This is a genomic window from Aquibium oceanicum (assembly GCF_001889605.1).
Lineage (GTDB): Bacteria > Pseudomonadota > Alphaproteobacteria > Rhizobiales > Rhizobiaceae > Aquibium > Aquibium oceanicum.
In genome coordinates this window covers 110,210-166,078 of the sequence record NZ_CP018172.1, presented here as the reverse complement: position 1 = coordinate 166,078, position 55,869 = coordinate 110,210, and the positions used below count along the sequence as shown (strand labels likewise).

The 55,869-nt window shown below is 59.6% G+C and carries 49 protein-coding genes and 11 pseudogenes (1 of these 60 running past the window's edge); 27 read left to right on the top strand and 33 right to left on the bottom strand.

The window, feature by feature from the left end; all coding sequences use genetic code 11:
- Nucleotides 1–322 precede the first annotated feature (322 nt).
- The 7 genes from BSQ44_RS26220 to BSQ44_RS26195 form a co-directional block, all read right to left on the bottom strand.
- Entirely contained in the window at nt 323–919 is a 597-nt protein-coding gene (locus BSQ44_RS26220) for a class I SAM-dependent methyltransferase (RefSeq protein WP_235633464.1), read from the bottom strand.
- Nucleotides 920–1,186: 267 nt separating this feature from the next.
- Nucleotides 1,187–1,900: a DsbA family protein gene (locus BSQ44_RS26215; protein WP_157894710.1), complete on the bottom strand. Its 714-nt coding sequence runs from the start codon at nt 1,898–1,900 to the stop codon at nt 1,187–1,189.
- Nucleotides 1,901–1,950: 50 nt separating this feature from the next.
- Nucleotides 1,951–2,310 (bottom strand): TFIIB-type zinc ribbon-containing protein, encoded by a 360-nt coding sequence (locus BSQ44_RS26210; protein WP_072608415.1) that lies wholly within the window; start codon nt 2,308–2,310, stop codon nt 1,951–1,953.
- Nucleotides 2,311–2,464: 154 nt separating this feature from the next.
- The gene (locus BSQ44_RS26205) at nt 2,465–3,025 is read right to left on the bottom strand and encodes a manganese efflux pump MntP (protein WP_072608414.1); all 561 of its coding nucleotides are present in this window, start codon (nt 3,023–3,025) and stop codon (nt 2,465–2,467) included.
- 328 nt (nt 3,026–3,353) lie between these two features.
- Entirely contained in the window at nt 3,354–3,884 is a 531-nt protein-coding gene (locus BSQ44_RS26200) for a methyltransferase family protein (protein WP_157894709.1), read from the bottom strand.
- A gap of 67 nt (nt 3,885–3,951) precedes the next feature.
- The gene (locus BSQ44_RS27990; protein ID WP_418202149.1) at nt 3,952–4,260 is read right to left on the bottom strand and encodes a cell wall hydrolase; all 309 of its coding nucleotides are present in this window, start codon (nt 4,258–4,260) and stop codon (nt 3,952–3,954) included.
- On the bottom strand, nt 4,221–5,102 hold the full coding sequence (locus BSQ44_RS26195) for a cell wall hydrolase (RefSeq protein WP_418202148.1): 882 nt from the start codon (nt 5,100–5,102) through the stop codon (nt 4,221–4,223). The genes BSQ44_RS27990 and BSQ44_RS26195 overlap by 40 nt, the downstream gene beginning before the upstream one ends.
- 199 nt (nt 5,103–5,301) lie before the next feature.
- Here BSQ44_RS26195 and BSQ44_RS26190 point away from each other — a divergent pair, with 199 nt between their 5' ends.
- Nucleotides 5,302–6,030: a cytochrome c biogenesis CcdA family protein gene (locus BSQ44_RS26190; protein WP_235633463.1), complete on the top strand. Its 729-nt coding sequence runs from the start codon at nt 5,302–5,304 to the stop codon at nt 6,028–6,030.
- 121 nt (nt 6,031–6,151) lie between these two features.
- The gene (lnt, locus tag BSQ44_RS26185) at nt 6,152–7,630 is read left to right on the top strand and encodes an apolipoprotein N-acyltransferase (protein ID WP_157894708.1); all 1,479 of its coding nucleotides are present in this window, start codon (nt 6,152–6,154) and stop codon (nt 7,628–7,630) included.
- Here lnt and BSQ44_RS26180 read toward each other — a convergent pair.
- Nucleotides 7,627–8,141, bottom strand: a pseudogene (locus tag BSQ44_RS26180) (transglutaminase-like cysteine peptidase). The gene lnt and the pseudogene BSQ44_RS26180 overlap by 4 nt on opposite strands.
- A 287-nt stretch (nt 8,142–8,428) precedes the next feature.
- Between BSQ44_RS26180 and lspA the strand changes: the two are divergent.
- Nucleotides 8,429–8,926 (top strand): signal peptidase II, encoded by a 498-nt coding sequence (gene lspA, locus BSQ44_RS26175; protein WP_083535061.1) that lies wholly within the window; start codon nt 8,429–8,431, stop codon nt 8,924–8,926.
- A 90-nt stretch (nt 8,927–9,016) separates the two neighbouring features.
- Here the strand turns inward: lspA and BSQ44_RS26170 are convergent, their stop codons facing one another.
- Both BSQ44_RS26170 and BSQ44_RS26165 read right to left on the bottom strand, forming a co-directional pair.
- Nucleotides 9,017–9,823 (bottom strand): universal stress protein, encoded by an 807-nt coding sequence (locus BSQ44_RS26170; RefSeq protein WP_072608410.1) that lies wholly within the window; start codon nt 9,821–9,823, stop codon nt 9,017–9,019.
- A 34-nt stretch (nt 9,824–9,857) separates the two neighbouring features.
- Nucleotides 9,858–11,161: pseudogene (locus tag BSQ44_RS26165) on the bottom strand (cytochrome b).
- 513 nt (nt 11,162–11,674) lie between these two features.
- Here BSQ44_RS26165 and BSQ44_RS26160 point away from each other — a divergent pair.
- The 7 genes from BSQ44_RS26160 (at nt 11,675) to BSQ44_RS26130 (ending at nt 19,689) form a co-directional block, all read left to right on the top strand.
- Nucleotides 11,675–13,819, top strand: a complete 2,145-nt coding sequence (locus tag BSQ44_RS26160; RefSeq protein ID WP_235633462.1) for a caspase family protein — start codon at nt 11,675–11,677, stop codon at nt 13,817–13,819.
- A gap of 272 nt (nt 13,820–14,091) precedes the next feature.
- Nucleotides 14,092–14,547 (top strand): Fur family transcriptional regulator, encoded by a 456-nt coding sequence (locus tag BSQ44_RS26155; protein WP_072608434.1) that lies wholly within the window; start codon nt 14,092–14,094, stop codon nt 14,545–14,547.
- A 428-nt stretch (nt 14,548–14,975) separates the two neighbouring features.
- Complete coding sequence (locus BSQ44_RS27710; protein ID WP_235633461.1) at nt 14,976–15,287, top strand: TlpA disulfide reductase family protein; 312 nt, start codon at nt 14,976–14,978, stop codon at nt 15,285–15,287.
- An 8-nt stretch (nt 15,288–15,295) separates the two neighbouring features.
- The gene (locus BSQ44_RS26145) at nt 15,296–16,024 is read left to right on the top strand and encodes a cytochrome c biogenesis CcdA family protein (protein WP_072608408.1); all 729 of its coding nucleotides are present in this window, start codon (nt 15,296–15,298) and stop codon (nt 16,022–16,024) included.
- Nucleotides 16,021–16,500, top strand: a complete 480-nt coding sequence (locus BSQ44_RS26140) for a disulfide bond formation protein B (RefSeq protein ID WP_072608407.1) — start codon at nt 16,021–16,023, stop codon at nt 16,498–16,500. Before BSQ44_RS26145 ends, BSQ44_RS26140 begins: the two co-directional genes overlap by 4 nt.
- Nucleotides 16,497–17,147, top strand: a complete 651-nt coding sequence (locus BSQ44_RS26135) for a DsbA family protein (RefSeq protein ID WP_072608406.1) — start codon at nt 16,497–16,499, stop codon at nt 17,145–17,147. Before BSQ44_RS26140 ends, BSQ44_RS26135 begins: the two co-directional genes overlap by 4 nt.
- A 28-nt stretch (nt 17,148–17,175) precedes the next feature.
- Nucleotides 17,176–19,689, top strand: coding sequence for a heavy metal translocating P-type ATPase (locus BSQ44_RS26130; protein WP_072608405.1), 2,514 nt, complete (start codon nt 17,176–17,178; stop codon nt 19,687–19,689).
- A 506-nt stretch (nt 19,690–20,195) separates the two neighbouring features.
- On the opposite strand, the gene tnpC is transcribed toward BSQ44_RS26130, so the two are convergent.
- The 4 genes and pseudogenes from tnpC to BSQ44_RS26105 form a co-directional block, all read right to left on the bottom strand.
- Entirely contained in the window at nt 20,196–21,674 is a 1,479-nt protein-coding gene (gene tnpC / locus BSQ44_RS26120; protein WP_378215984.1) for an IS66 family transposase, read from the bottom strand.
- A 108-nt stretch (nt 21,675–21,782) separates the two neighbouring features.
- A complete protein-coding gene (gene tnpB, locus BSQ44_RS26115; protein ID WP_072608433.1) occupies nt 21,783–22,109 on the bottom strand; it encodes an IS66 family insertion sequence element accessory protein TnpB in 327 nt (108 codons plus the stop codon).
- A 26-nt stretch (nt 22,110–22,135) separates the two neighbouring features.
- On the bottom strand, nt 22,136–22,600 hold the full coding sequence (gene tnpA, locus BSQ44_RS26110) for an IS66-like element accessory protein TnpA (protein ID WP_235633460.1): 465 nt from the start codon (nt 22,598–22,600) through the stop codon (nt 22,136–22,138).
- A gap of 45 nt (nt 22,601–22,645) precedes the next feature.
- Nucleotides 22,646–22,943 (bottom strand): annotated as a pseudogene (locus BSQ44_RS26105) (MerR family transcriptional regulator); the annotation flags it as partial.
- 272 nt (nt 22,944–23,215) lie between these two features.
- Here BSQ44_RS26105 and BSQ44_RS26100 point away from each other — a divergent pair.
- The 5 genes and pseudogenes from BSQ44_RS26100 to BSQ44_RS26080 all read left to right on the top strand — a co-directional run bounded on the left by BSQ44_RS26100 (nt 23,216) and on the right by BSQ44_RS26080 (nt 30,578).
- Nucleotides 23,216–25,209, top strand: a pseudogene (locus tag BSQ44_RS26100) (heme lyase CcmF/NrfE family subunit).
- A gap of 571 nt (nt 25,210–25,780) precedes the next feature.
- A complete protein-coding gene (locus tag BSQ44_RS27125) occupies nt 25,781–25,948 on the top strand; it encodes a hypothetical protein (protein ID WP_157894707.1) in 168 nt (55 codons plus the stop codon).
- A 270-nt stretch (nt 25,949–26,218) separates the two neighbouring features.
- Nucleotides 26,219–26,683, top strand: coding sequence for a Ros/MucR family transcriptional regulator (locus BSQ44_RS26090; protein ID WP_072608401.1), 465 nt, complete (start codon nt 26,219–26,221; stop codon nt 26,681–26,683).
- Nucleotides 26,684–27,364: 681 nt separating this feature from the next.
- On the top strand, nt 27,365–29,188 hold the full coding sequence (locus tag BSQ44_RS26085) for a M23 family metallopeptidase (protein WP_335623315.1): 1,824 nt from the start codon (nt 27,365–27,367) through the stop codon (nt 29,186–29,188).
- 174 nt (nt 29,189–29,362) lie between these two features.
- Nucleotides 29,363–30,578, top strand: a pseudogene (locus BSQ44_RS26080) (FAD-dependent oxidoreductase).
- 206 nt (nt 30,579–30,784) lie between these two features.
- Here the strand turns inward: BSQ44_RS26080 and BSQ44_RS26075 are convergent.
- The 6 genes from BSQ44_RS26075 to BSQ44_RS27120 form a co-directional block, all read right to left on the bottom strand.
- Entirely contained in the window at nt 30,785–31,708 is a 924-nt protein-coding gene (locus tag BSQ44_RS26075) for a LysR substrate-binding domain-containing protein (protein ID WP_072608399.1), read from the bottom strand.
- A 26-nt stretch (nt 31,709–31,734) separates the two neighbouring features.
- The gene (locus tag BSQ44_RS26070) at nt 31,735–32,559 is read right to left on the bottom strand and encodes a DUF4158 domain-containing protein (protein WP_235633459.1); all 825 of its coding nucleotides are present in this window, start codon (nt 32,557–32,559) and stop codon (nt 31,735–31,737) included.
- Nucleotides 32,560–33,246, bottom strand: coding sequence for a cation efflux transmembrane domain-containing protein (locus tag BSQ44_RS26065; protein ID WP_083535057.1), 687 nt, complete (start codon nt 33,244–33,246; stop codon nt 32,560–32,562).
- Nucleotides 33,247–34,556: 1,310 nt separating this feature from the next.
- A complete protein-coding gene (locus BSQ44_RS27870) occupies nt 34,557–34,802 on the bottom strand; it encodes an NAD-dependent epimerase/dehydratase family protein (protein ID WP_335623312.1) in 246 nt (81 codons plus the stop codon).
- Nucleotides 34,744–34,980 (bottom strand): NAD-dependent epimerase/dehydratase family protein, encoded by a 237-nt coding sequence (locus tag BSQ44_RS27865; RefSeq protein ID WP_335623310.1) that lies wholly within the window; start codon nt 34,978–34,980, stop codon nt 34,744–34,746. Before BSQ44_RS27865 ends, BSQ44_RS27870 begins: the two co-directional genes overlap by 59 nt.
- Nucleotides 34,981–35,532: 552 nt before the next feature.
- A complete protein-coding gene (locus BSQ44_RS27120) occupies nt 35,533–35,751 on the bottom strand; it encodes a hypothetical protein (RefSeq protein WP_157894706.1) in 219 nt (72 codons plus the stop codon).
- An 86-nt stretch (nt 35,752–35,837) separates the two neighbouring features.
- Here BSQ44_RS27120 and BSQ44_RS27985 point away from each other — a divergent pair, with 86 nt between their 5' ends.
- The gene (locus tag BSQ44_RS27985; protein WP_083535056.1) at nt 35,838–36,011 is read left to right on the top strand and encodes a DUF2934 domain-containing protein; all 174 of its coding nucleotides are present in this window, start codon (nt 35,838–35,840) and stop codon (nt 36,009–36,011) included.
- 582 nt (nt 36,012–36,593) lie between these two features.
- On the opposite strand, the pseudogene BSQ44_RS26450 reads toward BSQ44_RS27985, so the two are convergent.
- Nucleotides 36,594–36,775, bottom strand: a pseudogene (locus tag BSQ44_RS26450) (IS3 family transposase); the annotation flags it as partial.
- Between the two features lie 72 nt (nt 36,776–36,847).
- On the opposite strand from BSQ44_RS26450, the gene BSQ44_RS26045 reads away from it, so the two are divergent.
- Nucleotides 36,848–37,897: an IS110 family RNA-guided transposase gene (locus BSQ44_RS26045; RefSeq protein ID WP_072608397.1), complete on the top strand. Its 1,050-nt coding sequence runs from the start codon at nt 36,848–36,850 to the stop codon at nt 37,895–37,897.
- A gap of 242 nt (nt 37,898–38,139) precedes the next feature.
- On the opposite strand, the pseudogene BSQ44_RS26040 reads toward BSQ44_RS26045, so the two are convergent.
- Nucleotides 38,140–38,396, bottom strand: a pseudogene (locus tag BSQ44_RS26040) (transposase); the annotation flags it as partial.
- A 393-nt stretch (nt 38,397–38,789) separates the two neighbouring features.
- On the opposite strand from BSQ44_RS26040, the gene BSQ44_RS26035 reads away from it, so the two are divergent.
- The 10 genes and pseudogenes from BSQ44_RS26035 to BSQ44_RS26700 all read left to right on the top strand — a co-directional run.
- A complete protein-coding gene (locus BSQ44_RS26035; RefSeq protein ID WP_083535054.1) occupies nt 38,790–39,341 on the top strand; it encodes a cytochrome c oxidase assembly protein in 552 nt (183 codons plus the stop codon).
- A complete protein-coding gene (locus BSQ44_RS26030) occupies nt 39,334–40,452 on the top strand; it encodes a c-type cytochrome (protein WP_072608396.1) in 1,119 nt (372 codons plus the stop codon). Before BSQ44_RS26035 ends, BSQ44_RS26030 begins: the two co-directional genes overlap by 8 nt.
- Nucleotides 40,449–40,688 carry a hypothetical protein gene (locus BSQ44_RS27700; RefSeq protein ID WP_072608395.1) on the top strand — a complete coding sequence of 80 codons (240 nt, stop codon included), beginning with the start codon at nt 40,449–40,451 and terminating at the stop codon, nt 40,686–40,688. The genes BSQ44_RS26030 and BSQ44_RS27700 overlap by 4 nt, the downstream gene beginning before the upstream one ends.
- Entirely contained in the window at nt 40,646–41,401 is a 756-nt protein-coding gene (locus BSQ44_RS26020) for a c-type cytochrome (RefSeq protein ID WP_235633458.1), read from the top strand. Before BSQ44_RS27700 ends, BSQ44_RS26020 begins: the two co-directional genes overlap by 43 nt.
- Nucleotides 41,401–41,988, top strand: coding sequence for a hypothetical protein (locus tag BSQ44_RS27695; protein ID WP_235633457.1), 588 nt, complete (start codon nt 41,401–41,403; stop codon nt 41,986–41,988). The genes BSQ44_RS26020 and BSQ44_RS27695 overlap by 1 nt, the downstream gene beginning before the upstream one ends.
- Nucleotides 41,985–42,467, top strand: coding sequence for a hypothetical protein (locus tag BSQ44_RS27690; RefSeq protein WP_235633456.1), 483 nt, complete (start codon nt 41,985–41,987; stop codon nt 42,465–42,467). The genes BSQ44_RS27695 and BSQ44_RS27690 overlap by 4 nt, the downstream gene beginning before the upstream one ends.
- Nucleotides 42,464–44,998, top strand: coding sequence for a cytochrome c oxidase subunit I (ctaD, locus tag BSQ44_RS26010; protein ID WP_072608393.1), 2,535 nt, complete (start codon nt 42,464–42,466; stop codon nt 44,996–44,998). Before BSQ44_RS27690 ends, ctaD begins: the two co-directional genes overlap by 4 nt.
- Nucleotides 44,995–45,363: a hypothetical protein gene (locus BSQ44_RS26005; RefSeq protein ID WP_072608392.1), complete on the top strand. Its 369-nt coding sequence runs from the start codon at nt 44,995–44,997 to the stop codon at nt 45,361–45,363. Before ctaD ends, BSQ44_RS26005 begins: the two co-directional genes overlap by 4 nt.
- Nucleotides 45,364–45,717: 354 nt before the next feature.
- Nucleotides 45,718–48,684 (top strand): annotated as a pseudogene (locus tag BSQ44_RS25990) (Tn3 family transposase).
- Between the two features lie 59 nt (nt 48,685–48,743).
- Nucleotides 48,744–48,920 (top strand): annotated as a pseudogene (locus tag BSQ44_RS26700) (IS630 family transposase); the annotation flags it as partial.
- A 21-nt stretch (nt 48,921–48,941) separates the two neighbouring features.
- On the opposite strand, the gene BSQ44_RS25985 reads toward BSQ44_RS26700, so the two are convergent.
- The 11 genes and pseudogenes from BSQ44_RS25985 to BSQ44_RS25935 form a co-directional block, all read right to left on the bottom strand.
- Nucleotides 48,942–49,856, bottom strand: coding sequence for a cation diffusion facilitator family transporter (locus tag BSQ44_RS25985; protein ID WP_072608389.1), 915 nt, complete (start codon nt 49,854–49,856; stop codon nt 48,942–48,944).
- 6 nt (nt 49,857–49,862) lie between these two features.
- Nucleotides 49,863–50,552: a ZIP family metal transporter gene (locus tag BSQ44_RS25980; RefSeq protein ID WP_072608388.1), complete on the bottom strand. Its 690-nt coding sequence runs from the start codon at nt 50,550–50,552 to the stop codon at nt 49,863–49,865.
- Nucleotides 50,553–51,072: 520 nt separating this feature from the next.
- Nucleotides 51,073–51,813 (bottom strand): cytochrome c biogenesis CcdA family protein, encoded by a 741-nt coding sequence (locus BSQ44_RS25975; RefSeq protein WP_072608387.1) that lies wholly within the window; start codon nt 51,811–51,813, stop codon nt 51,073–51,075.
- The gene (locus BSQ44_RS25970; RefSeq protein ID WP_235633455.1) at nt 51,813–52,553 is read right to left on the bottom strand and encodes a DsbA family protein; all 741 of its coding nucleotides are present in this window, start codon (nt 52,551–52,553) and stop codon (nt 51,813–51,815) included. The genes BSQ44_RS25975 and BSQ44_RS25970 overlap by 1 nt, the downstream gene beginning before the upstream one ends.
- Nucleotides 52,554–52,685: 132 nt before the next feature.
- Nucleotides 52,686–53,375: an SCO family protein gene (locus tag BSQ44_RS25965; RefSeq protein WP_235633454.1), complete on the bottom strand. Its 690-nt coding sequence runs from the start codon at nt 53,373–53,375 to the stop codon at nt 52,686–52,688.
- 56 nt (nt 53,376–53,431) lie between these two features.
- Nucleotides 53,432–53,575, bottom strand: coding sequence for a hypothetical protein (locus BSQ44_RS27115; protein WP_157894705.1), 144 nt, complete (start codon nt 53,573–53,575; stop codon nt 53,432–53,434).
- A 112-nt stretch (nt 53,576–53,687) separates the two neighbouring features.
- Entirely contained in the window at nt 53,688–54,065 is a 378-nt protein-coding gene (locus BSQ44_RS25955) for a hypothetical protein (protein WP_335623297.1), read from the bottom strand.
- On the bottom strand, nt 54,052–54,576 hold the full coding sequence (locus BSQ44_RS25950) for a TlpA family protein disulfide reductase (protein WP_072608382.1): 525 nt from the start codon (nt 54,574–54,576) through the stop codon (nt 54,052–54,054). Before BSQ44_RS25950 ends, BSQ44_RS25955 begins: the two co-directional genes overlap by 14 nt.
- Nucleotides 54,573–55,111, bottom strand: a pseudogene (locus BSQ44_RS25945) (DsbE family thiol:disulfide interchange protein). The gene BSQ44_RS25950 and the pseudogene BSQ44_RS25945 overlap by 4 nt, the downstream one beginning before the upstream one ends.
- Before the next feature lie 237 nt (nt 55,112–55,348).
- Nucleotides 55,349–55,786 carry a DUF411 domain-containing protein gene (locus BSQ44_RS25940; RefSeq protein WP_072608381.1) on the bottom strand — a complete coding sequence of 146 codons (438 nt, stop codon included), beginning with the start codon at nt 55,784–55,786 and terminating at the stop codon, nt 55,349–55,351.
- A 31-nt stretch (nt 55,787–55,817) separates the two neighbouring features.
- Nucleotides 55,818–55,869, bottom strand: a pseudogene (locus tag BSQ44_RS25935) (multicopper oxidase family protein); it runs 1,408 nt beyond the window's last position.

Genomic DNA, 55,869 nt, shown 5'->3' with positions numbered 1-55,869 from the left:
CATAGACGCCTTCTTTCTCTATGGTGATGGTGATCTGTTCATTCAGCTTGCCTTTGAAAGGGAGCGCGTTTTCAGGCAGCATCCCTTTTATGCTCTCTGCGTTGTGGGACTTGTCGGTTGGAATGAAGGTTATGGTATCGCCGGGGAAGCAGCCACAAAGTCCGGCTCGTACACCATTGCGCCCTTCTTCCCTTTGTTCAGCATCTGGACCTTATGGTTGACCCCGGTCTGTGCTCGCGCGGGCAGTGCCGCCAGGGCTGCAAAAGCCGTTGTGCCGGCCAGCATCTCGCGTCTCGTGAACATATCGAGCTCCTTGCTCTTTCTATTGACTGGAAACCCGTTCCCCTTCCCAGCACATCGCGGCCGGGTATTGCCTATGGATGAGAGCTGTATGGGCGTGGGCGTCTGCCACCACATGCGGTTCGGAGGCTGATGCCAACTTCGGATCAACCCGCGTATGTGAAATCCGATAGACCGACGCCGGCGGCAGGTTCCACATGACGGTCCCAAGCAAACTCGCTTCCAGGCCCAGCCTCTCAAGTATGGCGTGCGCAACGGGGCACCGAGCGCCATAGGTGAATTGATAGAGATTGCCGCTGGGTCCGAGCCTGCGCGCCACGCCCTCGACGATGCGAAATACCGTGCGGGAGGGCATCGAAAGGAGTGGCACCCCGCTGATAACCGCACCGTATGCGACATCTCTCCCGACGCCCGCCGCGGACAAGCGAGCCGCACTGCCCTGGACGATGCGAGCGCCAGGAAACCGGCGTGAGAGCAAGTTGGCAAATCTCTCGTCCAGTTCGACCAGCGTCAGTTGTTCCGGCACCAAGCCACGTTTGAGGAGAGCCTCGGTGAAGACGCCGGTGCCGGGTCCAAGTTCGAGAATTGACCCCGTGTTGCGGTCGATTGCCTTTGTCATCAAGTGGGCCAGAGACGTCCCTGAGGGGAGCACCGCCCCTACCCTCAGAGGGTTGGCGAGCCACTGGCGTAGGAATGTCAAACGCTGCGGCATCTGAGACATCGAGCGCCAACCTTTCTTGCCAAGCGATGTGGCATGGCGTGCCGGTTGCCGCTGATCGTCGGGTGCGACAGCGAGGCTGGGTTGGCGAGATGCTTCAATCCACGGTACCGAAATCGGATACTAGGTTTGCCGTCCAAAGAGGGAGAGGATTGGTCTTCAGAGGGCTCATTTCTGGCGGACCGCTTCGATTGCATCGGCAAGCGGTTCCTTTCCAACGGCGCCCTCGATGATTTGATCTCCAACGACGAACGAGGGCGTTCCTGTCAGGCCGAGCCGCTGCGCCAGCGCGAGGTTTGCCGCGATGATGGCCTCGACCGCGGGAGTAGCCATTTCATCCGACAGCTTTTTGCGGTCGAGTCCCATCTCTTCGGCCAGGTCCAGGGCCCGGCTAGCATTTATCTGTCCTTGCATTTCCATCAATCTGACATGGAAATCACGCGCGGCGGAGTCGCCAGCAACGCGCTTCACGGACAGGGCCACTTTCGCGGCCTCGACCGAGCCAGGCCCGAGAATGGGAAACTCCTTCAAGACGATCCGCAGCTTGGGATCCTCGGCGACAAGTGCCTTGACGTCAGGTGCCGCCCGCTTGCAATAGCCGCAGTTGAAGTCGAAGAATTCGACGAGCGTAGCATCCCCGTCTGGATTTCCCAGGATCACATCGTCGCTCGATCGGAGTAGCGCATCAGTCTCGGCCACTATCGCTTGTGACCTGGCCTCTGCCTGAGCTGCTTGAGTCCGCTTCTCAAGCTCCGTAAGTGCTTCCTCGATGATCTCCGGGTTTTGGATGATGTATTCGCGGACGATCTTCTCGACCTCCGCGCGATCGATCGATTGGCATAGACCGGCGAGGCCGTTGTCAACACGGCAATGGCGTACCACCCTAGCTGACCAATGCGCGCAGCCTTCATGAATCCGTTCCTGGTGGGGTGTCAGTCGAATAGTCGGCCGAGGAACGAACCGTGCCTCCGACCATGGTGTCCGCCATGACGATCGTGGTCGCTATAGTCGCGGCGGTGATCTTCGCGGCAGTCATTCGATGTATTGCGTGAGGACGCCTGCGCACGGCCGCGACCCGCATGCCCCTGGGCGTACTGGGCCTCTTCCGCCGCGCTCCGTTCGATTATCTTGTCGAGTTCGCCTCGGTCCAACCACACGCCGCGGCATTTCGGGCAGTAGTCGATTTCGATACCCTGACGCTCGCTCATAACGAGGTCGATCCTGCAATGTGGACAAAGAGCCCCGGCGGCTTTGTCGGCTGGCCCATGCGAGTTCAGTAGCGTTCCTGACATCCTAATATCCAACCTATTTGAGTGCACCACTGCACCCCGCTAGTGGAAAGGTAGGACCTCGAGCAGGTTGAGGTTCAAGTGTTCAAATGTCGCAGCTGGTTGTTGGAAGGCGACGGCGCTAAACTGTTGCACGGCCACGATTTCACGTGTCTTTTCACATCGGCGACAGGTGTTCGAGCAAGATCATCGTCCCCAAACCGCAAAGTGCAAGACCTGCAATCAGTTCGGCTAGCCTGCCGAGGCGATTGCCAATCAGCCTCCCGACAAGCATGCCTCCCGAGGACATCACGAAGGTGGCAAGCCCAATTGCTATCGCGACGATGACGATGTTGACCTGAAGAAACGCGAGAGAGATTCCCACCGCCATGGCGTCGATGCTGGTTCCGACCGCCGTCGCCATCAGGGCGGCGAGCGATCTTCCCTTGGGTGGGTGGTCCGTTGAACCCCATATTGCCGCGTAGAGCATATGAATGCCGACGCCCGCGAGGAGGGCGAAGGCGATCCAATGATCGACAGCCTGCACGAAACGGCTGGCTGCAACGCCGGCGATCCAACCGAGAATGGGCGTTGTCGCTTCGACAATGCCGAAGATCAAACCTGTCCGTAGCGCATCTCTCAGGGGCGGCGAGCCGATGGCGGCCCCTCGTCCGACAGAGACTGCAAAGGCATCGATCGACATGCTCAGAGCTAGCACGGCAATGGTGAAGGGCGACATTGGACAACGATCCCGATGGACATCTACCGGGGCGCGAACCCTGCTCGTCCGCATAGGAGCAGTGGCGCCACAGTCTTGTCGGGCCGTTGAATCGGCTGACCGCGCCATGCGCATGTGCGCAAGCCTGTTGACACGGTCCCGCGCGGGCGCGGTGACTACTCCCTGATTGGCCGGGAGATAGGAGCGCGGATTCAAAAAGTCAAATTAATTCAGCTAGATGAGCACTTGATACTCATTTGCATCTGGCCGGGCTTTGCGTGGAGCGTGGCGCCGGCGACCTAGCACTACAAGAGCGAGCCAGCCTACAATGGGAGTTGCCAGCCAGGAATCACCGCCCTTGGCGCAGTTCTTCAAGCACTTCAATTCCGACGATGGCGACAAGGAACCACATGACTTCCGTCAACGACCGTACAAATGCCGGAGAGTGGACAACGACGGTGTCTTCGCTTTCTGGCAAATCGAGGCGAGGAAAGAAGCGAGGAACTCTCGCCATGTATAGCAGGTAATCCGGCCCAAAGAGGGACAACAACCGCTTTTCCTCATTCCAGATTACCGGTCGATAATAAACCAGGAATACGACCGCGCTTATGATCATCAAGACAATGTTCTGAGCCGCAAGGCACACGCCGATGAGCCCGAGAAAGGAGAAGAAATAGAGAGGATTGCGGGTAAGGGAATACGGACCGCTTTGGCACAGATCCAGATCCTTCCGACCTCCAATATATAGAGTGCACCAGAGCCTTCCGAGAACGGCCGCAAACACTAGGAAGAATCCGAGAAACTCGATCAGGCTGTAGCCCAGCGTTTCAAAGCCTTCCGGCTGCGTTGCTATAAGCATCGCCAGCCAGGCTGGTGCCAACAGCCACGTTACAAGGGTCCTCTTGCGCTCAACTGGGGATTTCGTACCAATAGTCCCTAACAATGATCTAACTCCACCCCCCGCCAAATGTGCGGTAAAAAATATGTGAACCGATTTGCGTCATGCGCTCCATGGAGCGAGCCCAACGCGGGCTGACGTAGGTGGCAATGTAATGGGTCGATGACGCGACTTCGGGTAAGAATATCTTCCCGCCGGTGACTGCCATGGCCACGTCCTTTGCCAGACGATACGCGCGTCGATCTGCAATGACATCTGGAATGCCGTCGCAGGCAAAGGAAAACTGGCATTTGTTGATCCAGCTGTCGTTCTGATAAACTACGTCGCAGACGCTTGCTGGATATGCAGGGTTGCGCACCCGATTGAGAATGACCTGCGCGACCGCGGCCTGCCCCTCACCTCCTCGCCCCGAGCCTCGAAATAGATCGCGGTTGCAAGGCACTTTTGCTCGGCGCTTGAAAAGACGGATTTCGGTAGGGGCTGCTTCATCCAATCGTGGTCGCCCTCCATCGTGGGCGGAACGAAGCGACCGGCTGTCTCGTCGGTGCCGAGCAAAGCCGCGAAGGCATTGGAAGATGGGTGGAACTCATCCTTAGGGGCGTAGGCCGTGGCCAGGATGTCGGCCCCATCGTTGTTGACCAGGTCGGCGAGCGCCGCTGGCACCCCGACCAGACGGTCGTCCGCTGGGGTATGAAACGTAGACAGGCCCGCCACCATTTCGGGATCTGCCTGTTGTGAAAAGCCGCGCAGAAAATATGAAGCGTCGGTCCCCGACGAAAATAGTCGCGACGCCAACGCTTGCCCGCTATCCGGGGTCTCCAGGTTTTTCCGATAGGCTACGCTAACAAGCCGTGGCTTCTTTGCTTCCTCAACCACCCGCTGGGACGCGGAAGAAACCTCTCGATCCGACCCTAAATTGACCCGTTGACCGCCGACCACCAGATCCAAGTTTTCGACATCGCCAGGAAAAGCGGCGCCGAGCAGCCGGAGCTCCTTCAAATGAGAGCAGGTGTCGGTTTGCTCGACATACACCGCCCAGCGATCCGACGTGGGAGTGATCCCCAAGTCGGACTTGGTACCCTGGATCCCTGTGGGCGACGCGAAGCCGAACACGAACCAACTTGCGCCGAGAATCGCGAGCACACGCCGATGGCCGTTCGATGATCGTCGCTCGAAAGCGGCTTTCGGTTTGGACCGCAATATCTCATTCTCCGGATGCCCCACGCAGAAGGAGAATCGATTGTTAACCTTGATGGAAAGTTAACACTACTGCGACTGCGCGTCGCAATGTCACGGCAGGCTTATCCAGGCTCCCATTGAACCTCATGTCGCTTGAGCATTTAGACCGACACCAATGGGTGGATCGGGATTGCAGGTCGACAGAGGAAGGACGACAGCCTTGGCGATCGATGTCTCAGCCGTCGGACTTCTCACGGCCATTGTTGCGGGTGCCATATCATTCGTTTCCCCATGCGTTCTCCCGCTTGTGCCGGGCTATCTTTCGTTCGTGTCCAGCGGCGTCGATCCTGCGTCCAGGCAGCTTGGGGATCGCATCAAGGTCGTCTGGTCAGCGCTCTTCTTCATAGCCGGATTCTCCACCGTCTTCGTGTTGCTGGGGCTTGGGGCGCAGGCGTTCGGCGGCATTCTCCTTCGATACAATGTTGAGGCAAATCTCCTTGGCGGGGCGCTGCTCGTTTGTTTCGGCCTTGTGATGACCGGCCTGATCAAGATACCGGCGCTGCTCAGAGAGTTAAGACTGCCGGGGCCGCAGACCATATCGGGGCCAACCGGAGCCTATACGCTTGGACTTACATTCGCTTTTGGATGGACGCCGTGCATTGGTCCGGTCCTCGGCTCGATCCTTACCCTTGCAGCGGTGTCTGCCGGAAGCGGCGCGGTCCTCCTGGCAGCCTATAGCGTTGGGTTGGGAATTCCCTTTCTGATAGTTGCGGTCGCCTTCAGCAGCATCGCAGCCGGGTTCAAGAGAATGCGATATGCCGGCCATATCCTCAACATCCTTGCCGGCAGCATCATGATCGTCATGGGGATATTGATGATGACGGGCCGCCTCACTCTGATCGCATTCTGGCTGCTCGAGCGCTTTCCTGGACTGGGCTACATCGGCTAGCGCGGAGCGGCGCGATCCACGAAGAACGGGGGCCGATTCAATTTCGAGGATTAAGTCGCGCGAACGCTATCGTCGCTGGGTCGTCGTTGCCGTTACGATGGGCGGCCTGAGCGGTTTGGGCTTGGCACCCTATTTCGTCTTTCCTGTCGCGTATTTGGGCCTTGCCGCTTTCGCCTTTCTGACACGTCATAGCCCAAGCGTCTTGGCTGCATTCGTTACCGGATGGGCCTTCGGCTTGGGTCAATTCATCGTTGGCCTGAGCTGGATAACCGAGAGCTTTGCGGTCGAAGCCGAGAGATTTGGAATGCTTGCCTGGCCCGCGGTGGCTGCTCTTTCGGCATTGCTGGCTCTGTTCCCTGCGTTCGCGGCGATGGCTGCTCGCTATCTCGGCGGATCGGGACCGGGTACACTCATTGCCCTCCCTGCCACGTGGTCCATCGCGGAGATGGCCCGCAGCGCCATACTGACGGGATTTCCCTGGAACCTCATTGGATATGCTTGGGGGTTCAGCGATGAAGCTCTTCAGGCCATTTCGGTCATGGGGATCTATGGCCTCGGGCTTTTGACAGTTCTCTTGGCGATTTTGCCACTCCTGATCACCGAGAAGTACAAGTTGGGCCGTCGGTCCGCCGCACTTGTTCTGATCCTGGTGCCAGCGATCGCTTTCGCCACTCTATGGACTGGCGGTACGATGCGCCTGGCCGCGGCCGAGTTCGGGGATAATGGACAGCGCGTGCGGATCGTCCAGCCGAACATCCCGCAAAACCAGAAATGGGAGGCCGGCCAAGCGAACGCAATCCTCGACAAACTTCTAGCGCTAAGCACGTCCGGTGAAAGCGATCGGCCACGCTACGTAGTCTGGCCCGAGACGGCTTATCCCGTCTTGTTTGAAGCTGGTCGCAACATCCATCCGGCCCTCACCGCCAGCGTTCCGACGGGGGGCCTGCTTCTCTTCGGGGCTGTCAGGGAAGCGCCTGCTCGTCGCGCTGATGACCCTGCCCTACTGAACAGCGTACTTGCACTCGATGAGAAGGGACGCGTCGTCGCGGACTACGACAAGAGGCGATTGGTGCCCTTTGGAGAGTTCACCCCTTTCAAGAGGGTTCTCGGCGCCATGAAGATGACTGTCGGCGATATCGACTACATTCCGGGTGAGAGCAGCGCACCGATCCAGCTTGTCGGATTGCCCGCCGCGAGGGCCTTGATCTGCTATGAGGCAATTTTTCCTCGTTCGGGCGACGACCGAGCAGGATGGATTCTAAATATCACGAATGACGCGTGGTTCGGCATGTCCGCGGGACCCCACCAGCATTTTCTTGCCGCGCGCGCGAGAGCGATCGAGGCGGGTCTGCCGCTCATCCGGGCGGCCAACAGCGGTGTCAGCGCGATCGTCGACAGCTATGGTCGGGTGAAGGAGATGCTTCCCCTGAACGTCAGCGGGGTCATCGATGGGCCATTGCCCGCACCCGCGCCAACTGAGACATTGTTCCGCCGGGCCGGAAACATTCCGGTCGTGGTGTCCATAACGCTGCTCATTGCCGCTGGCGCGATCACCCGACGACGATTCACGGCAAACCGCAGGAGTTGCTGTGGCCCCTAGTGAACGGAGCTGACCAGCGGCGTGTCCCCGTCTCGTATCGAAACCCATCGACCGGTATGGTCGATCGCTTGTCGCTTTAGGTAGGTGTATCCGGTTTCATCCCAGTTCAAAACCGTGTCCGTGAGATTATCGAGAACAATGTCTCCCCATCGGTTCGAACGGTCAGCACCGCATGCCCATCGCCGTTCGGGCGTCGCAGTACAGTCAGGAGCAGGTTGGATGCTGAGATGCCGCCTTCCATCAGGACGCGGCGCTTCGCCAACGCATAGTCCTCGCAGTCGCCCGCATCTACGGGATAGGTCCAGTATTCTTCCTGGCCATAAAGCTCGAGGTCGCTTTTCGGCTTGACGGCCTGATTCACGGACACCGTGAGTTTCTCCAGCCGCCGGAGGAGCTCACTCGACATCTTCAGCGGCGTCACGTCGCGGGAGCGAATTGCGCATTCTGAAGCGTTGCGCTTGCAGAACTCATAGTGTCCTATCGGTTGCGATGTCAGGCTTCCTGTCATCATCGCTGACGGGTGGGCCCACGCGCTGCTGGCGCTAAACGTCCAAGCGGCCACCGCGCATAAAGCAGCGATCGACTGTCGAGTGGTCACTCCCCGATCCCCCGTCCGATTTTAACCGATATTACCGAACCCTTAACGGCTCGTGCGGCCCGCGTCCATTATGGGCGGGCCACGACTTCGTGAAGTGTCGATCCATGCCCCCGCTTTCCACAGGAAGCTGCCAGCCGGCGATTGAAGCTCAGGTAGCTAGAGCGGCGAAACTCTCATCCCAAACGTGACGGAGGATGACCGTGAAGCGATCCGCAAATTCAACTCGAGTTCTCCTCGGTCTAGCTTGTGTGGCTTTGGCGTTCTCGATCGATCAACTGTCCAAATTTGTAATTGTCGAGATTGTCATGCAGCCGCCAAGAGACATTTATATAACTGGGTTTCTCAATATTGTGCTTTCTTACAATACCGGGATTAGCTTCGGAATCCTGTCAGGTTACTTTTCCGACTCTCCTACTTCGCTGTCATTCCTGACATCGGTCGTGGTCGGATTTCTGTTTGTTTGGATGCTTTATGCAAAGACGAACGGCCATACCATGGCGCTGGGACTGATAACGGGAGGTGCGATCGGGAATATTTACGACCGAATGCGACAAGGCGCGGTAACTGATTTCATCGACCTTCATTTAGGTGCCTGGCATTGGCCGACATTCAATACTGCTGATATCGCGATTGTCGTTGGAGCGGCAATTTTGATTGCAGATTCTTTCCACTCCGCACCGAGGCAACCTGCAGGATGATGCTGTTACGCACTACGATCCGGATCAAAGGCTTGTGCGATAGCACCGCCCTGATTGTCAGTGATCAAATGCTAGCACGGGAACCCAAAATCAGTGCGCCATGAACCAGCAGATGTCGGTGCTCTTCAGCATTTCTGTGGTTACACCCCCAAAGACGCGTTCAACGAGTGAATTGCGTCCGAAAACGCCAGTCACAATCAGGTCCGATCCCTCCCGGCCAGCCTGCTCAAGCAAGCTCGAGCACGCGTCTCCAGTGGTGTTGGGAATGTGCGAATATTGCGCTTTTGCGCCATGGGAACGCAGGTGCGTCGCGACAGCATCGAGCCGTTCGCTCGAAACCTCATCGCCGACCCCGACGACGGAAACACTTTCGGCGCGGACAAGCAGTGGGAGGGCATCATGAACCGCGCGTCGGGCTTGCGCGGTATCCTTCCAAGCGACCAGAATGCGGGGGAAGCGAGCGTTCGCAACCGAGCGTCCCAGGCGCAGCACGGGCACGCCGGAACCAAGGGCGACGTGAGCCGGGTTGGGCAAGACGCTTTCGTCTTCGTCGGATGAATCCGTGATCAGCAAGTCTGCGGTCAGGAGGTGCGCCTGCATTGCAGCGGTGGGTTCGCCAATTCCCGAACACCAGTGGACCTGCTCAGAATCGGCGCCAAAGACCTTGTCGACGATGCTCCGACTGGATGCCAACGCACGTTCCATCAATCTGGTCTGCTCTTCGGCCCAGAAAACGTTCGGAGCCAAGACGTCCTTCATCGACGTTTTCGGCCATACGTAGGAAGCGACAGAGATTCTGGCGTCGAACACCTTGACCATCTCGCGTGCGAATTCGAGGGTGCTGGTTAGGTTGCTCCGTGGACATGCATCGACAACGATTTCGCAGAAGTCCGTCACGGCAAAGCTCCTATGGCCTATTCAAACAATATGCTTATTGTTCTGCGCGCATACGTTCCCCACCCTGTGTGGAAGCGCTGCCACGGTTCCGTGCAGCAGCGGACAGCACCGCTTCGGTTATCGAGTTGGGCAACCTTCGAGGCGTCTCGACCAAGCCCAGCACCGGCATCGCCACCAAAAAGAAGGCGAAATAAATGACCGTCGAGACCTGCATCAACACGACATATATGCCATCCGCCGGTTTGGCCCCGAGCCATCCCAGGAAAAGGGCGTTTGCGGCAAACAACCAAAAGAATACTTTATACCATGGGCGATACACCGCGGATCGCACCTTCGATGTATCAAGCCATGGCACGAAGAAGAGCACCGCAATCGCTCCAAACATTGCCAGGACACCTCCCAGCTTCGAGTCGATCGGCCCGATGTTGAACGTTACGGCGCGAAGGATCGCATAGAAAGGAAGAAAGTACCATTCTGGGACGATCTTCGCCGGGGTCTTTAGAGAGTCTGCCTCAACGTAGTTGTCTGGGTGACCTAAGTAGTTAGGTATGTAAAAGACGAAATATGCGAACACAAGTAGAAACACTATGGCTCCAAACGCGTCCTTCACGGTTGCGTATGGCGTAAAAGGCAGGGTGTCTGTCTCATGCTTGACTTCGATGCCTGTCGGGTTGGTTTGGCCCGTAACGTGCAATGCCCAAACATGGAGCACCACAACACCTGCAATCATAAATGGAAGCAAATAATGCAGTGCGAAAAATCGGTTCAGTGTGGGATTGTCGACGGCGAACCCGCCGAGAAGCAGCTGCTGTATCCACTCCCCCACAAGGGTATCGCCGTGAAGAAGCCGGTGATGACGGTTGCGCCCCAGAAGCTCATCTGACCCCATGGAAGCACGTACCCCATGAACGCCGCCGCCATCATCAGCAGGTAAATGATGCAGCCCAATATCCAGAGGAGCTCACGTGGTGCCTTGTAGGACCCGTAGTATAGCCCCCGGAATATGTGGATGTAGACAGCGATAAAGAAGAACGATGCACCATTTGAATGGAGATACCGGAGCAGCCAACCCGAATTGACGTCGCGCATGATTTTCTCAACGGAGTTGAATGCGGTCGCCGTATTCGTGCTGTAGTGCATGGCGAGCACGACTCCAGTGAGGATCTGGAGACCGAGCATCAGCGTCAGGATGCCACCAAACGTGTAGAGATAATTGAGATTGCGCGGTACCGGATAGGAGACAAAGGAATCGTGGATCAGCCGGGGAAGCGGCATCCGGGCATCGATCCATCGTCCGAGGCCCGTTTTGGGGCTATACGCTGACGGCGATCGCGACATCTACTTCCCTCTCGACTGTCGGGTGGCGCACGGTTCCCTCGTCGGTAACATCTCAGGTTGCTTGAGATTCAAGCGCCTGCATTCCTGTTTCGATGCGACAAAAGGGCATGCAGAAGTGTCGACGTCCGACGCATTCGTGGTCGCTGAGCGTAGCTCGTTCGATCCGCCAGGCGCCTTGTCATCGGCGAGGGGCGACGATCCCGACCTTGTGAGGACGTCAGAGCGTCGATGAGGTAATGAGGGTTCGGCTCCTCGCTATCTTCGATCACAACTGCTTGATCGATATCCGACGCGTTTCATTCTTCGGCGCGGAGGCTCCTTTTCAAGGTGCGCCGACTGGTCCACTTGTTCGCCACTTTTCAGAGGTGCCACAAAAGCGCCAACATGCCGGATGGATGGGAGCAAAACAGATTGTCGCTGGCAACGTATTGAGTTTGTAGAGATCAAGGGGGGATAGGGGAGCCGATGTCGATTCGACTTACACGAAGAGCCGTTTTGTTGGGAGCTTCGGCGATGGGCGCCGCCGGGCTTGTTCGGACGAGCTTTGCCGCGCCTGAGGCAAGAACCTATTACGCGGTGCTCGTAGCCGCGACCGCCTATCCCAACCTACCACCGAAGTCGGCCTTGATCGGCCCGAACCACGATGCGCAGCTGGTTCGCGAATATTTGTTGGGCAATTCGCCCGTGAAATTTGATGCCGCGAATATCATTCTACTGGCCGACAACCTTGATGGCGCGATCGGCAGCCCTACGCTCGATGGCATACTGTCCGGTCTCGCGCAGATCGCAGCCTGGGCCAAGCGGGGCGATTTCGTCTACATCCACTATTCCGGGCATGGCTCACAGCAGCCTGCGCTCTCAGCCGGAGACGAGACCGACGGTCTCGACGAGATCCTACTGCCTTCCGACACAGGCATGTGGACGGACAGGACGAAGGGCGTACCGAACGCACTCACCGACAACATGGTCGGCCAAGCGCTCGATGCGATACGGAACAAGGGAGCGTTTGTATGGATCGTACTTGACTGCTGCAATTCCGGAACGGCCACCCGGGCGGCCCCCGTCGGAGAGGACCTGATCGCAGAACGCAAACTCGACCCGTCCGACCTCGGTATACCGGCTTCCGAGATTCGACTTGCAACTGCAGCTGAGGAAAGCCGTGAGGTTGGCGAGGGGCAGATTGAGCGGCAGGCCGCCTTCGCCTTCGCGGAAGACCCGACGAGCGCTCAAGGTATAACGCGTGGCGATCTCGTTGCATTTTTCGCGGCCCAGTCCATCGAGACCACGCCCGAGATGCCGCTCCCGAAGGGGCAACCCGATGCCACGAAGTTCGGCCTGTTCACCTTCACAATCTTCCAGAAGCTGGCGGAAAACCCGAACGTCACCTATCGACAGCTTGGGCACGCGGTCCTTCAACAATACACCGCGGATGGAAGGATACGACCGACGCCGCTGTTCGAAGGTGCGTTGGATGCGCGGGTGTTCGGCAGCGAGATCGTCGATACCCCCATGCAGTGGCCGCTGGAATCGAAGGGGACGCGCGGTTCGATCGCGGCGGGCCTGATGCATCGCTTGGTGCCTGGATCCAAGCTCGCAATCCTTCCGGGACCGCTTTCGGAAATGTCCGAGGCCCTGGGTTACGTAGAGGTCGTTGCCGCGAAAAATCTGACCTCGATGATCAAACCGGTCGCCTATGAAGACAGGCCTCTCGTTGCGTTGTCCGACATCCCGGCCGGCGCCTATGTCCGAGTTGCAAGACTCGAGATTGACTTCAGCATGGTCGTTGCCCGCCCTGGTGCAGTTGCCGGGTTGGAAAAGCAGACAGCCGACGCGAACGCGATGTTGGACGTTCTCGCGGCTGATCCCGGAAGAAGGTTCAATATCAGGCTTGTGGATCCGGGCGAGGAAGCGGATCTGAGGCTTGCGGTGCTTCCGGAGAATGCGATTCTCCGCGCGAGTCCCGACGGGAGCGATGCACCCGCGCTCTGGTTTCTGCCACCGTCGGGCGACGTTTCCCTCAAGGACGGATCAAAGCCGCCGTTTGTTGCCGCTGTCGATCCTGAGCGCCTTCGTGTGGGTGCCGGCGAAGTGCTGGCCAAGATATTTCGTGCAACTTCGCTATCACGGCTTGCTGCTGGTTCAGACTATAGACCTGAGCAGGTCATGGTCGAATTCAAGCTGAAGCGTCCCAGCGAGAACCTGATGAAGCCACTCCAGCAAGCGACAGTGCCTCGGGTTCTGCCGGGTGACGAAGTGCATATCCTCGCCAAGAACCTGTCGAGCAAGCTGATTGATATAAATATTCTCTATGTCGGATCCGACTATTCAATCACGCACATTGACGCCCAGCGCCTCGTACCCAATGCGACGATAGAAGAAGGGTTGCTCGCCTTCACCGACGCCAGCTTTGGCTTCGAAAGGATGATCGCGGTTCTGACCGAAGCTCCACCACAGTCTGCGATAGAAGATCTCAGCTTCCTGGCCCAGGGCGGCGTGCCGCCGGCCACTCGGGCGGCCTCCGGCCAGCCAGCATTTTCCGACATGCTCCGTGACATAGGCCTTGCCCCGGCAACGCGATCGGCAATGAAGCTTGGTGACAAGAACGCGTCCATGGGAGCGGTCCTGATCTTCCCTGTCGAGACCGTACCTGCCAGCTGAGCACGGCATCAATCTGGAGACAGCGCGGCTAATTTTTCCACCGATCGCCGTAGTAGTCTTTGGCCGGCGGTGGGAGGTCCCTCCAATGCTGTGAAGCACAAACTGTATCCAGATACGCCTGCTAAAGCTCTCAATCGCATTCTTCGAGAGCGAAGCGTTGGCGGACGAGTCTGATCTTGTGCTATTTTGAAACGATCGACATCACCGGGCTGGGAAACGAGGGATTGGGAGCTGGCGTATAGAATGATAACCGGCAAGATTGGCTGATTATGATGCAGATCGATCCGATTGATATCGTCAAGATCTGCAAAGAATGCGGTCTTCGGCTAACAGGCCAGCGGCGCGCGATCGTCGAGGTTCTTCAGCAAGCGAGGGACCATCCCGACGCTTTGGAACTTCATCGGCGTGCGACGAAAGTCGATCCACGGATCGCACTTTCAACGGTTTACCGAACACTCAGCCTACTTGAGGAAAAAGGAATACTTGAGAGGCACATTTTCGGCAGCGGGCCCGCTCGCTTCGAGCGCGCTGACGCAGAGCACCATGACCATTTCATCGATGTAGAGTCAGGTCGGGTGGTCGAGTTTCGATCCGATAAGATTGAGCAACTCCAGCAACAAGTTGCGCAGGAGCATGGTTTTGAAATCATCAGTCATAGGCTTGAGATCTATGTAAAGCCTGCAAAATCTGGGAAACGCGAAGCGCCTCGTGGCAAACGTGCGAAATAGGCCTTCGATATCAAGGCTCCTCACCCGCTTGATGGCAACGGCTTTCGTTGATGTCTGTCCATCACGGCTCGACTTGACCCTATAGCTACTTCAGCTTTTAGGGTGATAACGGGGGCCGAGGTGTTCACACCGAATTATCCGGCCGGTGCTGCGTCATGAGGAACAGGTATGCGGTTTTTTCTCACTGGTCGAGCTTCTATCGCAGTCGGCTTGGCTGCGGTGGCCGGTGCTGCAGTGGGGGGCCTCCTCGTAGCGAAGCCGTTAGCTCCATGGCTAGGATCAGCACAACGGTCCGTGGACGCTTCTGCAAATCAATCCGCCTTTCAGTTTGAGACCGCTGACGGGAAGAGCCTTACTTTGGAGTCTTTTGCAGGTAGTGCAGTTTTGCTGAACGTATGGGCGACTTGGTGCCCCCATGCCGCAAGGAAATGCCGTCTCTCGACCGGCTTCAATCCCTCAAGGGAGGAACCGATTTCGAGGTCGTTGCCCTGTCGATCGACAAGGGCGGCGCGGAACAGGTGCGACCGTTCTTCGACGAAATCGGAATCAAGCGCCTAGAGATGTTTCTGGACAAGCCAGGCGTCTCCATGCAAGCGCTCAAGATCGTTGGGCTGCCGACGACCCTTCTGATTGGCAAAGACGGACGTGAACTCGCGCGCTGGGCCGGTCCCAAGGAATGGGATGAATCTGAAACAATCGAGGAGATCGAAGCGCTGCTTACGCGGGCCGACAGGGATTGAGTACCAGCATGGCATTGGAAATCGCCAACATTGGAATTGTGGCTGCGCTGCTGGCAGGAATGATCTCATTCCTGTCGCCCTGCGTTTTGCCACTCGTTCCTGGCTATGTGTCGTACATCGCAGGAAGTACCGATCAGGCGGTCGCCCGCCGGAGGGTCCACACGGCATTCCTCAGCGGATGTTTCGTACTCGGCTTTTCGACGGTCTTCATCTTGCTTGGCGCAAGCGCAACCGCGATCAGCGGTCTGCTTCTATCCTACCGCTATGAGGCCAATATCGCTGGCGGGCTCATTATCGTTCTTTTCGGCATCTTCACGACCGGCATGGTTAAGATGCCCTGGCTCGAGCGTGATCTGCGCTATCACGGCACCATCGAAGGCGGACAGCCTCTTGGCGCCTATGTTCTCGGCCTTGCGTTCGGCTTCGGCTGGACGCCGTGCATCGGGCCCATCCTAGGAGCTATCCTGACGGTCAGCGCGACTGTAGACGGCGCGCTGAGCGGTGTGGCGCTCCTTTCCATCTATTCGCTTGGGCTCGGAGTGCCCTTTCTGCTCACCGCACTGTTCGCCGATGCGCTGACCACGAGACTCAGAAACGTTCGCAGGCTCGGCAAATTCCTGCACGTCGGCGCGGGCGTCGTCATGATCCTGATGGGCATCGCAATGATCACGGGCCGAATGTCTGTGTTCGCATTCTGGCTTCTCGAGAAATTTCCTGTGTTCGGGAGGATTGGATGAACGCGACTGACCGTAACCGTACGGAAACAGCGTCTGGTCTTGCCCGCCCTTCGAGCGACGGGAATTCGCTATGGTCTCTGCTGTTCGCGGCTTGGTTCGTAGCGCTTGTCGCCTCGCTCGGCGCCCTCTTCATCGGAGAGGTGATGGGGCAGACCCCCTGCGTGTTGTGCTGGTACCAGCGCGCCTTCATGTTTCCCCTCGCCATCGTGCTCGCCGTCGGCGCCTTCCGTGTGGACAGAGGGACATGGCTCTATGGACTGCCGCTCGCCGTGATCGGTGGCGGTATCGCCCTCTATCATTCGCTTCTCTTTGGCGGTGTGATCACCGAGGCGCTGGAGCCCTGTGGGCAGGGACCCTCCTGCACTGACGCAGCGATGACAATCTTCGGCAGCATTCCTCTGCCCTTTCTGTCCTTCGCAGCCTTTGCAGGGATCGTCCTTCTTCTCTTTCTGACGACGCGGATCAGGAAGCCATGAACAGACGAGCCGTCATAATCGCCACTGGAGCAGGCGCCGTCGCCATCTTTGCCGGTGGGGCATATCTTTACTCGCAGTCATCCAGTGAAAATGCCCCCGTCCCGATTGCGGCCGAAAGCAGCCAGCTGGTCCGCCCCCATTCGCCGATCCTCGGCCCGGCCACGGCTCCGGTGACGATCGTGGAATTCTTCGACCCGTCCTGCGAGGCTTGCCGCGCCTTCTACCCGACGGTGAAGCAGATTATGGCCACCTATCCGGAGGAGGTTCGCGTCATCATCCGCTACACTCCTTTCCACCCAGCGTCCGAGGAGGCGATACGGATTCTCGAGGCTGCGCGTAGGCAGGACAAGTTCCAGCGGGTCATGGAGTGGCTTCTGCAAAACCAGGACCAGTGGGGCGCAGATGGCAATCCCCAGGCGACCCGCGCATGGGAACTTGCGGCGGAGGTCGGTCTCGACCTCACCAAAGCCCGGCAGGATGCCGTCACCGAACAGGTGAATGCGGTGATCGCCCAGGACGTGGCGGATGTCCAGGCCGTCGGCATCCGGGGAACGCCGACCTTCTTCGTCAACGGAAAGCCGCTAGCGTCGTTCGGACGGCAGCAACTGGAAGCGCTCGTCAAGAGCGAAGTGGAAGCTACGAGATAGGAAGCGCAGTAAGCGGGAGTGTTTCGAGATGACGAGCAAGCTACGCCTGGACATCCCGGTCTTGTTGCCCGAGGTTGACGACATCGCAGATGCTTGCGTCGCGCGTTTGACTTCCGACCTCGAGGCGCGACAGGGCGTTGAAAAGGTCCATGTGCTGGCGGCAGAAGGTGAGAACCCTGCTCGGCTGTGCCTGCATTTCGACCCGAAAGTCCTGCCGCTAACCAGGATTCGGCAGATCGCGCAATCGGCTGGCGCGCAAATCACCGCTCGCTTCGGACATCTGACGTGGAAAGTCTCCGGCGTCGGCCACGAACGCCGGGCCCGCACGGTCGCAGAGAAGCTAAGGTCGTTGCCCGGGGTGATCGAGGCCGAGGCAAATGCCGCCGGGATTGTCCATATCGAGTTTGATCGCCAGGCCGTGTCGGAAGACGCAATCGCCGCCTCGCTACGCGATCTTGGCGTCAAGCGGAAATCGGACGTGCTGCACGATGCAAAGACTGCGCATGACGATCATGCTGGTCACGATCACGATGCTGGCGAGAAGCATTCGGAAAACGAGGGGCACGATCACGCGCATGGTGAATTCCTTGGTCCGAACACAGAGCTGATATTCGCGCTCGCGAGCGGCGCATTGCTTGGCATCGGCTACGCGGTCGAGAAGCTCGTTGCCGGCGCACCGGAATGGCTGCCGACCGCTTGCTATATCGCCGCCTACTTCTTCGGCGGTTTCTTCACATTGCGGGAAGCGATCGACAATCTGCGCCTCAAGCGGTTCGAGATCGATACGTTGATGTTGGTCGCCGCGGCTGGCGCAGCGGCCCTTGGCGCCTTTGCGGAAGGCGCGCTGCTGCTGTTCCTGTTCAGCCTCGGCCATGCACTCGAACACTACGCTATGGGCCGCGCCAAGCGTGCGATCGAGGCTCTCGCCGAGCTTGCACCATCGGTTGCAACCGTGAGGCGGGACAGCGAAACGAAGGAAATCCCGGTCGAGGAGCTTGCGGTCGGCGATATCGTCATTGTGCGTCCGAACGAACGGCTGCCGGCCGATGGATTCCTGGTCAAGGGCAACTCCAGCATAAACCAGGCGCCTGTCACGGGAGAGAGCATTCCCGTTGACAAGCGTCCTGTTGCCGATGCGGCCGCCGCGAGGGCACGACCGGATTCCGTGGATGGCGCGTCGCGTGCTTTCGCCGGAACGATCAACGGCTCTGGCGCGATCGAGATCGAGGTGACGCGCCGCTCGACCGAGACCGCGCTCGCCAAGGTGGTCAAGATGGTCAGCGAGGCGGAGGCGCAGAAGTCGCCGACGCAGCGCTTCACCGAGCGTTTCGAGAAGATCTTCGTGCCTGCGGTGCTGGCGCTCGCCGTTATCCTTCTGTTCGCCTGGGTGGTGATCGATGAGCCGTTCCGGGACAGCTTCTACCGTGCCATGGCCGTCCTGGTCGCAGCCAGTCCCTGTGCGCTCGCCATCGCCACGCCGAGTGCCGTCCTATCGGGCGTCGCCCGCGCCGCGCGGGGCGGCGTTCTGGTCAAAGGCGGCGGACCTCTCGAAAACCTCGGCTCGCTGACAGCAATCGCCTTCGACAAGACCGGAACGCTGACCGAAGGCAAGCCGCGCATCACCGACATCGTTACCGCCGAAGGCGTGGACGAGAAGGAACTGCTGGCGGTCGCTGTAGCGGTGGAAACCCTCAGCGACCATCCACTGGCCGAGGCGATCGCACGCGACGGCAAGGAGAAGCTGGGCGGCAAGGCCGTCGCCGCGGCCTCGGATCTTAAGAGCCTAACCGGCAAGGGCGTCACCGCGACGCTCGACGGCCAGACGGTATGGATCGGCAAGGCCGAGATGTTCGGAAGCGAGGGCATCCCGGCTCTGGGCACTGCCATGATCGAGGCGATCACGAAGCTCAGGGACGGCGGCCGCACGACGATGGTCGTCCGCCAGGGCGACCGCGATCTCGGTGCGATCGGTTTGATGGATACGCCGCGCGCAGCAGCTCGCGCATCACTGAAGGCGCTGCACGACATCGGCATCAAGCGCATGATCATGCTGTCAGGCGACAACCAGAAGGTCGCCGACGCGATTGCGAAAGACGTCGGACTGGACGAAGCCTGGGGCGACCTGATGCCCGAGGACAAGGTCGAGTCCGTCAAGAAGCTGCGGGCGGAAGGCAAGGTCGCGATGGTCGGCGACGGCGTCAACGATGCCCCGGCCATGGCGAGCGCTACTGTCGGTATCGCCATGGGCGCGGCCGGCTCCGACGTCGCGCTGGAGACCGCCGACGTCGCCCTGATGGCCGACGATCTCGCCCACCTGCCCTTCGCCGTCGGACTGAGTCGCCAGACACGCTCGATCATCCTCCAGAACGTGTTCGTCAGTCTCGGGGTCGTCGCCATCCTGATCCCCTCGACGATGTTTGGACTGGGAATTGGCCCGGCGGTCGCCATGCACGAAGGCTCGACGCTGCTTGTCGTCTTCAACGCGCTCCGGCTGTTGGCCTATCGCGACCCGAGCCCAAAGGGGAGCTCCAGCACGGTTTGAGCGTCTTTGATCCTTGCGTCACAGTTGGAATCTCCCGCCAACACGCTTTACAATAATCTACGCGAGACCACATATCGTGAGGTCAGCTTGTGCTGCTGCTCTCGCGAATAATGCATGGAGATGATACGCTCGATTATCGTAGAAAATCGAGTGCATAGGCGTGTCCAGGCGCGCATGGATCAGCTTAGGTTTTCGGCTGACAATTCTCGCGATTCTGATCGTAGGGCTCTGGTCAGGTCGAATTACGTTGCGAGGCGATCCGAATGTTCCTGAAGCCACGCGATCCGATGTCAGGTGGAGCAATGACCGAACGCCTTGTGCGACAAGGCCTTTGAGATATCTCTATCGCGTCGCCCTCTTGCTCTCTTGGGGCACCAACGGAGACAATGTTTCAATGATCCGACATTCTGCAACTGTCCCGCATCGACACTGAGAGATCAGTCGATCGAGCTCATCCTGTAAGGCCTTGACGTCGGCAATCTTTCGTTCGACCGTAACCGCTGTTCTCAGGCCACGGCCTTGAGTGGCGCTGGGGCATAGGCCCATGGCAGCAGGTCGTCGATCTGGTTCTGCGGGTGACCGGCGACGATGCGGGTGATGACGTCGGCGAGGTATGCGAACGGATCAACGCCGTTGAGCTTCGCGGTTTCTGTGAGTGAGGCGATCGTCGCCCAATGTTCTCCACCGCCGTCGGAACCGGCGAAGAGCGCGTTCTTTCGATTGAGGGCGATTGGCCTGATCGAGCGCTCTACCACGTTGGAGTCGATCTCGACGCGGCCGTCGTCGAGGAAGCGGCTGAGCCCAGCCCAGCGCGAGAGCGCGTAGCGGATCGCTTCGGCGAGCTTGCTCTTCTGGCTGACCAGCGCAAAATTCCCGCGTAGCCACGGCTCGAAGGCATCGATGATAGGTCGGCTTCTCTCCTGACGGGCGATGCGCCGCTCTTCGGGCGAGCGTCCCCGGATCTCGCTCTCGATCTTGTAGAGTTCGGCGGTGCGGGCGAGCGCCTCCGTGGCGATCGGCGCGGGTCCGGACTGGGCCAGTTCGTAGAAGCGGCGACGGACATGCGCCCAACAGAAGGCCAGGCTCACGGCGTTGCGCTCGGCCAACGCCCGGTATCCGGGGTAGCCGTCGACCTGCAGGATTCCGACGAAGCCCTGAAGATGCCGCAGTGGCTGCTCGGCCTTGCGGTCGGGCGCATAGAGATAGGCGACGCCGGGCGGATCGATCCCGCCCCAGGATCGATCGTCCCTTGCATAGGCGAACAGCTGGCCCGTCTTGGTGCGGCCGCGGCCGGGGTCGAGCACCGGCGCCGTGGTTTCATCGGCGAAGAGCTTGCCGGACGCCTTCAACCGCTCGAACAGGCGCTCATGGATCGGGCGAAGCAGGAAGGCCGCCTTTCCGACCCAGTCGGCGAGCGTGGACCGATCCAGGTTCACGCCTTGGCGGGCATAGATCTGGGACTGGCGGTAGAGCGGAAGATGGTCGGCATACTTCGACACCAGTACATGGGCGACGGTTGCTTCGGTCGGGATGCCACCCTCGACGAGGCGCGAGGGAGCCGGCGCCTGCACCACGACCTCTTCGCAGCTCCGGCAGGCGTATTTCGGGCGGCGCGTGACGATGACGCGGAACTGGGCCGGCACGATGTCGAGGCGCTCGGAACGATCCTCGCCCATGACGTGCAGCATTCCCTTGCAGCACGGGCAGATCTTGTCAGGGATGTCGATGACCTGCTCGATGCGCGGCAGGTGGGCGGGTAATGAACCGCGGTTGGCGCGGCGCTTCCTGGTCCGATCCTCCCGCTTGGCAGGATCACCGGCTTCCTCCGCGGCGAGGCCTTCGGCCTCGACCTGCTCGACCTCTTCCAAGCCCAGCAGCAACTGGTCGATGGGCAGGCTCTCTGCCCTGCGGCCGAAGCGGTGACGCTGCAGCTCCTTGATGATCTGGCGCAGCCGCTCGTTCTCGGCGCGCTCCGCGGCAAGCATCGCCTGAAGCGCGATTGGATCGTTGCTCAAAGGATCGGCTGGATTGCTCACAAAGCCGATTCAATCATGCATTCCAATGCTTTGCCAGCGTCTTCGCCGCCCTTGTAATCAACTTGCCGCGACCGGCGCGCGCGTCTCTCGGGCATCATGTACGCGCCGCCAGTCCAGCCCTTCCAGCAGCGCCTGCAACTGCGCCGCCGTCAACCTGACCACACCATCTGTGATCGCGGGCCAGCAGAACTTCCCGTCTTCCAGACGCTTCGCCAGCAGGCACACGCCGGTGCCGTCGAAGTAGACGAGTTTGACCCGGTCGGCGCGCTTGGCCCTGAAGACGTAGATCGCGCCACAGAACGGATCGGCGCCCATCGTCTCGCGCACCAGCGCGGCCAAGCCTTCGGCCCCCTTGCGGAAGTCCACCGGCTTCGTCGCGACCATCACCTTGACCGCACCGGTCGGCCCGATCACGACGTGACCTTCAATGCGCGGATTACCGCAGCGATCGTGGCAGACGATGCGCCGTCACCAATCCGCACCGTGACGCCCGAGGCCTCGACCTCGATCGACGCTGTTCGTCGTCGCGGCGCACGACGCTTCGCTCGCGGCGGCTTCAGCTCCTTCTGGGTCGCGGGCTCTGGCGCGACCAGCGCCGGCACGAAGGCCAGCGCTTTAGCGTCTGCCTCCGCACGCTTGCGGGCCTCGCGCCGCCAGGTGAACAGTTGCTGCGGGGTCAGGTCATGCCGGCGCGCGACCGCCGACACCACCGCTCCCGGCGCAAGTGTCTCTTCCAGGATGCGCGCTCGGTCATCGGCCGACCAACGCCGGCGGCCCATCGCGCCGTTGATGACCTCAAAACGCCGGATCTCGCCCTCCGGCTCAAGTCTATGGTCAAGTCCAGACACAAAACGATCCTCCAAAAGGATCGCCACCGTGCCTCCTCAGAGCCGTGCAAAGAAGGTGCGGTTGGAGCCCCGCTTACGTTCGACCTCGGCGACATGCTTCTTGGCGATCTCATCGACCGCCTCGCACGATCTCGATCGGTCGTCGGCAAGGTCGAGAAGCACACGGATCTGATCGAGCGAAAAACCCTAGGTCGCGGGCACGCCGAATGAAGCTGAGACGATTCAGATCCGCCGGCGCGTAGGACCGGTAGTTTCCCTCGGTTCGTTCGGGTTCCCGAAGCAATCCGCTCTTCTCGTAAAAGCGGATGGTCTCAACCTTGCTGTTGGTCAGCCGCGAAAGTGAGCCGATGGTCAGGTGTTTGTTCGTAATCTGATGTCTCTATAGTCACTACGGGGTTAGATAGTCCCAACCGCGGTTGTTTGCCAGTGGCCAGCAGGAACATTGCACGGCCGCGATTGTCAGACACCAATCACGGTGTCCACAGCTGGTGACTGGAAAAAGCTTGAGCTTGGGGCTTGAACCTCATCCAACTTGAGGCGCTACGACATCCGAATTGTACCCAGATTGCCTGCATCGCAGGGACTTTGGTTGGAGTCTCAAATGAAACAAGCGGCTACCAAACGGTCCATGAGAGTGCCACGATGACCGTCGAACTCGGGCATTTTGCACTGGTCCTCGCGTTTTCCCTGGCGCTGGTACAGTTCGCCGTACCCCTAGCCGGTACCCGCTTCGGAGACTTGAAGCTGACCGCAATCGCGGGTCCTGCCGCGATGATGTGCTTCTTGTTCACGCTGCTGTCCTTTTTCGCACTCACCGCTGCCTACGTTCAGTCTGATTTCTCGGTTGCGAATGTTTGGGAGAACTCCCATTCCGCAAAGCCAATGCTTTTCAAGGTCACCGGGGTTTGGGGAAACCATGAGGGCTCGATGCTTTTGTGGGTTCTGATCCTTACATTCTTCGGTGCACTAGTCGCTTGGTTTAGCGGCAATCTGCCGACAACGCTTCGGTCGAATGTTCTTTCGGTGCAAGGGCTGGTGGCGGCTGCGTTCCTGCTCTTCATCCTGATGACCTCGAACCCGTTTATCCGGATGAATCCCGCTCCGATGGAGGGGCGGGATCTCAATCCGATACTTCAGGATGTTGGCCTCGCAATACACCCGCCGCTACTCTATTTGGGCTATGTCGGCTTCTCGGTCTGCTTCAGTTTCGCCGTTGCCGCTCTCATCGAGGGAAAGATCGACGCTGCCTGGGCGCGCTGGGTGCGGCCATGGACGCTTACAGCATGGATCTTCCTTACCGGCGGTATCTCGATGGGCTCTTATTGGGCGTACTACGAACTGGGTTGGGGAGGTTGGTGGTTCTGGGACCCTGTCGAGAATGCTTCCTTTCTGCCGTGGTTGGCGGGCACAGCCTTGCTTCATTCCGCGATTGTGATGGAAAAGCGTTCGGCGCTGAAAATCTGGACGCTGCTACTCTCGATCCTGACATTCTCGCTTTCGCTGCTCGGCACCTTCCTGGTCCGATCTGGTGTGTTGACGTCGGTACACGCTTTCGCCAGCGATCCCGCTCGCGGGGTGTTCATCTTGATGATCCTCATACTGTTTATTGGCGGTGCTCTCACACTGTTTGCGGTGCGCGCGCCTGGATTGTCGCCAGGCGGGCTGTTTCATCCAATTTCGCGCGAGGGGGCGCTGGTTTTTAACAACCTGTTTCTGACGACAGCAGCCGCAACTGTACTAATCGGCACGCTCTATCCGCTGGTGATCGAGGTGGTAACAGGCGACAAGATTTCCGTTGGTGCCCCTTTCTTCAATCTAACCTTTGTCCCTCTCGTGGTCCCGCTGCTGCTCGTGGTTCCGTTGGGGCCTCTGCTCGCATGGAAGCGCGGCGACCTCTATGCTGTCTCCCAGCGTTTGTTCGTGGCCTTTGGGGAGCTTTGTTGGCGGCACTCGTGGGCTTCTTCGTAATTGACGGCGCCAGTGCATTGGCGGCCTTTGGCGCGGGCCTTGCGCTTTGGTTGATGTTTGGAGCTCTCACCGACATTGCCTTGAAATCTGGCGTAGGCACGCTAGCTCTGCCTGTCGTCTGGAGCCGCTTCAAAGGCCTTCCGCGTTCGGTTTACGGAACGGCCTTAGCACACTTCGGATTGGGCGTTACGGTGATGGGCATCGTCGCCGTCACATCGCTGGAAATCGAACGGATTGTCGTCATGCGCCCCGGCGAAACATTGCCAATCGCGGGCTATACCCTCAGCTACAAGGGCATTGCGCCCTATCAGGGACCGAACTTCTCCGAGGAGCGAGGTCAATTCGCTTATGTCGACGAGGCTGGTCGTGTCCTCGGTGAAATTATCTCGTCCAAGCGGCTCTACACCGCGCGCCAGATGCCGACCACGGAGGCGGGAATTGCGACGCGGGGTTTCAGCCAGCTCTACGTGTCGATTGGCGATGCAACGTCCGACGGCGGCCTTGTGGTACGCGTGTGGTGGAAGCCTCTTATTTTGCTTATCTGGCTTGGCGGTGCGGTGATGATGCTGGGCGGGACCATATCGCTATTTGATCGCAGGCTCCGCGTCGGTGCGCCGGCGGCGCGCAAGGTGAAGGGCATGATCGAGGTGAAGGTGACAGCGTCATAGACGCAACGCTCGAAGCTATGGCGCCTCAGACTAGAGTGTGCTTTTGGGCTGATCAACAGCCGACAAGTCCTGGATCATGGGAGCAAGGCTCCACCCGCAACCGAAGAATACCCTACCCTTGGTCAATCTGCGCCTTTGACCTTGCCGCTCGCTGAGCTCGGCGCTTCGCAGCGCGGCTGTTGATACCATCATGCTCCCGCACACCCGATCCGGCGGACGATTGCCGCTTGCGGAGAAACCGCAATGCTACGGCAGTGGCGATCCCCGCTATCACCATGTTGGGTAAGGCCCAAAACTCCGCTCGGAATGGCACAGCCAGGAGCGTGGAAACCGACACCTGGAGTATGGTGCCGGCTGCAAATGCAAGAATGCCAAAGCCCAGGGATCCGGGTACGACGAACGCCGAAGACTTGAGCCAGTTCATCCTGCAATTCGCTCCCGAGAATGTTTCCCTATGGCCTATCGATTAGCACGCCGATCAGGTTGGTTTGCAAGCAAGTGTCGGAATGAACCGCGCAGAGCCCAATGGTCGGTTGGCCGCCCTACCCCTGCCGGCAGCCTACACAACCAAATGGCCATTGGCGCTGGCGCGATTCTACAGGTGATCGTCGAGGTGATATCGATGCAAATGCGACAGGAGGCCAAAGGAGCGGGTTCGCTGTTAGCGCCGACCGCGATGGCCGGTCTGGCTGTCGGGATCGGCTTCATGTACGTCACGGCAATGCTGGTGAATATCTGAGCTTAGGTGGCTGAGCGGCGATGCGCTGTTATCGGGCCGACAGTGTCTGCAGCGCGTGCATTACCGTCGGCGGCAGGTCGACACGTTGATCTGGTTCCCTCCGCCACAGCAATCCAGAGACTACCGGGACTGGCGCGCAGGCTACGAATCCATCCGAGGGCGACTGAGAAAGACAGGGATTGCTCTCTGCCGCACTTTCGTTGCATTCAGCGACCGTCATGCCTAAGAAGCGTTTGTCGCTGGCAGAAATCTCTTCTCAGGAGCATCCTTGTGGCTGATGAAGTTGAAACCAAATCCGACAATCTCATTGGACTCACCGCAGATGTGGTTTCTGCTTACGTTTCCAACAATCCTGTCCCAACAGGCGAACTTCCGTCGCTTATCGGCCAAGTTCATGCGGCACTCGCGAGCAGAATGTATGGTACGGAAGATGTAAAGCCCGAGACTCAAAAGCCGGCAGTTCCGATCAAGAAGTCGGTAATGCCTGACTATATCGTCAGCCTGGAGGACGGGAAGAAGTTCAAATCGCTGAAGCGACATCTTGCCACGCACTACGGTCTTACGCCGGAGGAGTACCGGACGAAGTGGGGGCTGCCGGCTGACTATCCAATGGTTGCCCCGAACTATGCGGCCGCTCGTTCGGCGCTGGCCAAGACCATGGGCCTCGGTCGCAAGCGACAGGAAGCTGAAAAAGCTGCGCCATCAAAACGCAGCGGGAGGAAAAAGAAGGCCTGAGCTCGGCATCATATGGCGTGGCTTTCCCATCCTTCATGCGGAAATGTCGCATTGCCTGCTTGGCGGACGACGCGATAGATCAATGACGCAAATGGCTCGTCTCCTCCCAAGACGTTGGCATCGGATGTAAGGCACACTTTCGTGCGCTGCATTTCGAATCTGACCTGCCGGTTCCCATTCCGGCAGGTCTTTTCGTTCGGGCAGCGCCACACATGCCTGGTCCCTGCAATCTTCATGCACGAACGCGATCACCACGCGCTGTGCACGCTCACCCGAACGTGCAGTTATGCCGTCGACTTACGCGATAAATCTAGTTCGCACTAACTATCTGGTTGAGCATCGAATTCTCTAAATTTGTGGCGTCATATTCGAGCCAGATTCTCTCAATAGGCGAGTCAAGATACATTGCCACCTCGATCCATCACATGCGCACATAGGGAAGACGGGAGTGTACTTGCCGTAAGGCCATGCGCAGTTTTGATCGCGAGACGATTGCAGACTACCTTCGTTGCGCCTCGTCAACGAGCGATAGGGGGCAAAGAGGGGGACTGATAGCCGGCAATGCCGTCCTTTGAAGACACTCTTGTTGCTATAGGTAATGAAGCACCTCTGGTGGCTGACGGCAGGTCAAAGCCTCCCGACCGACGTGAATTGTCGACGCGCTGGTTATGCGGGACATTCTTGACCGGCATCACCTCCAGTGTGTTGATGGGAGCGGCACTTCTTGCCGCTCTCGACGGTCGCGAACAAGTGGCTAAGCCGGCCCGGGTCCTCAGTGCCTCTTCAGTGGCACATGACGCGCACCCGAACGACAAGACCGATCGGCTTGCCTCCACGCGCGTGCTAACAAGGTTGTCGGCCGGACGGCGACTCGACGTATCCACAGTAACGAGGACCGGCGATCGTGACGTGGTGCGCACGCTCCCATTCGTTCAGGTCAGAATGTCGCTCGGTGCGAGCCACGCCGGCAATGGGACCTACCCTCCTTTCGATCCGTTGGCTGTTCTCACCGAGGCTGTCCCTGCGCAAAGCACTGTGATCACCGGCAGCATCTACGGCGCCAAAGTGGACAGTGCGGTCACCTTGCGCACTGTCGACTTTCCGGTCGAAACCGCGGTCTTTGAGGAGATGAACGCCCTTTCCTCCGAAGAGGTCGAGGTCGTGGCGCGTAACGTGGGGAACATTCTTGTCGACGGTGGCGTGGAGGTGGCGGCACTGCACTATGTGGATCCGGAGCGCTTTGGTGGGGGGATCCGCGCGAGTGTGTCAGATCAAGCCTTCGGCATTCGTATTGTGGAAGAGAACGTGTCGATCGCGAGGGCCCGGAAAGAACCCGATCAGTTCACTGACTATGGCGAGGACATCGTTCCCATTCGTTCCGAAAGCGAGATTGCCGGCGTGCTGGCGGAGGCTGGTTACGTGGGGGCTGGCGCCGACGGCATGGCCGAGGCGGTCGCTATCCTCCTGGGGTCTCCGACGCTGCAATCGGGCTATGTACTTCGTCTGGGTATCGAAACGCGCGAAAGCATCAGGCAAATTGTCCGCGCCAGCATCTATAACCAGCGTCAACATGTCCTCACGGTCGCGCTTGATGACGCGCGGCGCTATGTGCGCGGTAGCGAGCCCGAGGCAAATCCGGCTGTGTTCGCCGCCTTCGAAACCTCCCATCAGCCCGTCGCACAGGCGAGCGGCGATTTGCCAACGGTGTATGACGGCATCTACCGTGCCACATCCTCGCATGGGCTGACACAACCGATGACGCGTCAGCTGGTGCAACTGCTTGCTACAAAAGTTGATTTCGAGTCGCCCGCTGATCCAACAGATCAGATCGAGGTGTTTTTCTCACAGCCCGACGAGAACGATAAAGCAACAGGGGATTCCGAGCTCCTATACATCAAAACCAACTTCGGAGGAACGGCTCGTACATTTTATCGATTTCAGATGGAGGATGGGACCACAGACTATTTCGACGAAGCGGGCCGCAGCGTGCGGCAGTTCCTGCTTCGCAATCCGATCCCTACCGGACAATTCACCTCCGGCTTCGGAAATCGACGACATCCGATCCTCGGTTATGCGCGCGCTCACACCGGCGTGGATTGGGCAGCCCCGAGAGGCACACCAATACTCGCCTCGGGAGACGGAATTGTGGAACAAGCCGGTTGGAATGGCGGCTACGGTCAACAAACGGTTATTCGCCACGCGAACGGCTATCAGACAACCTTTAACCACCAGAGCAAGATTGCTGATGGTGTGGTCCCAGGGGCGCCCATTCGCCAGGGCCAGATCATTGGCTACGTTGGTTCCACAGGTCTTTCGACCGGGAACCACCTCCACTACGAGTTGATCATCAATGGTACGAAGGTCGATCCGATGCGAATTCGCCTTCCGGCGGAAAGGACGTTGACGGGAGACGAGTTGCAGGCCTTTTTAACGGAGCGACGACGCATAGATGATCTGCTCCTTCGTTCTGCCGGCGATCTGCGGATACCCGCTCAAAATATCTAGCACTGTCGCAGATCCACGCCCCAAAGATGAGCCACTATGCCCCATTGATCGTCATCGTGCTCCGGCTCAATTCTTAGCAATACATACCAAATCGTCCAGGCACGTCCTCCGAGATCCGGACCACCCGGCTGGCGATTGCGGCAGTGCTCTGCCGGGAAAGCCAAAGGATGCGCCATGTCGAAACAGGATTGCATTGTCGTTGGAGCTGGTCCCGCCGGCCTGATGCTCGGGCTCTTGCTGGCCCGTGACGGCATCACTGTCACCGTGATCGAGAAGCACGACGACTTTTTGCGCGACTTCCGCGGCGATACCATTCACCCCTCGACGCTGGATGTCATGGACCAACTCGGCTGTCTCGACGAGTTCCTGGCGTTGCCGCACCAGAAGGCCCCTGCACTTCACGCCGAGATCGGCGGCAAAATCACCACGATCGCCGACTTCTCGCGCCTGCCAACGCGCTGCAAATACATCGCCTTCATGCCGCAATGGGATTTTCTAGACTTCATCGCCGACAAGGCACGCACATTTCCCGGATTCCGGCTGGAAATGGGCTCGATGGCCACCGGGTTGGTCGAACGGGATGGCGCCGTTCGCGGCCTCACGGTCCGGACAGCCGATGGCACGGAGCACGACATGGAATCGCCGCTTATCGTAGGCGCGGATGGCCGGGATTCCATTGTGCGCCGCATGGCAGAGCTTGAGGTCGAGGACCTGGGATCGTCGGTCGATGTGCTCTGGATGAAGCTGTCGCGCCGCGACGGCGATGCGGCGCAACCGATGAGCCATGCCGGCCCCAACCAGGGCCTGGTGATGATCGACCGCGGCGATTTCTGGCAGCTCGGCTACGTGATCGCCAAGGGAGGCTACAGGCAGGTCAAGCAGGACGGCATCGCTGCCTTGCGAGCCAAGCTCGCAGCCGTCGCTCCTCTCCCTGCCGAGCGCTTCGACGAGCTGGCCGGTTGGGGACAGGTGCATCTGCTGAAGGTTCGGATGGACAGGCTTCGGCAATGGTGGAAGCCCGGCGTGCTTTGCATTGGTGATGCGGCCCATGCCATGTCCCCTATAGGCGGGCGTCGGCGTGAACCTCGCCATCCAGGACGCGATCGCGGCCGCCAACATCCTTGTCAGCCCGCTCCGTGAGGGCACGTTGACGGACGCGCATCTTCACGCCGTCCAGAAGCGCAGGAGCTTTCCGACAAAAGCGACCCAGAAGCTCCAGCTCATGATGCGGCGACGGCGCAAGCCGGAGGGCGGGAAACCATCTTCCGGCCCGCCGGCCTTCATGCGATTCATCGCCCGCTCGCGGCTCCTGCCGCATCTTACAGGCCTTCTGATCGGTATGGGCTTTCGGCCCGAGACCATCCGCGAACGAGCGACGGGCTGCGCTTAAGGACTATCAGGCAGCTTGCTTTGCGGGCTCGTCCGAACGCCCCGACCGCGGCATGACCTGCATATAGATCAGCGAGGCGCCGGGAGCCGCGAAGGCAAGCGGTTGCGCTGGAATCTCATACACGACCTTCGAGCCTGCTGCCGAACCCTTTGCGCTTTCCACGCGGTGTTGTTGTCATGGCTCACGCGCTGACGACATGTCCTGGACTAGCTCCCAGTCATGGCAGGTGCGGTCACGATACTGGATTGATTTCGTGTGTCATGAAGCGCCGCAACAAGGGCTTGTGTTTGGGCGGACTTCAATCGCTCCTTTGCTGTAAGGACTAGGGCCTTGAATGCAATCTTGGGATGGAAAGGGCGAGCGACCAGGCCACGCTGTTCGAATTTGCTGGCCCTGAACGTTACGGAGTTGGCGATTCCAATACCAACGCCTTCGAGGGCCAGATTGCAGACCACCTCAGAATATTGCGTCTCGACCACAGTGCGAACCTGTTCGTCGGCTTCTTCGAAAATGCGTTCGATCCGCCTGCGAACGGTGTCATCCGGTGAAAGGGCAATGAACGGTTCTCCGGCGAGGTCACTGGGCGAAACAGTTTCGTGGCTGGTCAAGCGATGGCCTGCCGGCATGACGCACACGGCGGGTGCGGACATGAAGGGCTGCGTGGAGACCCGCGACACGTCGATTTCGTCGGCAGCCAGCCCGACATCCGCCTGACCGGAGGCGACCATGTCGCGCACCGCGTTTGAACCTGCGATCAGGAGGGTCACATGGCCTGACCGGTCCTTGGCTCGATATCGCTGGATCGCCTTGGGTGCGAAGGACAGACCGAGCGCGGGATAGCAGGCCAGCCGAAGCCCGCCGGCGCCGAATTCACGGATCATCGCGGCGCGGGCGCGTATTTGATCGAGGCCAACAAAGGCGCGCTGCACCTCCTCGTGCAGGCTCAACGCCTCAGGCGTCGGCACAAGACGTCCGCCAACCTGTCGGAACAACGTCAGCCTTGAGGATCTCGCGAGGCGGCCGATTGCCCGGCTGACCGCCGGCTGGCTGATGCCCAGGAAGTCGGCAGCCCGATTTGTGCTGCCCATCCGCATGACGGCATCGAAGGCCTCAAGCTCTCCAAGATGCATGATAACACCAACGCATAATGTACACCTTACGGCAGCATTATCGCACATAGGTGCACTGGGCTACACCTCTGGGCAGGAGATTGGCTTTGAAAACAGAAACCAGATTGCTGCGTGCTGAGCCAGCGAGCGATGAGGGCTTCGCCAGCCTTGCCGTTCCGGTGACGCGGGCTTCGACCATCGTCTTTCCTTCGTCCGATGCCTTCGAGCGCCGCTACGAGCACTTCTACGACTTTCTCCGCCCGTCGGCGAGCTATCGCGCGACCGCCGAGGCCGATCTTCTCGATGGAATGCAGCGAAGGCAGGAGTGCGTTTCGTTTCCGGAACTCGGCAATGACTGCTGTCGCGATCGGCAACCCGTGATCGCCGTTGGCCGCCGCATTGATTGCAGCCACAAGTGCGGCGCGGCGATCGTCTCTAGATGCAGTCCGGAGACCGAGGTAAGCCATCAACGATCGGCTGTGATCGAAACGCGTCTGTACTCGATGCGCATAGAAGGCGTAGAGGCGCGCGTCGATACCCAGCTGATCCGCAAGATAGTTGATCACAGCCGCAGGTGGCTGCTCGTTGTCCCACAAGAGCCGCCCTGTTTGTCGCATCGTGCAGAGTTGAACGGCGAAGCCCAGCTTGTTCTGCGGTCGCCGGCGGAGTTCGCATTCCAATCTATCTGCCGGGTCCAGAGTAAAGTGACGGATCAGACTATCCTCGTCCGTCGCTATGCCCAGCAGTATCGCCGCTTCCTTTGAACTGACAAGCCGTCTTCTACCCACTCGCCTTCTCCCTCGGCACTCTAAATCCCAAGGGGAAGTGGTTGGCCATCGGCCGGAAGCTTTCAACCAGCCCGGTGGCTTCATCTACAGATCTATGCGCGTGTTCGCGCTTCGTTCGATCTTAGCGTGTCTGCGGGAACGGTTCTTGTTCCGACCCCTATTGGCATCATCATGAACCGCTTTGTGATGTTCCTTATGCGCATCCCGAAGGATCCCGATCCCACCCCAGATCGCGATACCCGCGACTCCGAGACCGACCACAAGATCGGGCCAGTTGCTTCCCAGCCACCAAACCAAGCCGCCAGCGATCAGGATGCCGCCATTTGATGCGAAATCGTTGATACTAAAGGTATTTGCAGCTCTAACGTTCACATCTGGATTTTTGATCCGTGCAAGAAGCCAGACGCAGGCCAAATTCACTACAGCTGCCACCAACGCCATCGAGATCATCAGCGGTCCTAGAGGTTCCGATCCAGAAAAATATCGGCGCACCGCGTCGATCAGGATGCCGATAGCAAAAAGCAGCAGCATGCCGCCGGAGACATTCGCGGCGGAGCGCTTCCACTTATCAGCGCGGGTCATGGCGAAAAGGCTTAGACCATAGACCAGACTGTCTGAGGTGTTGTCGAGCCCGTTGGCGATTAGCGCGCTTGAATCACCCAGCGCTCCGCTGGCAAAGAATCCGACGGCAATGGCTACATTGAGCAGCAGCACGATCCAAAGCGTTAGACGCTGCCGATCCACGGGATTGTCGCCTAAGCTTTCAATCATCCCTGTAGGCCTTCGTTGGAGTGTGTGATAAGTGCACGGGTGCTATCTCATACTTAGTGTATCTAGCCTCGACGCGCCGGGAATGAGTTCTGGCACTCGCATCCGCGACGCAATGAGTGCCAGGCCCCACCTCGGCGAGGTCATGAAGCCCTCACTCGTGGCAATGGGGGAACCTGCATGAAGTTCCGTCGGATCTGAGTATCGCCAGTGTGAGACTTCCAGACCTACTGTGCTGTACTACCATCGGGTGCGCCAGCCATTAAGGCATGGTACTAATCCACTGTCATTGGGACTTTCCCGATCAGCATCCCACCTGGCCGCCCCCTGATAGCCTGTTAGACCACATAGCGGTCCCTACCACCGTAATGCTCGGTGCTACGAGTTCCGCGCGGCATACTAATACCTACCAAGAGAAGGCCGACACGAACGCTGTTCGTGGCCGCGATTCCGGTCGCCCCGGCGAAAAGCCATGGCGCGGCGACCAGACAGAGACCAAGGCGACGTTGGTGAAGCGAAGCGGGCGCGCAACCTCGCCCATCGCAATTTCCGCGGTTGTTACGATCAACGCCCGAGGAGATGATCGTTGTCGGCCATCGGAGGTTCCGAACCGAAGACGAGCCGGCGCAACATGAACCAGATACCGAGAACCACGCTGAGGATGAGGGTCCCGGGTACGGTGACGCCGCGAGCCGCGTATGAAACCAATCTGCGCGGCGGAAGATCGAAGCCAGACCGCTTTTCGTCTTTGCCTCTCCCGGGCAGCGCGTCACCCACGAAAAAGGAGCGCCAGAAGGCCGCCCGCGGCGCGTATTCGCGACCAGGAACTGACCCATACCGACGAGTTCATCGAGGGCATAGGGAGAACAGAAAGCACTATCCAGGGCATCGTTCGCCAACGGGCGCGTCCACCCATGACGCACATCAGCACCTCGAACATATGGGTCGTTGCGCCTAGATGTTTGATCCCGGACTTTGATGGGGCATGCTTATCGCTCGAATCAAAGGATGCGCTATGGCCAGGTACATCATGGGAGCGCCACTTGGCTATTCCGGCGGGAGCTTCTTGCGTCGTTCCACGATGCGCAGCAGAGCCTCGGTGAGGTCGCCGAGATGCAGAGATGGCTGTCCAGCACCGAGATCGCCCGGATAGGCGTGGCTGATGAGTTGCGCTCTTAAATGCGCGCGATCTGGCGGGACAAAAAGGCCGAGTGGCACATGTCGTCGTAAACGCCGGCGGGGCGCACCATCACGACAGGGATTTCGCCCCGCAGCTCGCGGGTTAGAGCTTGGGTACGGATCTTTGGTTCACTTTATGGAAGCTTCGGGTCGAGCGGCCAGTCCTCATAAATGCGCTGGCCATGACCGCCGGGCGCATGAACAAGCACGGTGCTCGCGAAGACGAACTGCTCTACCTCGAACTCCTTGAGCTTTCGCAGCAGCCTCTCCATACTGCGGACAGTCACCTGCTCATATTTCGGATTGGGCTCGCCGGTCAGGTCAAAATAGGCGGCGAGGTGAATGACCGAAGCGACGCGGTTGCCATCGGCTGTCCGCACACGCTGAAACGCCTGTTCGACGCTCTCGTCGGAAGTGAAGTCGATGCAAAGGCATTCGGCGGCAGCCCGGTGGGCGCGGCGAGCTTTCGCGATCGAAGCCGACAAGGGTGAAACGCCTGGCAAGCTTTTCGATGACGGCGGATCCAATGAAGCCGCTGCTTCCGGTGACGACAACCACTTCCTGCGGTCGTTCATTCTCATCCTCCGTACCACATTCGGGCGCCTCAGCTGCGCAGGAATTTGATGAGCGCCGCAATTCCGAGCACGAGGACGACAACCGCCAAAATCCAGAGTGCCATCCCGCCCACCATCCACATGCCGCCCATACCATCCATCGTGGCTGATCTCCTTTGCTAACGATCCTGGGTCCGACCGGCCGGCGGGGTGTGAGCCGCATCAGTCCGATGAACTAATTCGCCTAGGCTTCCATCAAGGTGCAATGGCATTGAGTATGCTCTTGAACGCACGTTTCTCTGTCCAAAACTTCGAGTGCGCGCAGCAAATGCTCGGCGATCTCAAGCCTGTTTTTCGACAGGCACACATGAACACGCGGAGAATGTCTTGTTCCAACTGATCGGCATTTAAGGCCATTTTCGTCACCTCTTTCCCTGGGTCCGAACCTGCGCCTTCTAGCACAGGAAAGGTGTCCAGCAGCCAGAAGGCAAAGGTGGAGAGATATCCCTCATCATGGCGACGCCCTTCGCGATCATGACAAGTGCCGCCCGCACTCTCAGACCGCGCCCGAGTCGTCCGAACGCCCTCCGCCTGCCGGACAAGGTGTCGGTGAACAGCCCTTTTCTCCGAAGGCGAGCATGTCGCTCTCGTAATCCGCGACGACACCGCAGACGCCGAGCTTGGTGACGGCGAACAGGTTGGGTCCGAGCGGTGCAAGTGTGACCGCCTCCATGGTGTGGCGGCGCCGGCAAGCGGCCGTTTTGCTGCCTTCCAACAGTTGGTCAGTATCGGTGATTGCAATTGAGAGTTGATTTAAGTTAGATTTTCATCCGTTTGAACGATCCATGAAAGGCATCTCACATGGTTACCGTCGAACAAATCAGGGAGCGTGCTCGCAAGATTGCGCAGCGCCAAGGAGGTGCCCCCGAACGTGAAAAGGATCACTGGGAAGAAGCCAAGAAAGAGTTGGAGGTGGAGGAGTCAGCTCGCCGAGCGGACATCATGGCCGCTTCGTATCTTATGCATGGGCATTAGCCTGAGTCCGGCGCCTTCAAGTCTTCGTCGGGGTACTGTAGGACGACGGCTACGCCCGATACCTAGCGCTGGTCCGACGTAGCGCCGTGAGCTTGGCTTTCTGCGTGTAGCGCGCGTGTCGCGGCTTCCACGAACTGGCGCGGCCCGACCCGCGCCGACCGCAACGGAGGCGCTCCGGCACACCGCCGGGCTCTAAAGGATCAAGGAGAGATACGAGGACGCTTGCCCGAAGAGCGGTGAACCGGGCGTCAAGAGAAAAGAGACTCGTCATCGATTTCCTCCAGTCATTACTGCGCGAGAAGCTTGCCCTGGTCAGCCAGACGAGCAACTCATCAAAGCAAACCCGCTCTCGCGCTGGGCTTGACTCGGTCGCTTCCTCGACGACGGTCTGACCTGCCACTGAACTTTCATCCAGTGGCGGTTAGAGCCTCGGCCGTTTGTGCTCCGACCCCATTCCTTGGACCGCCGGAAGGTATAGTTTCCCGGCTTTTTCACGATGGCGGGGTGGTGACGCCATCGGGATCGAGCAACGAGATCGGGACCTTGTGCCCGATCGCCCCGTACGCGCGGACCTCGTTGTAGTATCTGCCGGTAGCCGTAGCGGACACGCGTTGCGCAGATGTCCCTGATCCGAGCCTCGATGCCGGCCTGATGCGGCGGCCGGACTTGTAGTGGTAGGTCGACGTGTCGAACTCCAAGATCCGGCAGGCTCGCCGGATCGACACGTTCCACTCACCACAGGTCTGCGCCACCAGCTCGCGTTTGCCTCACAGTTAATGAGATGGTCCGCTCCGTCCACCGATGCGACGATGGCGATGCAGACAGGAGGAGTGATCATGGCACATCGCAAACCTACGAACGCCGCGGTCTACGGTATCGATCTCGGCAAGAACATCTTCCACATCGCAGGCGCGGATGCCGACGGTGCAATCATCGGCAACTGGAAACTCCGGAGAGATACTATCTTGCAGTTCTTCAGAGTTGCAGCGCCAGCACTGATCGGCATGGAGGCCTGTCCGGGATCGCAGTGGCTGGCGCGCCATCTGCAGGCATTCGGACACCGGGTTCGCATTATCCCTGCGCAGTTCGTGAAGCCTTATGTAAAGTCGAACAAGAACGACATTATCGACGCCGCAGCAATCGCGGAGGCGGTAACACGGCCGACGATGCGCTTTGTCGAGATCAAGACTGCCGCTCAGGCCGAGCTGCAGGCACTTCACCGAATCCGTGATCGAATGGTCGCCAGCCGAACTCGGCTGGTCTGTCAGATGCGGGCGATGTGCATCGAGTTTGGCGTTGCGATCCACCAGGGCATCGGCAAGTTTAAGGCTGACATGCCGCGCGTACTGGTCAACGAGGAGAACGATCTGACGCCGATGATGCGACGGCTTCTGGCTGATCTGTTCGACGATTTGCGTCGCCTCGAAGAGCGTATAGCCGCGGTGACCCGTGAGATCGAAGCCAATGCCGCCCAGGACGAACGATCCCGCCGATTGATGACGGTGCCGGGCATCGGACCACTTGCGGCTACCGCGATCCTGGCGTCAGCTGGAGATGGTCGGCAATTCCGATCGGCCCGCGATATGGCTGCATGGTTGGGGCTCGTTCCGCGCCAGCACTCGACCGGTGGGAAGTCCACCCTTTTGGGCATCAGTCGACGTGGCAATCACTATCTTCGGCGCCTGCTGATCCACGGTGCCCGATCATGCGTCATGCACCTCGATCGAAGCCGAGACCGCCTTGGTGCCTGGATCGACAGACTTCAAAAGAGGATGCACGTAAACAAGGTCACTGTCGCGCTTGCGGCCAAAGTCGCACGCGTCGCATGGGTGATCCTCAATCGGCCGGGAGCGATCTACGAACGTCGTGAACCCGTGACAGCGTAGGTTCATGGTCGACAGACTGCGAGGTTCGAGGAGACGATGACGAGACAGTTGATCGGCGCACTGTAAGCCTTCCTGCCGAAAGCGTGCTCAAGCACGATCAAGTTATCCAGGAACAGCGCGCGCGTATCTCATCTTGGCCTGGCTGCAACAGCAGCCCACTCGCGTGAGGCCGGATACATTTAAGCAGACTGTGCTCGTTACGAGATCCAAAAGCCTTGCAAGGACGGAGCGGACCATACATTTCGGCGGATGACGTCCTGCAGCATTTCCTTGTCCAGGGAGGAATCGGCGACCAGCTTCCTGAGCTTTCCGTTCTCGTCCTCAAGCTGCTTCAGCCGCTTCATCTCGGTCGGAGCAGCCCATCGTACTTCCTCTTCCAGTTGAAGTAGGTCGCCTGGCTGATCCCCGCACGACGACAGATTTCCGCCACCGGGATCCCATCGGCTCCCTGCTTCAAAATGAACGCCTTCTGCGCGTCAGAAAACTTCGATGCCTTCATCGCCTTCCGCTCCTCCCAGCCAAGGGATGTTAGCGCGGAAAACTCCAGTTTCGAACGATCCAGTTTTCAGGGGTCAGAGCAGGTCGCGTCGAGATCGGCTCGGACGTGTTCGAACTTTCGATCAGGCCAATTGCCCTCAATCAAAAAAATGCGCTCCGCGGTTCCGACGGCGGTGGCGGGCGCTGGGGCGACGATCGCATCGCGTGTAAAAACCGCAAACCAAGAGTGTCGAACCGTACGCCTCCCTCGCCGAGGTCATCACCCGCATCGTCGCCGGCCGCCGCAGAACAAGCTCGACAACTCCTGCCCTGGGCCTGCGCCCTTGCACATTCAAGACCGTGGCCGGAACAGTTCCGAGCGTGCGACGTTGGTTCAATATTTCGAGGCGGTATCTTGTCCACGGTTGGGCCGCTGGCCCTGCAAATGGGCCAGCACATCTTTTTGATGAACGTTGTGGCGCTCGCCGCAGCTTCCGGCCTCGGGCGACATATGCCCTTCCCGCTCCGCAAGTGGCCCGTCGCGGCGGCTGTCGTTCAGGTAGTCCTTTTGTGGTCTTGGCATGCGCCTCCTGTGCTTTCCCAGGCGATCGGAAGCAGCACCCTTCACATGATGATGCAGGCAAGTCTGTTCGTTTCAGCGCTGTGGTTCTGGCGTGCTGTGCTCGCGATTTCGGAGGATCAAAAGTGGCTATCGATCGGGCTGCTTCTTTTCACCAGCAAGCTGTTTTGCCTGCTTGGCATTCTTCTCATCTTCGCCGGTCGTGACCTTTATCAGCTCGGCGCAGGGCACGGTGGGGGGGCAACCGGCGCCATGTCGGGGCTGGAAGATCAGCAACTCGCCGGACTGCTCATGGTGGTCGCGTGCCCGCTAAGCTACCTGGGCACCGGCGTGTTCATTGCTGCGCGATGGGTGGGCGTGCTTCAGCGTCGGGCACCTCATGGCTGAATCCAATAAATTGTCTCTGGTCGAGTTTTGGAAGGCGATCGCCATTGCAACCGCGATTGTGGCCGTCTTCGCTACGATCTTTGTTTGGTCAGGCTTCTACAATGTATCGGCACAGAAACCGCATTTCGAGGTGACGACGTGGCTGCTCGCACAAATCCGGCGGCAGTCGATACAGTATCAGAGCAATTCCGTCCCCCCGGCTCCCGATAACCTCGACGACGCAGAACTGGTTACGCTGGGTGCAGTGCAGTACCAACTTGGGTGCGCTGCGTGTCATAAGGCGCCTGGGTGGACCGGATCGCGAGTTGGGGACGCCATGCTGCCCGCACCGCCGCCCCTCACTTGGGTGTCGGAGAAATGGTCCCCACGGGAACTCTTCTGGATCGTTCGCAACGGTCAGAAATACACGGGAATGCCCGCATGGATCGCCTACGAACGCGAGGATGAGGTGTGGCCGCTCGTGGCCTTCCTGGAGCGGTTGCCAAGCCTCGGACCCGACGAGTACCGACGGCTCACGAGCGACCGCAGTAGCACTCCGGGCTTTTCGCTGAGCACAGGGCGCGCAGTTATCGAAGTGTGCGCCCGCTGCCACGGCCTTCCGGGTGAGCCGCCGAGATCGAACCTCGTCCCGTTTCTTTCAGCGCAGAGCGCAAGCTACCTGCGTCGCTCGCTCGAAGAATATCAGAGCGGTACGCGCCCGAGTGGCTACATGGAACTCGTTGCTTCCGGCCTTGACGATACGACAATGGACGCGCTTACCGAGGTTTATGCAGCCGCTCCCCCGCCGGCCCCGGCAGGAGAGGCGTCGGAAGACGTCTCCAGGGGAGCCAAAATCTTTTCCGCCGGCCTGCCCGGCCAGAACGTCCCGTCCTGCGCCGCCTGTCACACCGCAGCCAATCCCCAGTTTCCACAACTGGCGGGTCAGACGACCGTGTTCCTCTCAACGCAGCTCCAGGTCTTCCGCAAGGGCATTCGCAACGGGAGCGGCTATGGCCGGATCATGACCACCATTGCGGAGCGTATGACCGATGCCGATATCGATGCCGTCTCGGCCTATTTGTCGACGCTGCCCCCAGGCATGTTCGGCACCGGTTCGGAGTCAGCACCATGAACCAGTCAGCCTTGCTGCCGCTCGGACTGGAAGCATCGGAAGCGTACACGCTTCTGATGATCATGACGGTCGGCGGTGGACTCATCCTGGCTGGAGTGATGGCCTTCGCCGCATTGGCGATCTTCGGCAATGACAGGGTCCGAACCCCCCTCTCGCGCGAAGGACTCATTATCATCGGGGGCTGGTATTTCCTGTGGTCGTCCTTACTGCGCTGCTCGCTACCGGCCTCAGCGTGATGTCTGGTCGTGCGGACTCCGGCAGTGCCGGCGAGATTTCGATCCGCGTTTCGATCACAGGGAAGATGTGGTGGTGGCGCATCGTTTATGAGTTTCCGGACGGCACACGCTTCGAGACGGCCAACGAGCTTCGGCTTCCAGTGGGCGAACCGGTCGAACTGGCGCTGACCACCGCCGACGTCATTCATAGCTTCTGGGCTCCGGCATTGGCGGGAAAGCTCGACATGATTCCCGGCCGAATCAACACCATGACCGTCACGGCGACCGAGGAGGGTATCTCCCGCGGCCAGTGCGCGGAGTATTGCGGCGGCGCCCATGCGTTCATGGCGTTCCATGTGGTGAGCAGTTCCGCGGAGGAGTTTGCTGCGTGGAGCAGCAAGGAGTCCGGCCCGCGCGTTCCGCCGAGCCAGCGTCTGGATGAGGAGACGCTCGCCGCCATCCGGGCGGGCGCCGAACTATTTAAGGTGCAGGGCTGCGGTGCCTGCCACACCGTGCGCGGCGGCGGTTCCTTCGGAACGATCGGGCCAGACCTGACTCACGTGGGCGGCCGCCTGTCCCTGGCGGCCGGTACCTTGCCCAACGACGCCGAAGCCTTCGTCCGATGGATTGCCAACACCCAGCATATCAAGCCGGGCAATGCGATGCCTCAGTACGATATCCTGTCCTCTGGCGAACTCGCGGAACTCGCCGCATACCTGGAAAGCCTCAAGTAGTGCCTGGCTTTCCGGGATTGCGCCTCTGGTTCGCCATCCTGGCCTTCCTCTTCGCGGCGGTCACGGTCTGGATTGCGGGCTTCAAAATCACGCGCTGTGCCAATATCATCAGTCACCGAACGGGCGTTGGCCAAGCCCTCATCGGACTGCTCTTGCTCGGAGGTGTGACGAGCCTGCCTAAGCTGGCTGTTGCGATTACGTCCTCCGTGAGCGGCGACGCCGCCCTGGCCGTCAACTCGGTAATCGGCGGAATCGCCATGCAGGTCGCGATTCTCGCGCTCGCGAACGCCCTGATTGGACGCAGCGCGCTAACCCATGTTCTGCCCGACCCGATCGTCATCCTGCAAGGCGGATTCAAGATTCTGCGGCTCTCGATCGTTACCGTCGCGATCGTGGTCGGCGACACGCCGATCCTGTGGACTGGTCTGTGGCTGTGGCTGCTGGCCATCGTGATGGGCGTCGCCATGTGGTACTCTCTCAGGTGGAAGGCGAGCTGCCGTGTCGAGTCAATGACAGCGAAAACTCGAAGGAGGCGGAGGATAATCGCGCGCGGGAGGCCGCACAGAAGGATCAAGACAAGACGTTGAAATGGGCAATATGGCGCGCAGTCATCGCCGGAGCCGTCATCATCATCGCCGGCTACGTCCTCTCACGCACGGCCGATTTTATAGCCCAAGCCACCAGTCTTGGCCAAAGCTTTATTTGGAACGGTGTTCCTGACGATAGCGACTTCGCTGCCCGAGGTGAACACTATCTTCAGCGCTGTTCGGGCTGGGCTCTACACGATGGCGGTCTCCGAGTCTTCGGCACCAATCTGTTTGATGTCTCGTTCCCATTTTTCATCGACCTTACCGGCGGAGACGGTGCAGTCATGAACGAGATGGGACGGTCTGAGACCTTCGCCGTGGTCATCGCCATCAGCGTGACCACAATCTTTATCGCCGGCCTCGCGGAGCGGCGCAACCGCACCATCTTCCGAATGGGCTATAACTCGGCGGCCGTTCTTGCCGTCTATCTCGCCGGATTGGGGGTGTTTTATTTCCTGCGAGACAGTGGGGCCTTATGAGCAGCGAAATCAACCAACCCATAAGCCCGTTGCCGCGTCCCGACGGGGAACGGGAAGAGCTCCTGCGCATCTGGGCAACCCCAAGAGGCCGGCGCCTGCCGACGGCGGTGAACAATACCGTCATCGGCTTGTTCTATCTCGGCATCGCCCTCCTGTTCTTCATTCTCGCCGGCATTCTCGCGCTGATCATGCGCGCGCAACTGGCAGTCGGCGGCCAGGAGCTCGTGAGCCAGAACCTCTACAACCAGCTCTTTACCATGCATGGCACAACCATGATGTTCCTGTTCGCCGTGCCTGCGATGGAGGCCTTGGGCGTACTGCTGCTGCCGCAGATGCTCGCAGCACGCGATCTGCCTTTTCCGCGGCTCAGCGCCTTCGCCATCTGGGCTTATGTGATTGGCGGCCTCGTATTTTTCTCGACGATTCTTTACGATCTCGCCCCGTATGGCGGCTGGTTCATGTATCCACCGCTGACGCTCACGGAATACTCGCCCGGCGACAACGCCGACTTCTGGCTTCTTGGCATAGGGTTCATCGAAATTTCGGCGATCGCGGGGGCGATCGAGATTGTGGTCGGCGTCCTGAAGACGCGGCCGCCCGGCATGACGCTCAGCCGCATGCCGATCTTCGCATGGACGATGCTGATCTTTGCGGGGATGATCATTTTTGCGTTTCCGGCCGTGATCCTCGCCACGATGCTTTTGGAACTCGAGCGGGCATTCGGCTGGCCGTTCTTTTCGGCCGCGCTCGGCGGCGACGCGCTGCTCTGGCAGCACCTGTTCTGGTTCTTCGGCCACCCGGAGGTCTATATCATCTTCCTGCCGGCAGCAGGGCTTGTCTCGATGATGGTCCCGACGATGGCCCAGATGCCTCTGGTAGGGTACCGGTTCGTCGTTGTCGCCCTCATTGCCACCGGCTTCTTCTCGTTCGGGCTATGGGTGCACCACATGTTCACCACGGGCATTCCGGGGCTCAGTCTTGGGTTCTTCTCCGCCGCGAGCATGGCCGTGGCCATTCCATCGGGCATTCAGGTCTTTGCCTGGATTGCAACCATGGCTGCTGGACGAAAGCGTTGGCGAATTACGACGCCGTCGCTCTTCATCCTCGGCTTTCTTTTCATCTTCACTCTTGGTGGGCTCACCGGTGTGATGGTTGCCGTCGTGCCATTCGATTTCCAAGTGCATGATACCTACTTCGTCGTAGCCCATTTTCACTACGTGCTGGTGGGCGGCATGGTCTTTCCGCTGTTTGCCACTTTCTACTACTGGGCGCCTGCATTTAGTCGGAAGCAGTTGAGCGAGCGGCTCGGGAAGTGGTGCTTCTGGCTCATGTTCATCGGCTTCAACGTGGCCTTCTTTCCCATGCACATCACGGGTCTGGCAGGGATGCCCCGGCGGGTATGGACGTACCCGAGCAGCATCGGATGGGATGTGCTCAATAGCATATCGACCGTCGGAGCTTTCATCCTCGCCGGCGGCGTGCTGGTGTTTTTGATCGACCTCGCACTGAATTTCCGCACTGGTAGCAAGACGCCTGGCAATGTCTGGAATGCAGGTACACTCGAGTGGCTTCCGAACGACATCTATGCGACCCGCAGCATCCCTCTTGTCACATCGAGGGAACCACTCTGGGACCAGCCCGGGCTCAGCGAAGAAGTAGAGGCGGGCGGCCACTTCCTCCCTAATGCACCGACAGGAGGCCGGGAGACGTTGGTCACATCCGCGGTCGAAGCCAAGCCGCAATACGTCCTTCAAATGCCGGGCCCTGGATGGCCCCAAGTCCTTGCGGCCGTGTTCACAGCGGCCTTTTTCCTGCTCCTGACGATCAAGGCCGTCACCATCGCTGCGATCTGCGGCGCACTGGCCATCGTCTTCATCATCGTATGGGGCTGGCCACTCGATCCGGGCCCGAGAAAGGGCAGGGTCGCCATCGGCGGCGGCATCACTCTTCCCACGTATATGTCGGGGCCGGGCTCGCACTCCTATTGGTCGATAGTCGTGCTTACGCTGGTCAGCGCCTCTCTCTACCTGGCCTACGTGTTTTCTTACCTGTATTTGTGGACCGTCTCGTCCGAGGTGTGGCCACAAGCAGGAGCAGGGCTTCCGCCTCTAGTCATGCCGGTCGGCTCTATGGTCCTGTTTCTGCTTGGAGGCGGCGGCTTCATGCTCGCTAACCGCCTTCTCCCCGAGCCTGGCGGCAATGGTTTGCCGGCCGCTCTATCAACCATTGGGGCCGCGCTGCTCCTAGCAGGTGGCGTGGGGCTCGAACTCTACGGCCATGTAACATCGGGACTCGATCCCAGTGCAAGCGCCTATGGGGCGATCGTCTATATGGCGGGCGTCCTCGCCGCGCAGTTGGCCGTCGCCATAGTGCTGATGGCGGGCTACGCTGCTGTCCGCTTGATGGTCGGTCGCACCGATCGCGTGTGGCGAAACAGCTTCGATCACGTGGCCTTACTTGGCTACTACGCGATAGGCCAGAGCCTATTGGGCCTGCTCCTCATCCATGGCTTCCCGAGGCTTGTCGGATGAGCGGCAGGTCACCCTCGACGGTAGGTACGCTCGTCGCCGTTCTCCTCGGTCCGTGGATCTGGGCGACGCATTTCCTGGTGGTCTATGGCGCGCACGCTTCGCTCTGCGAAGCGGGAAATCGTCTGCCGATAGTAGATGTCTCCTGGCTATCGGTAATTCTGTGGGGAAGTACCGCCATCACGTGGCTTCTCACTGTCGGACATGCGGCGTTTCCGGAGTATGCACATGATCTCCTGCATGCCGGCGGCTCCGAGCAATCCTTCACCAAGATACTGGCACGTATGCTGAGCGGCCTTTCGGCTGTTGCGGTGAGCTTTTCCGCCATCGCCTTCACCGTCATGCCGTACTGTGCTGACCTGAGATAGGGGCAGAATTTCCGCCGCTGCCTTGGTACTATTCCGGTCCCGCGTGGTTAGGCCTTCCGAAGTGCACGTGCAGCAGCGAACGCATACAACTCGCGAAACCTCCTGCATTATTGAAGGCTTCCGTAGTTCGGCTCTGACGGTCAGCCGTAAATGCAACTCGGACTGGGACGCGCGAATATGGGGTCGGAACAAGAGGAGTGCGAAATCGTACGTTAAGGTCGAACGGACCATGAACGGCGTATGGATCAGCAGCGTCCGATCCTGTGGATTGTCATCGCGAAGCGTCAGTTTCGATTCCCTCATTTGCCCGACTCGACAACGCTTACGCCAGATGGCCGCGCATCGGTACGGAAAATGGCAAAACGTAAGCTTCTCAAAGAGCAAGATCGACGGGAGCTTTTCGACATACCAGTCGATGAGGACAGCCTGATCCGACATTTTTCGTTGTCACCGGCGGATCGTCTGGAGATCGAGCTGCGGAGGCGTGACCATAATCTGCTAGGCTTTGCCATTCAGCTATGTCTGATGCGATATCCGGGCCGAGTGCTTGGAGCAGAAGAGACGCCGCCTCGCGCGATGCTCAAATATGTTGCTGACCAAATCGGTGCCGACCAAGGATCATTCGCGCTCTAATCGCGCCGTAAAGAAACTCTCCGCGATCACGCGGCGCGCCTGTTGGTGTATCTGGGTGTAAGAAGCGCGACGGCGGAAGATCGTCGAGCGGCGCTGTTGGCCGCAGTTCAGTCAGCGACGATGTCCGACGACGGCGCCGCGATAGCCAACTCCATTATCGCCACGTTTCGTGAACGCGGATCCCTCCTGCCGGCAATCAACACGATCGAACGGATCGGCCTTGCCGGACGCGCGATCGCCCGCCGACGGGCGGAGAGAACTCTGATTGAAAACATCCCGCTCAATATGCTTCGATCGTTGGATAAGCTGTTAGATGTCGACCCGTCGATCGATCAGACCCGCTTCCATTGGTTGCGGTCGGCGCCGGGAGCGTCAAACCTTGTCGGGCTGACAGAACGGATCGCATTCCTGCGCGCACTGGAGATCGATCCGAGATTGCAGATGCGGGTTTCCTCGGGTCGGTGGGACCAGATGATCCGTGAAGGGAACGCCACGCCAGCCTTGGCTAGCCAGCGATTTCAATTCCAGCCGTCGGCACGCTCTGATCGTGGCGCAGGTCATCAAACTCGCACAGAAGCTCACCGACGATGCGGTGACGATGTTCATCAGGCTGATAGGACGGCTGTTCTCTCAGGCCAACAACCGCAAGAAGCAACGGCACATGGATTGCAGGCCGGATACCGCCAAGGCACTGCGCATGTTCCTCGATACGATCACTGCCCTGCAGTCCGCCAACGAGTATGGTCGCAACGCTTTGGAGGTTCTCGATCAGAAAGTCGGCTGGCTTCGTCTGCTCAGCATGAAGCCAGAGCTTGAGGCGATGGTCGAGGACAACGAGGCGTCACCCCTGGCCGTGGCGGCCGAGCAATATGCGACAGTCAACAAATATGCAGGAGCGTTTCTGCGGGCGTTCACGTTCCAATCGGCGCGGCGACACGATCCGCTTCTTGCGGCAATTTCGCTGCTGAAACGGACCTATGCCGAGAAGCGTCGGACACTCCCGGATCGCGTCCCGGTCACCCACCTCAGCCAAGCTGATCGTCGGCTTATCTTCGAACAGGGACAGCCTGATCGCCGTCTCTACGAGATTGCCACGCTCGCGGTCTTGCGGGACAGGCTTCGCTCAGCCGACATTTGGGTCGACGGGAGCCGCTCTTTCCGGCCGATCGACGAGCACCTCATGCCTAGGGCGACATTCACCAAAATGAAGGAGGAGGATCGCCTTGGACTGGGCGTCCGGGGTGATGGCGCTCAGTGGCTTGCCGAAGCGCGTCAAATGCTCGACTTCAACCTGAAGCGCCTGGCGCACAGAGCATGGTCCGGAAAGCTCGAAGGTGTGCGTCTTGAGGCCGGGACATTGATCGTGACGCTAACACCTGGCGAGGTTCCGGCGGCGGCGAGGAACTGAATACCGAAATCAGCGATATGTATCCAATGGTTGAGGTGCCAGACCTGATGAGGGAAGTGCACGAGTGGACCGGCTTCGCCGACCACTTTACGCATGTCCGCACCGGTGACGTCCCAAGAAATGTCTCGGCCATGCTGGCCGGCGTACTGGCCGATGCGACCAACCTCGGTCCGAAGCGAATGGCGAGCGCATCAAAAGGAATCAGCGCGCATCAGATCGGCTGGATGCGCACGTTCCACGCTCGCTCGGAGACATATCGTGCGGCACAAGCATGCATCACCGATGCGCACACCCGGCATCCGCATTCTCGGCTTTGGGGCAATGGAACGACCGCGTCATCCGACGGCCAATTCTTCCGTGCAAGCGACAGAGCCGCAAAGCGCGGCGACGTCAATTTGCACTACGGCAGCGAGCCGGGCTCGAAGTTCTACAGCCATCTGTCCGACCAGTACGGCTATTTCAGCATCCTGCCGATCAGCCCGACCGAAAGCGAGGCTGCCTATGTGCTCGATGGGCTATTTGATCAGGACACGATCCTCGACATCCAGGAACACTTCACCGATACAGGCGGTGCGAGCGACCACGTCTTCGGACTGTTCGCCCTGATCGGCAAACGCTTCGCGCCGCGGCTGCGCAACCTCAAGGATCGGAAGTTCCACACGTTCGAGAAAGGCGATGCATATCCGGCGCTGTCGAACCACATCGGCGCGCCCATCAACGCCACCCTGATCCTCGATCATTGGGATGATCTGCTTCATCTCGCGGCGTCGATCACGACACGATCCGTGGTGCCATCAACGATTTTGAAGAAGCTGTCAGCATCACCGAAGGAGAGCCAGCTCGCAAGGGCGCTACGAGAACTCGGACGAATCGAGCGGTCCTTGTTCATGATCGAGTGGTACTCAAGTCCGGCATTGCGCCGGCGCTGCCAGGCCGGCCTCAACAAGGGCGAGGCTTCACATAAGCTGAAGCGCGCCGTCTTCTTCCACGAGCGTGGTGAAATCCGGGACCGATCGTTCGAAAGCCAGGCATTCCGCGCGTCCGGTCTCAATCTCGTCGTCAGCGCGATCGTACACTGGAACACGGTCTATATCGAACGGGCCGTCACCCATTTACGCAACGCGCGTCGGGAGATTCCGGACCATCTGCTCAAGCATATCTCGCCGCTGAGCTGGGAGCATATCAACCTGACCGGCATCTACACGTGGGATAGCGAGCAGCATATGCCGGAAGGCTTCCGGTCGCTCAGGCTGCCGGCTGATTTGCGACGGGCAGCATAAGTTCCCGCTCCGTTCGCCCTTAACGTACGATTTCGCACTGCTCTTGTTCTGACCCCAAGAAGGAGATCGAGATCTGGTTCCAAGACGAGGCACGGTCCTGCCAGAAGAACGGTCTCGTGAGGCAGTGTTCGCGGCGCGGCACGCGGCTGATCCAGCCCGCCGACCAGCGCTACAAGAGCGCCTTGTTCGGCGCCATCTGCCCGGCACAGGGGGTGGCTCAGCACTTGCGCTACCCTTAGCCGACAATTCTACTTTTTCTATCCATGACCGTACTTTTGCGTATCTTCGTGCTTGCGGTCGGGCCGTTCAAATTCTAGCGTCGAGTGCTCGACGCCGAACTCGTCCTTCAGTCGCGCCTTGATCGCGCTCTTGATGTTCTCGATGTCGTCCCACCGACCGGGGCTGATTACGATATGGGTGTCGAACGCGGCGGCGTATTCCTGCATCTGCCAAAAATGCGCGTGATGAACTTCCTCTACTCCGTCCACCTCAGCCACCGCATTTATGACCCGATCGGTGTCGATGTCTGGCGGGCTACCCAACATGAGAATGCGAATCGTGCCGCCGATTTCTGTGAAGGCGAGATAGAGGATGTAGAGCGCGATCAGGATAGTGATCGCTGGGTCAACCCAACGAATGTCGTATAAGATGATGAGCGTGCCTCCCACAATCACCGCGACTGAGGCGAGAGCATCGCTGAGGTTGTGGAGGAAGAGCGCCCGGATGTTAACGCTGCCCTTTTGCATCGAGTAGGTGAGCAAAGCCGTCAGTGTGTCGACCACGAGCGCCACGCCGCCGAGGATGACCACGTACCAGCCCTTCACCTCGGGTGGATCGATCGTCCGCATCCCACCTTCGTAGATCAAATAGAAACCGATCAGGATCAGCGTGGTGTAATTTATCAACGCCGCCACGATCTCGACCCGCGCGTAGCCGAAGGTCATCCGGGCATCCGCCGGGCGGCGGGCGATCTTTCGCGCACCGAAAGCGATCACCAACGACGCCATGTCTGAGAAATTGTGCAGTGCATCAGCAATCAGCGCCAGGCTGCCCGCAAAAATCCCACCTGCGACTTGCGCGACAGTCAGGACGCCGTTCGCCCAGATCGCGATGGCGACACGTTTGTCGCCTGAATCAGGGTCCAGATGCGCGTGGTCGTGGTTATGCGGCATGGTGGGTCATCCGATCGTCTCTTCGAGCAACAGGAGCAGCAAGAAGCCTGCGAAAAACAGCGCCGCCACCCAAGGCCTATCCGGCGTTTCATGCGCCTCGACCAGCAGTTCCTCGGTCACTAGGTAGAGCAGCGCGACAAGGCCGAACGCAAGAAAGCCGGTGACCACCGGTGCAGAGAGTGCGGTGACAGGTGCGGAAAGCACCGCGCCGATCGGCATCAGCGCCATTAAACCGGCCGTAACGGCGATGATTCGCCGGCGGGTCCAGCCCGCGGCGGTCAGTCCCGTTGTCAACGCTAGCCCCAGGAACACAACCTCAAGCGACAGCGCGATGGTCAGCAACAGCCCCGCTTTAGCGCCTGCTGCAAAGCCGATTCCTAGCACCAAACCGTCGATCAGGATGTCGATCCCAATCGTCGCAAGAAGGCCTGCCCGGCCCTTTATGAATCGCTCAAGTTCTTTGATGAGCAACATCGTTGCAACCCCGGCGACCCCTCCTACGAAGGTCGCAACGACTGACCCTTGATGCTTGATGTCGGGCAATATCTCTCCTGCCGCGGCAGCAAAGACTACACCGGCGGCAAAGTGCTGGATCGCGCTGATCGCCTGCGGACCAGGACGTACGCAGACAGCCATCGAAGCTGCTAGCACCGCAAGAACTGCAGGTACGAGTGTGTAAACCCAGGCCGCCGTCATTCCGCCCTAGCTCTGTACGTTTCGGTCTGCATGCCCCCAAGCCCCTGTCCTTGGACCTAGTACTGGCGCGTCACGTCGGCGAACACGATCAGCGCCGGCTGATGTTTTCGCGGATAATTCACATTGTGCGCCACGAATGGCCGATATCGCCGATAAAATCGAATTCCAAATGCTCCTCGCCTCCGACCTCAAAGCCGATAGCTGTGTACAGTGTCGTCACTCATCGGCTCCGCCGAGCCCGCCAGTAAGAGAACTTCGCCTCGCAGCATCCCGTTCCCAAACTGCTCACTGCTACCGCAGAGCCTATTGCTGTCGATCCGTAGCATGAGTGATGCGCGTGCTGGGGATCGTGGTCCGCTAATTTTTTGCTCTGAACCAGCAGTTTGATATGAAGATAGGAGCTACAGCAACTAGAGGTTCAAGAGGGCTCTCAGTAGGGCGGCGAGTTTCGAGCTTGATCGACACTATTCAAGGTTTGAACCTCGCGCGCCAGTGATAAGGAGAACGGCAGGGCAGTCCGTCACCCAATCCTGGCCAGCAAAGGGAAATTCTCGAGTAGCCAGAACGAGAACGCCGATAACTGCCCGGTGATCATGGCGACGCCCATCAAGATCATGATCGCCCCGGCGAAGATTCTCAGAATCCTACCCACCCTGCCGAAACCACGTAGCCGGGACGCCAGCGCGTCCGTGAATAAAGCCGCAAGTAGAAACGGTACGCCAAGACCCAGTGAGTAGATTGCTAGAAGAAGAACTCCGTCCGCGACTGTGGCCGACGCCGCGCCGACCGTGAGGATCGCTCCGAGGATCGGGCCAATGCAAGGGGTCCAGCCGAAGGCAAACGCCAGGCCGAGAACATAGGCCGATGTCGCTCCTCCGCCGGGCAGATCGGAATGGAAGCGAGCTTCACGCATCATCCAGGGGAAACGAATGAGACCCGTGACGAACAGCCCAAACAGGATGACGATCGCTCCGCCGACGAAGTTCAGTTCATAACGGTAGCTGATCAGCATCTGCCCAAGCGCGGTCGCGCTTGCTCCGAGCACAATGAAAACAGTCGAGAAGCCGAGCACAAAACACAGGCCGAGAATGACCGCGGGCAGGCGCACCGCGACGGCGCCTGAGGGCCCGATGCCGCCGGCGGACCGCCCGGCGACATAGGAGACATAGCCCGGAACGAGCGGCAAAACGCAGGGAGACAGGAACGAAATGATCCCCGCCGCAAAGACGGTCAGCATACCGATGTTGGACAGTTCCGGCATCAGTCCGCAGTGTCCTTCGCTGCAGGCCCGGTGGCCTTACCGTCCCTCCTCGCTTTGTCAATCAGCCCGGTCATCGTCTCCAGATCCGTTGCGCCGCGGAGGATTTCGTCACCGATTACGAAAGCGGGCGTTCCGTTGATCCGCAGCGCCTGGGCCAATTCGATGTTGCCGTCGATTTCCGACTGAACGGCGGGATCCTTCATGTCCTGCTTGAGCCGCTCGATGTCGAGGCCGGCCTCCTCCGCGATCGACAGCGTGAGCGCCTCGTCGACACGACCGCTCGCATTCATCATCGCTTTGTGGAACTCGACATAGCGTCCCTGACGGTCGGCCGCGAGCGCGGCCTTCGCCGCGAAGATCGACCCCGGTCCAAGGATTGGGAACTCCTTGTAGACGATCCTGAGTTCGGGATCGTCTGCCTCGGCGTCGATTATGACTGGCGCCACCTGGCGGCAATAGGGGCAATTATAGTCGAAGAACTCGACCATGGTGACGTCCCCGTCGGGATTCCCGCCGACGGGACTCTCCGGATCATTGAAAACGTCATCTACCCGCGCGTCGAGGACGGACTGCGCCTCGCTCTCCTCCGCCTGCTGGCGGCGCGCCTCCAGCGTTTGCATCGCCTCGACGATGACCTCTGGATTGGCGAGCAGATAGTCGCGGACCCGCTGGCCGAACTCGTCGTCGGGTGCTTCCGTTGCAATATCCGATTGCGCACGCTGGAAGCCGGGATCGAGCATATACCAGGCTCCTCCTGCCCCGACCAAGAGCAGAGCTGCGACTGACCACCCCATCGGTTTCCGCGATGTGCGTGGTGCCTCAGCCATTCATTGCTCCAGTGCCTTTCCGATTTATCTTAACCTTGGCGGCGATCAAAAGTAATCTGTTACCCTTTCCCACCAACTCCTCCTTCCGTGTCCGTGCTTCGGGACAGACCCGTTGGTCAGAGCGTTCACGAAGGTGATGAGATTGATCGACTGGAACTTCAGGCCGTGGAAATTCGCCCTCCAGCGGCCTTCGCCATCGATCACATGCGTGACGATTCCGTGCATCTGAAGTCCATCTTCGGTCTTGTCGAATCCATGCCCGAAAGCCTCCGCGAGCTCGCGGGTGGAACTCTCCGACTGCTCCTGCAGCTTCGTCAGGAATAGCCAATTTACCGGATCGAGTCCGTGAGCGGGACCGTAGCCGCGCATCACGTCGGCCGTGTCGTTGACCGGATCGGTCGTCACCGTCACGAAGGTCACGAGGTCCTTCATGGGCGTCTCGTTGATCATGCCCTGCACTTCCGCGATTTTCTCCGAGTGCAGGGGGCACACGTCCGGGCAACTCGCGTAGACAAAGTTGAGCACCACGACCTGTCCGCGGAGGTCGGCCTGCTTCACCGTCCGGCCATCGGCCATCTGGAGCGTGAAGTCCGGCGCGGGCTTGTCGATCATCTGGAAGTACTTTTCCCCGTCGCCGAGTATCTTCTCGACCTCGACCAGCGAATGTGCGCTCGCAGCAGCCGGGACAAGCATGAGAAGCGCCGCGGCGGCTATGAAGATTCTAGATGTCAGCAAAGTCGCCTCCTGCTGCAGAGCGATGGGGCCGCACATTACGACGACCCGCTGCCGCCTCAGACGTCATCCTCCGGAGTTGTGTCCCGTGAGGTTCCGGGCACGTCGGCGTCATCCATTTTCGCCTGCATCATCTGGTTGCAGGTCGTCATCATCTCGTTCATCTGGGTCATCATGCCGGCCATTCCATCCTGGCCCATCATGCCGCCTTCCATCGTAGCACTGGAGCTGGACTCCTTTGGATCCTGGGCGTGAAGCGGAATTGTCGCCAGACCCGCCGCGAAAGCCGGCGCTGCTGCGAATGTCTTCGTCGATCTACGCATCGGTTGTGTTCCTTCCTTCCTCGGGTTGAGCTTGAATTGCCGCAGGCGCGGACATGGTCTCGACCCCTTGCTGCGGCGCTGCTTGTTTGGAGCACGAAGCTCCGGTCATCCGGCTCATGCAGATGCCCAGCGCGCACATTGCCACGCAAGGCAGCACTGACAGAAGCAGAGGTGCGAACCCTGCTGCCATCAGCCAGCTCCAGTTGAAGGCGAGACCGGCCGTGGCGATTGCGACACCCGCAAGCATCAGGGTGCGCCTGCCACCCAGATAATATTTCGCCGCGTGAAGCACGTCGGAGCTAAGCGACCTTTCGGCGGCGGCTTGAGGTGGTGTGGTTGTCATTTTTTTACCTTTCTCAGTCGTCTGCAATTGTGCTGCGGATGAATTCGATCATCTCCGGCGAATCCCATTCCGCAGGGCCGATGAGCCTGCCGATTTCCTCGCCCTCGCGGTTGATCAGGAGCGTAGCGGGGAGACCCACGATGCCAAGCCCGAACAGCGCCTTCCCGGAGGCATCGATATGGAGGGCAATGTTTTCGATTCCGATCTCGGCGAAGAATTCTCTCACCACGTTCGGTCCGGCGCGGTCGATCGACAGGGCCACGACTTCGAAATTAGGGCCGCCCAGCTTGGCCTGAAGCCGGTCCAAGGTCGGCATCTCCTCGCGGCAGGGCACGCACCACGTCGCCCAGACATTGAGCAGCACCACCCTTCCGCGGAAATCGGCCAGCGTCCTCGCCTCCCCGTCGCCGTTCTCGAAACGAACCTCCGGCACGGGCTTTGGTGCATCGTGGATGGCGAAGTTCGGCGGAGCCTCTGCGGCCGAAAGCGGCAAGTTGAGCCAGGCGACCGCGAGAAAGGCTGCAACGAGCGCTTTCATGGCTGTTGCTCCCCGGCCTCGGCGCGCAGGCGCTCGACAATCGGGAGTATCTTTTCGTCCAGCGCTTTCTGGCTCACGGCGCCGATATGCTTGTAGGCGATGCGGCCATCGGCGCCGACGGCGAAGGTTTCCGGAACGCCGTAGACCCCCAGTCGATGCCGACGCGGCCGTTCAGATCCGCGCCAGTTCTCGTATACGGGTCACCCAGCGAATCCAGCCATCCGGCGGCGTCGTCGGGCTGGTCCTTGTAGTTCAGGCCGTGGAGCGGGACCACGCCATCGGCTGCCAGCCGTATGAACAGCGGATGCTCCTCGCGGCAGGCCACGCACCAGGAAGCAAAGACGTTCACCAGCGAGACCTCGCCACGAAGGTCGGCGCTGGACACACCAAGCATCCGGCCCCGGACCGGAGGCAGGCTGAACTCCGGGATTGGTTTGCCGATCAGGGCGGAAGGGATGTCATCGGCGCTCCGCGTCAATCCCCATCCAAGCATGGCGGCCAGCGCGACGAAGACCGTCAAAGGCAGCGCGACCATAAGTCCGCGTCGCCTGTCCAGGGTAGGCGACGGTCCACCTTCAAACGAGTTGGCCGCGCCCGCCGTCATGGAGTCTCTGGCCATTTTCCGCAGCCTCCCCAAAAGAGTGTTTCACAAGCGGTGCGACCACGAGGAGCAGCACGAGCAAGACGAGCAGGCCCGCCCCAGGCATGAGGGCTATGCTCAGCCAGTTGTTGAGGCCGCAATCGAAACATGCCGCTCAGCATTGCTTTCCTCCTACTCCGTCGCGTAAAGCGCGGGCGTCTTTCCGTCCTTCGTCACGGCGAAAATCTCGAACGGTGCGGTCTTCTCACCGCCCATTCCGGGCGAGCCGAGCGGCATGCCGGGCAAGGTGACGCCCGCGATGTCGGGACGCTCCGACAGCAGCTTACGGACGGTGTCGACCGGGACGTGCCCGTCGACCACGTAGCCGTCGATGAACATCGTGTGGCAGCCCTGGAAGTTTTCGGGCACCCCGGCCTTGCGGCTGATCTGAGTCAGGTCGTTGGTCGGCTTGACCTCGACCTCGAACCCGTTCTGACGCAGGTAATCGGCGTAACCTTCGCAGCAGCCGCACTGAGGATTCTTGTAGAGGGTGGCCTTGAGGGCCTCTTCCGCTTGGACGGTGACGCCTCCGGCCAGGAGGAGCGTGATCAGGGTGAGAGCGCGTAGCATTGGTATTCCTTTCGCGGTTATCGTTGAGGTTCTATTTTTCTTGCCCCGCGTCGGCGACGCGAAGCACGGTCATGAGGCCAGCC

Bases quoted from the DNA above. Each gene is read 5' to 3' on its own strand.
- BSQ44_RS26220 (WP_235633464.1), bottom strand. From the start codon at position 919: ATGACAAAGGCAATCGACCGCAACACGGGGTCAATTCTCGAACTTGGA.
- BSQ44_RS26210 (WP_072608415.1), bottom strand. From the start codon at position 2,310: ATGTCAGGAACGCTACTGAACTCGCATGGGCCAGCCGACAAAGCCGCC.
- BSQ44_RS26205 (WP_072608414.1), bottom strand. From the start codon at position 3,025: ATGTCGCCCTTCACCATTGCCGTGCTAGCTCTGAGCATGTCGATCGAT.
- BSQ44_RS26160 (WP_235633462.1), top strand. From the start codon at position 11,675: ATGGGCGCCGCCGGGCTTGTTCGGACGAGCTTTGCCGCGCCTGAGGCA.
- BSQ44_RS26155 (WP_072608434.1), top strand. From the start codon at position 14,092: ATGCAGATCGATCCGATTGATATCGTCAAGATCTGCAAAGAATGCGGT.
- BSQ44_RS27710 (WP_235633461.1), top strand. From the start codon at position 14,976: ATGCCGTCTCTCGACCGGCTTCAATCCCTCAAGGGAGGAACCGATTTC.
- BSQ44_RS26145 (WP_072608408.1), top strand. From the start codon at position 15,296: ATGGCATTGGAAATCGCCAACATTGGAATTGTGGCTGCGCTGCTGGCA.
- BSQ44_RS26140 (WP_072608407.1), top strand. From the start codon at position 16,021: ATGAACGCGACTGACCGTAACCGTACGGAAACAGCGTCTGGTCTTGCC.
- BSQ44_RS26135 (WP_072608406.1), top strand. From the start codon at position 16,497: ATGAACAGACGAGCCGTCATAATCGCCACTGGAGCAGGCGCCGTCGCC.
- BSQ44_RS26130 (WP_072608405.1), top strand. From the start codon at position 17,176: ATGACGAGCAAGCTACGCCTGGACATCCCGGTCTTGTTGCCCGAGGTT.
- tnpC (WP_378215984.1), bottom strand. From the start codon at position 21,674: ATGCTTGCCGCGGAGCGCGCCGAGAACGAGCGGCTGCGCCAGATCATC.
- tnpB (WP_072608433.1), bottom strand. From the start codon at position 22,109: ATGGTCGCGACGAAGCCGGTGGACTTCCGCAAGGGGGCCGAAGGCTTG.
- BSQ44_RS27125 (WP_157894707.1), top strand. From the start codon at position 25,781: ATGGCCATTGGCGCTGGCGCGATTCTACAGGTGATCGTCGAGGTGATA.
- BSQ44_RS26075 (WP_072608399.1), bottom strand. From the start codon at position 31,708: ATGCATCTTGGAGAGCTTGAGGCCTTCGATGCCGTCATGCGGATGGGC.
- BSQ44_RS26070 (WP_235633459.1), bottom strand. From the start codon at position 32,559: ATGAAGCCACCGGGCTGGTTGAAAGCTTCCGGCCGATGGCCAACCACT.
- BSQ44_RS26065 (WP_083535057.1), bottom strand. From the start codon at position 33,246: ATGATTGAAAGCTTAGGCGACAATCCCGTGGATCGGCAGCGTCTAACG.
- BSQ44_RS27985 (WP_083535056.1), top strand. From the start codon at position 35,838: ATGGTTACCGTCGAACAAATCAGGGAGCGTGCTCGCAAGATTGCGCAG.
- BSQ44_RS26045 (WP_072608397.1), top strand. From the start codon at position 36,848: ATGGCACATCGCAAACCTACGAACGCCGCGGTCTACGGTATCGATCTC.
- BSQ44_RS26030 (WP_072608396.1), top strand. From the start codon at position 39,334: ATGGCTGAATCCAATAAATTGTCTCTGGTCGAGTTTTGGAAGGCGATC.
- BSQ44_RS27700 (WP_072608395.1), top strand. From the start codon at position 40,449: ATGAACCAGTCAGCCTTGCTGCCGCTCGGACTGGAAGCATCGGAAGCG.
- ctaD (WP_072608393.1), top strand. From the start codon at position 42,464: ATGAGCAGCGAAATCAACCAACCCATAAGCCCGTTGCCGCGTCCCGAC.
- BSQ44_RS26005 (WP_072608392.1), top strand. From the start codon at position 44,995: ATGAGCGGCAGGTCACCCTCGACGGTAGGTACGCTCGTCGCCGTTCTC.
- BSQ44_RS25985 (WP_072608389.1), bottom strand. From the start codon at position 49,856: ATGCCGCATAACCACGACCACGCGCATCTGGACCCTGATTCAGGCGAC.
- BSQ44_RS25980 (WP_072608388.1), bottom strand. From the start codon at position 50,552: ATGACGGCGGCCTGGGTTTACACACTCGTACCTGCAGTTCTTGCGGTG.
- BSQ44_RS25975 (WP_072608387.1), bottom strand. From the start codon at position 51,813: ATGCCGGAACTGTCCAACATCGGTATGCTGACCGTCTTTGCGGCGGGG.
- BSQ44_RS25970 (WP_235633455.1), bottom strand. From the start codon at position 52,553: ATGCTCGATCCCGGCTTCCAGCGTGCGCAATCGGATATTGCAACGGAA.
- BSQ44_RS27115 (WP_157894705.1), bottom strand. From the start codon at position 53,575: ATGATGGGCCAGGATGGAATGGCCGGCATGATGACCCAGATGAACGAG.
- BSQ44_RS25950 (WP_072608382.1), bottom strand. From the start codon at position 54,576: ATGAAAGCGCTCGTTGCAGCCTTTCTCGCGGTCGCCTGGCTCAACTTG.
- BSQ44_RS25940 (WP_072608381.1), bottom strand. From the start codon at position 55,786: ATGCTACGCGCTCTCACCCTGATCACGCTCCTCCTGGCCGGAGGCGTC.